The 53,907-nt window shown below is 56.5% G+C and carries 51 protein-coding genes, 1 tRNA gene and 1 pseudogene (1 of these 53 running past the window's edge); 24 read left to right on the top strand and 29 right to left on the bottom strand.

Going from position 1 to position 53,907, the window contains the following annotated elements:
- Together PMI41_RS12410 and proS are read right to left on the bottom strand one after the other, a co-directional pair.
- A partial coding sequence (locus PMI41_RS12410; RefSeq protein WP_008125243.1) for an ABC transporter permease occupies positions 1-643 on the bottom strand: 643 nt, incomplete at its 3' end.
- Positions 640-1,989 (bottom strand): proline--tRNA ligase, encoded by a 1,350-nt coding sequence (gene proS, locus PMI41_RS12405; RefSeq protein ID WP_008125241.1) that lies wholly within the window; start codon positions 1,987-1,989, stop codon positions 640-642. The genes PMI41_RS12410 and proS, both read right to left, overlap by 4 nt.
- 619 nt (positions 1,990-2,608) lie before the next feature.
- On the opposite strand from proS, the gene PMI41_RS12400 reads away from it, so the two are divergent.
- Positions 2,609-3,583 (top strand): glycosyltransferase family 2 protein, encoded by a 975-nt coding sequence (locus PMI41_RS12400; RefSeq protein ID WP_008125239.1) that lies wholly within the window; start codon positions 2,609-2,611, stop codon positions 3,581-3,583.
- Between the two features lie 5 nt (positions 3,584-3,588).
- On the opposite strand, the gene PMI41_RS12395 is transcribed toward PMI41_RS12400, so the two are convergent.
- The 22 genes from PMI41_RS12395 to PMI41_RS24250 form a co-directional block, all read right to left on the bottom strand.
- Positions 3,589-3,858, bottom strand: coding sequence for a DUF1467 family protein (locus PMI41_RS12395; RefSeq protein ID WP_008125237.1), 270 nt, complete (start codon positions 3,856-3,858; stop codon positions 3,589-3,591).
- Positions 3,858-4,262, bottom strand: coding sequence for a methylmalonyl-CoA epimerase (gene mce / locus PMI41_RS12390; RefSeq protein ID WP_008125234.1), 405 nt, complete (start codon positions 4,260-4,262; stop codon positions 3,858-3,860). Before mce ends, PMI41_RS12395 begins: the two co-directional genes overlap by 1 nt.
- A gap of 8 nt (positions 4,263-4,270) precedes the next feature.
- Complete coding sequence (locus tag PMI41_RS12385) at positions 4,271-5,944, bottom strand: ribonuclease J (protein ID WP_008125233.1); 1,674 nt, start codon at positions 5,942-5,944, stop codon at positions 4,271-4,273.
- A 22-nt stretch (positions 5,945-5,966) separates the two neighbouring features.
- Complete coding sequence (locus PMI41_RS12380; RefSeq protein WP_008125231.1) at positions 5,967-6,809, bottom strand: biotin--[acetyl-CoA-carboxylase] ligase; 843 nt, start codon at positions 6,807-6,809, stop codon at positions 5,967-5,969.
- A gap of 9 nt (positions 6,810-6,818) precedes the next feature.
- Positions 6,819-8,255: an NADH-quinone oxidoreductase subunit NuoN gene (nuoN, locus tag PMI41_RS12375; protein WP_008125229.1), complete on the bottom strand. Its 1,437-nt coding sequence runs from the start codon at positions 8,253-8,255 to the stop codon at positions 6,819-6,821.
- Positions 8,256-8,274: 19 nt separating this feature from the next.
- Positions 8,275-9,780, bottom strand: a complete 1,506-nt coding sequence (locus PMI41_RS12370; RefSeq protein ID WP_008125226.1) for an NADH-quinone oxidoreductase subunit M — start codon at positions 9,778-9,780, stop codon at positions 8,275-8,277.
- Entirely contained in the window at positions 9,780-11,771 is a 1,992-nt protein-coding gene (nuoL, locus tag PMI41_RS12365; RefSeq protein WP_008125224.1) for an NADH-quinone oxidoreductase subunit L, read from the bottom strand. Before nuoL ends, PMI41_RS12370 begins: the two co-directional genes overlap by 1 nt.
- Before the next feature lie 7 nt (positions 11,772-11,778).
- Positions 11,779-12,087: an NADH-quinone oxidoreductase subunit NuoK gene (gene nuoK / locus PMI41_RS12360; RefSeq protein ID WP_040854745.1), complete on the bottom strand. Its 309-nt coding sequence runs from the start codon at positions 12,085-12,087 to the stop codon at positions 11,779-11,781.
- A 2-nt stretch (positions 12,088-12,089) separates the two neighbouring features.
- Positions 12,090-12,710, bottom strand: coding sequence for an NADH-quinone oxidoreductase subunit J (locus tag PMI41_RS12355; RefSeq protein WP_008125222.1), 621 nt, complete (start codon positions 12,708-12,710; stop codon positions 12,090-12,092).
- 155 nt (positions 12,711-12,865) lie between these two features.
- Positions 12,866-13,357, bottom strand: coding sequence for an NADH-quinone oxidoreductase subunit NuoI (gene nuoI, locus PMI41_RS12350; protein WP_008125221.1), 492 nt, complete (start codon positions 13,355-13,357; stop codon positions 12,866-12,868).
- A complete protein-coding gene (nuoH, locus tag PMI41_RS12345) occupies positions 13,354-14,400 on the bottom strand; it encodes an NADH-quinone oxidoreductase subunit NuoH (protein WP_008125218.1) in 1,047 nt (348 codons plus the stop codon). The genes nuoI and nuoH overlap by 4 nt, the downstream gene beginning before the upstream one ends.
- 16 nt (positions 14,401-14,416) lie before the next feature.
- Positions 14,417-16,498, bottom strand: coding sequence for an NADH-quinone oxidoreductase subunit NuoG (nuoG, locus tag PMI41_RS12340; RefSeq protein WP_040854742.1), 2,082 nt, complete (start codon positions 16,496-16,498; stop codon positions 14,417-14,419).
- A gap of 94 nt (positions 16,499-16,592) precedes the next feature.
- Entirely contained in the window at positions 16,593-17,156 is a 564-nt protein-coding gene (locus PMI41_RS12335; RefSeq protein WP_008125214.1) for a hypothetical protein, read from the bottom strand.
- 13 nt (positions 17,157-17,169) lie between these two features.
- Positions 17,170-18,474, bottom strand: a complete 1,305-nt coding sequence (nuoF, locus tag PMI41_RS12330) for an NADH-quinone oxidoreductase subunit NuoF (protein WP_008125212.1) — start codon at positions 18,472-18,474, stop codon at positions 17,170-17,172.
- A gap of 65 nt (positions 18,475-18,539) precedes the next feature.
- Positions 18,540-19,715, bottom strand: a complete 1,176-nt coding sequence (gene nuoE / locus PMI41_RS12325; protein ID WP_008125210.1) for an NADH-quinone oxidoreductase subunit NuoE — start codon at positions 19,713-19,715, stop codon at positions 18,540-18,542.
- Positions 19,715-20,905, bottom strand: a complete 1,191-nt coding sequence (locus PMI41_RS12320) for an NADH-quinone oxidoreductase subunit D (RefSeq protein ID WP_008125208.1) — start codon at positions 20,903-20,905, stop codon at positions 19,715-19,717. Before PMI41_RS12320 ends, nuoE begins: the two co-directional genes overlap by 1 nt.
- A 2-nt stretch (positions 20,906-20,907) precedes the next feature.
- Positions 20,908-21,291: a hypothetical protein gene (locus PMI41_RS12315; RefSeq protein ID WP_008125206.1), complete on the bottom strand. Its 384-nt coding sequence runs from the start codon at positions 21,289-21,291 to the stop codon at positions 20,908-20,910.
- Between the two features lie 2 nt (positions 21,292-21,293).
- The gene (locus tag PMI41_RS12310) at positions 21,294-21,902 is read right to left on the bottom strand and encodes an NADH-quinone oxidoreductase subunit C (RefSeq protein WP_008125204.1); all 609 of its coding nucleotides are present in this window, start codon (positions 21,900-21,902) and stop codon (positions 21,294-21,296) included.
- Positions 21,903-21,912: 10 nt separating this feature from the next.
- Positions 21,913-22,491: an NADH-quinone oxidoreductase subunit B gene (locus PMI41_RS12305; RefSeq protein WP_008125201.1), complete on the bottom strand. Its 579-nt coding sequence runs from the start codon at positions 22,489-22,491 to the stop codon at positions 21,913-21,915.
- Positions 22,482-22,847, bottom strand: coding sequence for an NADH-quinone oxidoreductase subunit A (locus PMI41_RS12300; RefSeq protein ID WP_008125200.1), 366 nt, complete (start codon positions 22,845-22,847; stop codon positions 22,482-22,484). The genes PMI41_RS12305 and PMI41_RS12300 overlap by 10 nt, the downstream gene beginning before the upstream one ends.
- 434 nt (positions 22,848-23,281) lie before the next feature.
- Entirely contained in the window at positions 23,282-24,493 is a 1,212-nt protein-coding gene (locus tag PMI41_RS12295) for an MFS transporter (protein ID WP_008125198.1), read from the bottom strand.
- Positions 24,494-24,643: 150 nt separating this feature from the next.
- Positions 24,644-24,991, bottom strand: a complete 348-nt coding sequence (locus PMI41_RS24250; protein ID WP_008125197.1) for a hypothetical protein — start codon at positions 24,989-24,991, stop codon at positions 24,644-24,646.
- Between the two features lie 128 nt (positions 24,992-25,119).
- Between PMI41_RS24250 and phaC the strand changes: the two genes are divergently transcribed.
- From phaC to PMI41_RS12275, 3 genes are all read left to right on the top strand, one after another.
- Entirely contained in the window at positions 25,120-26,940 is a 1,821-nt protein-coding gene (gene phaC, locus PMI41_RS12285) for a class I poly(R)-hydroxyalkanoic acid synthase (RefSeq protein ID WP_008125196.1), read from the top strand.
- 258 nt (positions 26,941-27,198) lie between these two features.
- Positions 27,199-28,413: a D-Ala-D-Ala carboxypeptidase family metallohydrolase gene (locus PMI41_RS12280; RefSeq protein ID WP_081497133.1), complete on the top strand. Its 1,215-nt coding sequence runs from the start codon at positions 27,199-27,201 to the stop codon at positions 28,411-28,413.
- A gap of 146 nt (positions 28,414-28,559) precedes the next feature.
- Positions 28,560-28,634: transfer RNA gene (locus tag PMI41_RS12275), tRNA-Glu, on the top strand.
- Between the two features lie 113 nt (positions 28,635-28,747).
- On the opposite strand, the gene PMI41_RS12270 is transcribed toward PMI41_RS12275, so the two are convergent.
- Positions 28,748-28,945: a hypothetical protein gene (locus tag PMI41_RS12270; protein ID WP_008125194.1), complete on the bottom strand. Its 198-nt coding sequence runs from the start codon at positions 28,943-28,945 to the stop codon at positions 28,748-28,750.
- Positions 28,946-29,279: 334 nt separating this feature from the next.
- Here PMI41_RS12270 and PMI41_RS25565 point away from each other — a divergent pair, with 334 nt between their 5' ends.
- From PMI41_RS25565 to PMI41_RS12215, 13 genes and pseudogenes are all read left to right on the top strand, one after another.
- Complete coding sequence (locus PMI41_RS25565; protein WP_008125193.1) at positions 29,280-29,402, top strand: hypothetical protein; 123 nt, start codon at positions 29,280-29,282, stop codon at positions 29,400-29,402.
- Between the two features lie 44 nt (positions 29,403-29,446).
- On the top strand, positions 29,447-30,148 hold the full coding sequence (gene sfsA / locus PMI41_RS12265) for a DNA/RNA nuclease SfsA (RefSeq protein ID WP_008125192.1): 702 nt from the start codon (positions 29,447-29,449) through the stop codon (positions 30,146-30,148).
- Between the two features lie 18 nt (positions 30,149-30,166).
- A complete protein-coding gene (map, locus tag PMI41_RS12260) occupies positions 30,167-30,997 on the top strand; it encodes a type I methionyl aminopeptidase (RefSeq protein WP_008125191.1) in 831 nt (276 codons plus the stop codon).
- Between the two features lie 108 nt (positions 30,998-31,105).
- On the top strand, positions 31,106-31,705 hold the full coding sequence (gene radC / locus PMI41_RS12255; protein ID WP_244423935.1) for a DNA repair protein RadC: 600 nt from the start codon (positions 31,106-31,108) through the stop codon (positions 31,703-31,705).
- 156 nt (positions 31,706-31,861) lie between these two features.
- On the top strand, positions 31,862-33,103 hold the full coding sequence (locus PMI41_RS12250) for a site-specific integrase (protein WP_008125189.1): 1,242 nt from the start codon (positions 31,862-31,864) through the stop codon (positions 33,101-33,103).
- Positions 33,046-33,519, top strand: a complete 474-nt coding sequence (locus tag PMI41_RS12245) for a hypothetical protein (RefSeq protein WP_008125188.1) — start codon at positions 33,046-33,048, stop codon at positions 33,517-33,519. Before PMI41_RS12250 ends, PMI41_RS12245 begins: the two co-directional genes overlap by 58 nt.
- Positions 33,520-33,560: 41 nt before the next feature.
- Positions 33,561-33,927 (top strand): annotated as a pseudogene (locus tag PMI41_RS12240) (type II toxin-antitoxin system RelE/ParE family toxin).
- Between the two features lie 4 nt (positions 33,928-33,931).
- Positions 33,932-34,309, top strand: a complete 378-nt coding sequence (locus PMI41_RS12235) for an XRE family transcriptional regulator (protein WP_008125186.1) — start codon at positions 33,932-33,934, stop codon at positions 34,307-34,309.
- A complete protein-coding gene (locus PMI41_RS12230) occupies positions 34,309-35,157 on the top strand; it encodes a hypothetical protein (RefSeq protein ID WP_008125185.1) in 849 nt (282 codons plus the stop codon). Before PMI41_RS12235 ends, PMI41_RS12230 begins: the two co-directional genes overlap by 1 nt.
- 18 nt (positions 35,158-35,175) lie before the next feature.
- A complete protein-coding gene (locus tag PMI41_RS12225) occupies positions 35,176-36,108 on the top strand; it encodes a hypothetical protein (RefSeq protein ID WP_008125184.1) in 933 nt (310 codons plus the stop codon).
- A gap of 68 nt (positions 36,109-36,176) precedes the next feature.
- Positions 36,177-36,680, top strand: coding sequence for a hypothetical protein (locus PMI41_RS12220; protein WP_008125183.1), 504 nt, complete (start codon positions 36,177-36,179; stop codon positions 36,678-36,680).
- A 28-nt stretch (positions 36,681-36,708) separates the two neighbouring features.
- Positions 36,709-36,948 (top strand): hypothetical protein, encoded by a 240-nt coding sequence (locus PMI41_RS25195; RefSeq protein WP_162130122.1) that lies wholly within the window; start codon positions 36,709-36,711, stop codon positions 36,946-36,948.
- A 63-nt stretch (positions 36,949-37,011) separates the two neighbouring features.
- Positions 37,012-38,151 (top strand): hypothetical protein, encoded by a 1,140-nt coding sequence (locus tag PMI41_RS12215; protein ID WP_008125179.1) that lies wholly within the window; start codon positions 37,012-37,014, stop codon positions 38,149-38,151.
- Positions 38,152-38,186: 35 nt separating this feature from the next.
- Here the strand turns inward: PMI41_RS12215 and PMI41_RS12210 are convergent, their stop codons facing one another.
- From PMI41_RS12210 to PMI41_RS24745, 3 genes are all read right to left on the bottom strand, one after another.
- On the bottom strand, positions 38,187-40,094 hold the full coding sequence (locus tag PMI41_RS12210) for a UvrD-helicase domain-containing protein (RefSeq protein WP_008125177.1): 1,908 nt from the start codon (positions 40,092-40,094) through the stop codon (positions 38,187-38,189).
- Entirely contained in the window at positions 40,091-42,478 is a 2,388-nt protein-coding gene (locus PMI41_RS12205; RefSeq protein ID WP_040854729.1) for an AAA family ATPase, read from the bottom strand. Before PMI41_RS12205 ends, PMI41_RS12210 begins: the two co-directional genes overlap by 4 nt.
- A gap of 144 nt (positions 42,479-42,622) precedes the next feature.
- On the bottom strand, positions 42,623-42,787 hold the full coding sequence (locus PMI41_RS24745) for a DUF1508 domain-containing protein (RefSeq protein ID WP_008125173.1): 165 nt from the start codon (positions 42,785-42,787) through the stop codon (positions 42,623-42,625).
- Between the two features lie 252 nt (positions 42,788-43,039).
- On the opposite strand from PMI41_RS24745, the gene PMI41_RS12200 reads away from it, so the two are divergent.
- From PMI41_RS12200 to PMI41_RS12170, 6 genes are all read left to right on the top strand, one after another.
- Entirely contained in the window at positions 43,040-43,597 is a 558-nt protein-coding gene (locus tag PMI41_RS12200) for a hypothetical protein (protein WP_008125171.1), read from the top strand.
- A gap of 4 nt (positions 43,598-43,601) precedes the next feature.
- Positions 43,602-45,161 carry a type I restriction-modification system subunit M gene (locus tag PMI41_RS12195; protein ID WP_008125169.1) on the top strand — a complete coding sequence of 520 codons (1,560 nt, stop codon included), beginning with the start codon at positions 43,602-43,604 and terminating at the stop codon, positions 45,159-45,161.
- Positions 45,158-46,534 (top strand): restriction endonuclease subunit S, encoded by a 1,377-nt coding sequence (locus PMI41_RS24245; protein WP_008125167.1) that lies wholly within the window; start codon positions 45,158-45,160, stop codon positions 46,532-46,534. The genes PMI41_RS12195 and PMI41_RS24245 overlap by 4 nt, the downstream gene beginning before the upstream one ends.
- Complete coding sequence (locus PMI41_RS12180; RefSeq protein WP_008125165.1) at positions 46,531-49,746, top strand: HsdR family type I site-specific deoxyribonuclease; 3,216 nt, start codon at positions 46,531-46,533, stop codon at positions 49,744-49,746. The genes PMI41_RS24245 and PMI41_RS12180 overlap by 4 nt, the downstream gene beginning before the upstream one ends.
- A complete protein-coding gene (locus PMI41_RS12175) occupies positions 49,730-50,446 on the top strand; it encodes a SprT family zinc-dependent metalloprotease (RefSeq protein WP_008125163.1) in 717 nt (238 codons plus the stop codon). Before PMI41_RS12180 ends, PMI41_RS12175 begins: the two co-directional genes overlap by 17 nt.
- A 276-nt stretch (positions 50,447-50,722) precedes the next feature.
- Positions 50,723-52,846 carry a ParB/RepB/Spo0J family partition protein gene (locus tag PMI41_RS12170; protein WP_008125161.1) on the top strand — a complete coding sequence of 708 codons (2,124 nt, stop codon included), beginning with the start codon at positions 50,723-50,725 and terminating at the stop codon, positions 52,844-52,846.
- A gap of 40 nt (positions 52,847-52,886) precedes the next feature.
- On the opposite strand, the gene PMI41_RS12165 is transcribed toward PMI41_RS12170, so the two are convergent.
- Positions 52,887-53,225, bottom strand: a complete 339-nt coding sequence (locus tag PMI41_RS12165) for a hypothetical protein (RefSeq protein ID WP_008125158.1) — start codon at positions 53,223-53,225, stop codon at positions 52,887-52,889.
- A 325-nt stretch (positions 53,226-53,550) separates the two neighbouring features.
- Between PMI41_RS12165 and PMI41_RS12160 the strand changes: the two genes are divergently transcribed.
- On the top strand, positions 53,551-53,907 hold the 5' end (the start) of the coding sequence (locus tag PMI41_RS12160) for a strawberry notch family protein (RefSeq protein WP_008125155.1). It continues 3,966 nt past the right edge of the window; the window shows 357 of its 4,323 coding nt (coding positions 1-357); it begins with the start codon at positions 53,551-53,553; the stop codon falls past the right edge of the window.

Here is a 53,907-nt window from a genome sequence, read left to right as displayed (position 1 = left end):
CATCATATTCTGACATGCCAATTTCGAAGATGGCAGTAACAGGATAAGACTTGACCCGCGGTGCCATGCCGAGCGGCGTCACATCGCCATCAGGTGAAATCAGCGTCAGCCTGTCGCCGAGGCCCAAACCCATATTCTCAGCCATGCGGGTGCCGATTGCCACACCGCCGGCAGTATTAAAGCCCTGAAACGTACCCTGCCGGACATTCTTCGCAACCAGTTGCAGCTTGTTGATATCCTCTTCCCGCAAACCGCGCACGAGTGCGCCGGAGCCAGCACCAACATTGCCTTTGGCAAGCACCTGTCCCTCAACGACCGGGATGGCGAAGGAGATGCCGGGCAGCGCATCAACGCGTTTGATCACCGCATCGAAATCATCAAGCGGCCTGTCCATAGGCTGCATGATCACGTGGCCATTAATGCCAAGAATGCGGGTCAAAAGTTCAGCGCGAAAGCCGTTCATGACCGCCATGACAATAATCAGAGTTGCTACCCCAAGCATGATGCCCGTGAATGAAAACCCGGCGATGACCGAGATGAACGTTTCCTTGCGCCTTGCACGCAGATAACGCCAGGCAATCATGCGCTCATAAGCGGAAAACGGCTTTGAGCCGGTCGAAGCGGTCGCCACGGTTTCTGTCATAAAGTTCCCGCCTGAAAGTCCGCAGGTCCGGCCAGCTTATTGATCGCTGCTTCAACGGTGAGCGTTTCCCGTTCGCCTGTCGCACGATCCTTGATCTCGACTTCCCCGGCAGCCACACCGCGCGGGCCGACAATAATTTGCGTTGGCAGACCGATCAGATCCATCTTGGCAAACTTGGCACCGGGACGATCATCAGTATCGTCGAGCAGTGGTTCGAGCCCGGCTTTGGTCAAGGCATCATAAAACTTTAGCGAAACAGCGTCACACGCTTCATCGCCGGGTTTCATATTGACGATGCCAGCTCCAAATGGCGCGACTGCCTTTGGCCAGATGATTCCGTTCTCATCATGGGATGCTTCGATGATCGCAGCGATAACGCGTGACGGACCAATACCGTAAGATCCCATGGATACCGGATATTCCTTGCCATCAGGTCCACTAACCTTTGCGCCCATAGGTTCGGAATATTTGGTACCGAAGTGGAAAATGTGACCAACTTCAATGCCGCGCGCCGCCATCTGATGAGAGCCATCAACTTTTGACCACGCTGCCTCATCATGCATTTCATCAGTCGCAGCATAGGGTGTCGTCCAGCGTGTCACGATATCGGCAATCTGCTGATTGTCATCGAAATCCGTATCGGCACCCGGCACTGGCAGATCGAGATAGGCTCGATCACAGTAAACCTGACTCTCGCCGGTTTCTGCCAGAATGATGAATTCATGGCTCAGATCGCCACCGATCGGCCCTGTATCCGCGCGCATTGGAATGACCTTGATACCCAGACGCGAAAATGTACGAAGGTAAGCCACAAACATGCGGTTGTAGGCGGCTTTCGCGCCATCAAAATCAAGATCGAAGGAATAAGCGTCCTTCATAAGGAATTCGCGTGAACGCATCACACCGAAGCGTGGGCGACGCTCGTCCCGGAACTTCCACTGAATATGATAAAGATTCAGCGGCAAGTCCTTGTAAGATTTGACATAAGCGCGGAAAATCTCGGTGATCATTTCCTCATTTGTCGGCCCAAACAGCATGTCGCGATCGCCGCGATCCTTAATGCGTAGCATCTCGTCGCCATAAGCATCGTAACGTCCACTTTCGCGCCAAAGATCAGCCGATTGAATCGTAGGCATCAGCAATTCAATTGCGCCGGAACGATTCTGTTCTTCACGGATAATATTGCTTACCTTGTTGAGGATGCGCAGCCCCGCCGGCAGCCATGCATAAATACCTGCCGATTCCTGGCGAATCAGGCCGGCACGCAGCATGAGTCTGTGCGAGACAATTTCTGCCTCTTTGGGATTCTCTTTAAGGATAGGCAGGAAGTAACGGGAAAGCCGCATGAAGGTCACCAAAATTGAACAACGCCTGAATGGTTGAAGAATCAGGCAAAACCAAGTGCAAAGTCGATATTTCTTATCGGCTTAACAGGTGATTGGGAACCCGCAACTGCATATCACACAGGTTGATATTGAGAAGAGATTCACTCTCGTGCAAGATTTCTAATCAAAAGATGACAGGAACGAATATTTTTCGTGACATTTCGAAGGCAGTCCGCTATTTTTTTAAGCATAAGGAGAAAGTAAGAATATTTCTGCTTTCCTACGCGGTCAAAGTCTTGGGAGGATGTGACCCAGGCGCGGTTTCCGCAGCCGCCACGCAAGTGGATTGGGTCAGACGCGATCTTTAAATGCAAGGCGAAAGCCTTGCATTTTTTTTGTCTTCATTTATGGATTGCGCCAATTGTCTGATATTTCGAAACAGATTCAGTTTACGCTTTTACCCTAACCACCTGTATTCATTATTTATTTTAATTGCCGATTTGTAGGGCTGTTTCTTCTCTTCAATTACCGGGAATAGAACGGCCTTCACTGCCTTAAAATTCATCATTTCATTTCTGGTACTTCGACCACATTTCGTAATCCAATATTCGAAGATTATTTTTACTTAGGCATTTTTCTAATGAAGCATACATTTCGACGGATCTGCGTGGGTACCGTCACCCGCAATCGCCCAATCATGCTGGAAGCACTCCTTGATTCTTATGCAAAGATGGCAATTCCGGCTGGCACACAGCTGGAGTTTGTCATAATCGAAAACAATGAGACGGCAACTCTTCACGACATTGTGGAGCGCTTTCGGGCAAAAATCCCGGATTCAATTGTTCAATACGACGTCGAACCACGTCTCGGAATCTCATTTGTTCGCAACCGTGTCCTTGAAAACGCAATTTCCAGTGGTTGCGACCTGCTCACCTTCGCCGACGATGATGAAGTAGTCACACAAGATTGGCTCATCCAACTCTTGGCGGAGCGGGATGCATCGGATCTGGATATTGTCGGTGGTCCAGTGCGACCAGCACCAGCTGAGAATGTTTCACCTTGGGGCAGAATGATCTGGAATTCCATAAACAAGGCGATGCATGCCCGCGAACTTGCTTCATGTACTACCAGAGCCAAAGGCTGTGCTGGCAAACTGCGCATCGCAACAAATAACTGGCTGGGCAAATTGGATTTCTTTCGCTCCACCGGAGTACGGTTTGATGAGACCCTCGGATTGAACGGTGGTGAGGACTGGCGCCTATATGCCGATGCCAAGAAGATCGGTGCTAAAACCGGTTGGGCTCCCTTGGCGATTGTCCACGAGACAATCCCGATAGAGCGGCTGAGGCTCGCCTATCAATTCAGGAGAAGCCGCGATCATTGCGCCGTTGAGATCAGGTCAAGGCTAGCCAGTAAACCCATCTATACGATTTGCCGTCTGCCGGGCTCGATTTTGGCGCGTCTGTTTAAGCTGATCATTCAACTGGCACACTTGCCATTTACACCAATCCAATCGCTCATAACCATGGTGGCTTATCTAGGAAGCGTCGTGGGTATGCTGCAAGCTTTCACACCCCATCACTCGCCGCATTATCAAAAAACAACCGGCCATTAACGTGCTTAATCCAGCTGCGGGAAGAACACTGGCAAGTCGTTCACGCCATAACCGAGCTTTTCATTGACCACGTAGAAAATCGCGAAAATGATAGCGGAAACTATTGTGGTCCATAGAAACACCCGGCCCATCCGATGCTTGTGCGGTGCGCTTGGTGTTGTGCCCAAAGTTACATCATCTTCATCCGCCTGAGTGCGCAGGCCGATTGGCAGCATGGTGAAGAGTGTCAGCCACCAGAAGATGAAATAGACAGCCATCGCTGTTGCTATCGGCATCACGCTTGCTCCAGTTCAATCAGCGTCCCGTTGAAATCTTTCGGGTGAAGAAACAAAACAGGCTTTCCATGCGCGCCAAGTTTCGGCTCTCCGTCACCCAGCACACGGGCACCCTGATCTTTTAGCCGGTCGCGCGCTGCCAGTATATCGGGCACTTCGTAGCAGACATGATGAATGCCGCCGGAAGGGTTCTTGGTCAGAAATGCTGAAATCGGCGAGTCTGCAGACAGAGGCTCCAAAAGCTCGATCTTGGTGTTACCCACATCAATGAACACAACTGTCACACCATGTTCAGGGAGAATTTGCGGCTCTGTCAGCTTTGCTCCAAGGGTATCCCTATAAATAGCAGAGGCAGCCGCCATATCAGGAACTGCAATCGCCACATGGTTGAGCCGTCCCAGCATCGCCACCCTCAGACTTTTGTTACGAATACGGTGACAATCGGCTTTTTGCCCCAAGCCTCATTGGCAGCAGAGCGAACCGCACGCCGGATTGCTTCGCGTACCATTGCCAAATCCCGGCGCTTTTCACGCGGAATACTCTGAAGCGCACCAACGGCAGCGTCATAGAGCAGATCTTCAAGTAGTTCACCTTCGTCGTCCACTTCGGGAACGCCGAAAGGCACAAGTTCCGGATCTTCGAGTATGTTGTATTTGGCATCGAGAATAAACGAAACAGCCACATGCCCGACGTAAGAAAGCTTGCGGCGATCGACAATCCCGACTTCTTCCTCGTCACCAATCAGCCTGCCATCTTTGATCAGGCGCCCGAAAGGAGCTTCTCCAATAATCTCGGCGCGACCGGGTGCAAGACGCAGAATATCGCCATTGCGCACCTGCGGCACTTCGGGAATGCCAGCCATGGCTGCCAAAGAGCCCTGTCCGACAAGATGAGCCGCCTCGCCATGAACGGGAACCAGAATGCGCGGGCGAACCCACTCATACATACGCTTCAACTCATTACGGCGTGGATGGCCGGAAACGTGAACCAGTTGATCGCCATCGGATATGATCTGCACGCCCTGCTCGATCAAAAGGTTTTTTGTATCGTTGATGGCTTTTTCATTACCGGGAATTGCCCGGGATGAATAAATCACCGTATCGCCCGGTGAGAGTGCAACGCTACGCATCTCGTCTCTTGCGAGTTTGGCAAGCGCGGCACGCGGCTCGCCTTGGCTGCCGGTCAATATGATGACCATGTTTTCCCGTGGGATATAGCCGTAATCGTCTTCCGACAAAAATTCCGGCACACCGTCAAGATAACCAAGTTCAGTCGCAACATCTATCATTCGCTTCATGGAACGGCCGAGTACGAGCGTCTGCCTGCCCGCATCTCTTGCCGCCAGAGCGATGGAGCGAATACGACCGACATTCGAAGAGAACGAAGTGATCGCCACGCGACCGCGCGCATTTTCGATAATCTCCCGCAGGCTGTCGCCAACTTCCTGCTCGGATGGGGACTCCCCGTCCCGCAACGCATTGGTGGAATCGCACATCAGTGCAAGCACACCCTCATCACCAAGCGCACGAAACCGCGCTTCGTTAATAAGCGGTCCGATGGATGGCTCAGGGTCCATCTTCCAGTCGCCGGTGTGAATGACAGTGCCAAGTGGCGTCCTGATAGCGAGCGATACCGGCTCAGGAATCGAATGAGTTACCGCCAGCGCTTCAAACTCGAAAGGACCGACATTGAACGTCTCGCCAGCGCGATAGATGGTTACTGGAATATCCGGCGCGCCCGGTTCCGAATGACGTTTGGCCGCGAGCAGCCCCGCCGTAAATGGCGTAGCATAAACCGGCACATTCAGCAGCGGCCATAAATCCAGCAGGGCTCCGTAGTGATCTTCATGTGCATGGGTAATAACGATACCCTTGAGATTGTTTCGCTCAGCTTGAAGAAAACGAATATCCGGAAGAATCAAATCAGCTCCCGGAAGATCGGGGCCAGCAAAACTTACACCCATATCGACCACTACCCACTCGCGTTTGCGCGCTGGGCCGTAACCGTAGAGGGCGAGATTCATGCCGATTTCACCGACACCACCTAAAGGCAGAAAAACAAGTTCCGCTTGATCGGAATTTGCCATTTATACTCCTAAAAACTGAAGCTCATTCAGCGTTTGCCGATGCCACTGTTCCAAAATGAACGTCACCGGCTGCAATCTTCTGCCGTAAGCCGTCATTGTCACGAATGACGAACTGGCAGTCTTCGTCAATTGTTTCAAATATACCACGCACTACCGCCCCGTCTATTCGAACGGCGACTTCACTGCCAATTCCTGCGGCTTGCGACAGCCAGCGCTTGCGAATATCACTCAAGCCGCGTCCGTTTGCCCAAACGCGATAGTTTTCTTCCCAGGCATCCGACAAAGCCAGAAACAAGGTTTCTGCATCGCAAGTCGCGCCAAGCCGAGCCAGTGATGTGGCTGGATAAGGCACATCTTCCGGATAGGCAACAACATTAACGCCAATGCCAATGACTACTGCCAAACGCCCGTCCGACATAATGGTCGATTCAAGCAGAATGCCGGCCATTTTTGCACCGCCTGCGAGAAGGTCATTTGGCCATTTAAGTTCTACTCGTAGCGGCGCTTTTCCGGCTCCCGCATTACCAGCACCGTCCATTCCTACGGAAAAGTTGGCCGTCGGACACACCGCGTTCAATGCATCAGCGAGTGAAAGCCCTGCGACAAAGCCGAGTGTGGCGGCGCTTTTCAGATCGACATTGCCGGTAAGCAGCAAAGAGGCGGCGAGATTTCCCTCCGGCGACGACCATGCCCTGCCGCGGCGCCCTCGCCCGCTTTCCTGCTTTTTTGATACAATCCAGAGTTTGCCGGGGTCACCCGCCTGCGCACGCTCAAGGGCGACGGCATTGGTGGAACCGATTGTTTCAAAAGCCTCAAGCCGAAAACCATTCTGCTGGGCGATTGGCGATAGGGCAAATCCTGTCAAATTCTTAGCCTAGAAAAACGACTTGGATGCGGCTTCCGCATAGGTACTGACCGGACCACCAATCAGAACGTATAGCAGAACAAGCAATCCGGATGCGCCGAGCACGAGACGGAGTTCGCCAGCCACAGGCACAAACCCGCCGACAGGCTCATCGAACCACATGATCTTGATGATGCGCAGGTAATAAAACGCGCCAACCACGGAAGCCACGATACCGATAATGGCAAGAGCGTAGAGATTGGCCTGCATCGCTGCAAGGAACGTATACCACTTGCCCCAGAACCCTGCGAGCGGCGGAATGCCTGCCAGCGAGAACATGAGAATTGTCAGAATGGTCGCCATGATCGGATTTGTGCGCGACAGACCGGCAAGATCGCCGATCTGTTCGACGTTTCCGTCCTTACGGCGCATCGCCAGAATAAAAGCAAATGTGCCAAGCGTTGTGACCAGATAGATCAGCATGTAAATGGCAACGCCCTTGACGCCAACCTGTGTACCGGCAGCGAGCCCGACAAGCGCATAACCCATATGGCTGATCGAAGAATAAGCCATCAGACGCTTGATATTGCGTTGGCCGATAGCTGCAAAAGCACCAAGGATCATCGAAGCGATAGCGATGAAAACGACGATCTGCTGCCAGTCATGAGTAATCGGCTGGAATGTATCGACCGACACACGAGTCAGCAAAGCCATCGCTGCCATTTTTGGCGCTGTTGCAAAGAACGCAGTTACGGGTGTTGGCGCACCTTCATAAACGTCAGGCGTCCACATATGGAATGGAACAGCAGAAATCTTGAATGCGAGACCGGCAAAAATGAAAACCAATCCAAATACAACGCCGAGCTGACGCTCAGGACCGGCGAGAGCGTGTGCAATTCCTTCGAAGCCTGTATGACCGGTAAAACCGTAAACGAGTGAAATACCGTAGAGCAGCATGCCCGAAGACAAAGCACCGAGAACAAAATATTTCAGGCCAGCTTCCGTCGAGCGAACGCTGTCACGATTGATGGCGGCAACCACGTAGAGTGCCAATGATTGCAGTTCGAGGCTGAGATAAAGGGACAGCGTGTCATTGGCCGAAATCATCAGCAACATGCCGACATTGGCGAGCAGGATCAAGATCGGGAATTCGAACTTATCGAACTTTTCGGCTTTGGCGAAGCCAGACGACATGATCAGGGTAACAATCGAGCCCACAAGTGTCAGCACCTTCATGAAGCCTGAGAAAGAATCATTGATGAAGGCGCGACCAAAAGCATTGCCCTGCTGCGGAAACACGGCCACCAGTGCCAGCGCCAGCAAAAGCAGCACGACGCTGAGACCATTAACCAGCTTGTACGACTTCTCGCCGGAGAATGCTCCGACCATCAGGAGAGCCATTGCTCCCACTGCAAGAAGCAGTTCGGGAGCCATGAGCGTCAGGTTGGCAATCATATCGGTCTGCATCGGCCTTGGCCTCTTCCTGCTATTTCAACGCCAGAGTGGCAGCTGAGGACAGCGCGTTATTGTATTGATTGATAAGTGCATGCACGGAGCTAGCCGTCGCATCGAATACCGGCATTGGATAAACACCGTAGAAGATCGTGAGGATCAGCAGCGGATAGATCACCGCCTTCTCACGCGGCGACATATCCAGAAGCGCCTTCAGGCTCTCCTTGTCCAGCGACCCGAACACCACGCGGCGATAAAGCCACAGTGCATAGGCCGCCGAGAAGATAACACCCGAGGTGGCAAACAATGCGACCCATGTGTTGACACGGAATACACCCATCAGTGTCAGGAATTCACCGATGAACCCTGAGGTTCCCGGCAAGCCGACATTCGCCATGGTGAATATCAGGAACACCACAGCATATTTCGGCATATTGTTGACGAGACCGCCATAGGCCGAGATTTCACGTGTGTGTGTGCGGTCGTAGACGATTCCAACGCAAAGGAACAGCGCCGCCGAAACCAGACCATGTGACAGCATCTGGAACAATGCGCCCTGAATGCCCTGCTCGTTTGCTGCAAAAATACCCATGGTCACATAGCCCATATGAGCCACAGATGAGTAGGCTATCAGCTTTTTGATATCTTCCTGCATGAGGGCAACAAGCGAGGTGTAAACGATTGCGACAACTGAAAGCGTATAGATGATCGGTGCAAAGTCAGCAGAAGCGACCGGGAACATCGGAAGTGAGAAACGCAGGAAGCCGTAGCCGCCGAGCTTCAACAGAATGCCGGCCAGAATGGCAGAGGCTGCAGTTGGCGCTTCCACGTGTGCGTCGGGCAACCAGGTGTGAACTGGCCACATTGGCATCTTCACTGCAAAGGAAGCAAAGAAGGCAAACCAGAGCCATGTCTGCATTGAGACCGGGAAAGAATGCGCCAATAGTGTCGGAATGTCTGTCGTTCCTGCCTGCCAATACATAGCCATGATGGCGAGCAGCATCAGCACCGAGCCAAGCAATGTATAAAGGAAGAACTTGAAGCTGGCATAAACGCGACGCTTGCCACCCCAAACACCAATGATGATGAACATCGGTACCAGAACAGCTTCGAAGAAGACGTAGAACAGAACGATATCCAGCGCGCAGAACACACCGACCATCAGCGTTTCCAGAACAAGAAACGCGATCATATATTCCTTCACACGCGTCTGGATCGCTTCCCAGCTGGCCAGGATGCAAAGCGGCATCAAAAATGTGGTGAGGATGACGAACAGCATGGAAATGCCATCCACACCCATATGGTATGAAATACCGCTATCGAGCCACGCCGCTTTTTCAACAAACTGGAAACCAGCCTGTGCATTGTCGAAATAATACCAGATCGGCAATGACAGCAGGAATGTGATGATCGTTGTCCATAGCGCTACATTGCGAATGTTGCGGCGAGCAGCGTCACTGTCATCACGAATGAGCAGTATCAGAAAGGCACCGACCAATGGCAAGAAGGTTACGGTGGTAAGAATTGGCCAGTCGGTCATCAGAAGTTGCTCCCGAGCATCATCCACGTGACGAGTGCGGCGACCCCGATGAGCATCGCGAACGCATAGTGATAAAGATAACCGGTCTGCAGACGCACCACACGGTTGGTGACATCGACAACACGGGCGGAAATGCCGTCCGGGCCATGTCCATCGATCAGCCAGCCGTCGCCGCGCTTCCAAAGGAACTTGCCGAGAGCCATTGCCGGGCGAACAAACAGGAAGTCATAAAGCTCGTCGAAGTACCACTTGTTCAGAAGGAACTGGTAAAGCCCGGAATGCTGTTCGGCGAGGCGCTTTGGCGTTTCCGGCGAGCGGATATAGAAATACCACGCACCGATGAAACCTGCGACCATTGCCAGGAATGGCGACATGGCGACGATAAATGGCACGTGATGATATTCCGCCAAAATCTCGTTCTCGGGTCCGGTAAACAGTGCCCCCTTCCAGAACTCGGCATACTCGTGACCGAAGAAGTATTCCTTGAACACGACACCGGCAAACAAGGCACCAATCGCCAAGATGAACAACGGCACCAGCATGACATAAGGTGATTCATGCACGTGATGCATGACATCGTGGCTGGCGCGCGGCTTGCCATGGAACGTCATGAAAATCAGGCGCCATGAATAGAAACTGGTGAATACGGCCGCAATCACGAGAAGTATAAACGCGTAGCCGGCAGCCGGATTGTGTGATGCAAAGGCAGACTCGATAATTGCATCTTTGGAGAAGAAGCCGGCTGTACCGATAACTGTTCCAGGAATACCCAGACCAGTCAAAGCAACTGTCCCGATCACCATCATCCAATAGGTCTTGGGGATGAGTTTACGCAGACCACCCATATGACGCATGTCCTGTTCATCGGACACGGCATGGATAACCGAGCCGGCGCAAAGGAATAGCAGCGCTTTGAAGAATGCGTGCGTGAACAGATGGAACACACCGGCACCATAAGCACCAAGGCCAAGCGCCACGAACATGTAGCCGAGCTGCGAGCAGGTCGAATAAGCGATAACGCGCTTGATATCGTTTTGTACAAGACCAACTGTTGCCGCAAAGAATGCTGTCGTTGCACCTATGAAGGTAACGAAGACCAGAGCTGTATGCGACAGCTCGAATATGGGCGATAGACGCGCAACCATGAACACACCGGCGGTAACCATTGTTGCCGCGTGGATAAGTGCGGACACAGGCGTCGGGCCTTCCATGGCGTCAGGCAGCCATGTGTGCAGCAGGAACTGCGCGGATTTACCCATGGCACCCATGAACAGAAGCAGGCAGGCAATGGTGATCGCCCCTTGCTTGTCCAGTTCATAGCCTAGGAAGTTGAGGACAACCTTGCCGGCATCCGCAGCGCCTTCAGCCGGCAGGTAGGTTGCCGCCGCGCTGAACAGCGTATCGAACTGCACGGTGTCAAAAAGCACGAAGAGCGAGAAAATACCAAGCAGGAAGCCGAAGTCACCAACGCGGTTGACGATGAACGCTTTCATGGCCGCTGCATTTGCCGAAGGTTTCTTGAACCAGAAACCAATAAGCAAATAGGACGCCAGACCAACGCCTTCCCAGCCGAAGAACATCTGAACCAGATTATCGCCAGTCACCAGCATCAGCATGGCGAAGGTAAAGAGCGAAAGGTAGGCAAAGAAACGCGGGCGATGCGGATCGTGGTGCATATAGCCGATTGAATAAGTATGCACGAGCGCAGAGACCGTATTGACCACGACAAGCATAACTACTGTCAGCGTATCGATACGAAGAGCCCAATCGAAGCTGAGTGAACCGGATTCCACCCAATGCAGAACAGGAACCTTGAAAGCTTCGCCATGACCAAGACCTACCGTCACAAACGCTACCCATGACAGGATAGCGACAAGGATCAGCAGACCAGTCGTTACATACTCACTCGCCTTGGCACCGATTGACGAGCCAAAAAGGCCCGCTATCAGAAAGCCGATCAGCGGCAGGAAGACAATCGCCAGATACAGCATGCCCCCGTCAACCTTTCATCATATTGACGTCTTCCACGGCAATCGACCCACGATTGCGGTAGAACACGACGAGAATTGCAAGACCGATAGCGGCTTCAGCAGCAGCTACAGTCAGAACAAACAATGCGAAGATCTGGCCAACCAGATCGCCCAGCGCAGCTGAGAAAGCCACGAAATTCAAGTTCACAGCCAGAAGGATCAATTCGACCGACATCAGGATAACGATAACGTTCTTCCTGTTGAGGAAAATGCCGAAGATACCCATCGTGAACAGCAAGGCAGAGACGGTGAGATAGTGAGCGATACCGATTTCCATCATCAAATACCTTTGCCTGTTTCGACCTGTTTGATTTCAACTGCCGTCTCGGGCGTGCGCGCGACCTGCTGTGAGATGTTCTGGCGCTTGACGCCTTCCTTATGACGCAGGGTCAGGACAATCGCACCGATCATCGCAACCAGAAGCACGAGACCGGCAATCTGGAAGAAATAGACATAGTCCGTATAAAGAATGTCGCCGAGCGCTGCGGTGTTGGAACGCGTAGCAATGTCCGGTGTCGGCTGAACAACAACCGAAGCCACATTCGGCGCGAATACCGACCCGCCGAGAACGACGATCAGTTCAACCGCCAGGATAATCCCGACAAGCGCGCCCACTGGCGCATATTGCAGGGCACCACTCTTCAATTCGGCGAAATCCACATCCAGCATCATCACGACGAAGAGGAAGAGAACTGCCACCGCGCCGACATAAACCACCAGAAGGATCATCGCCAGGAATTCGGCGCCGGTCAGCAGGAAGAGCCCTGCCGCGTTGAAGAAGGCAAGGATAAGGAACAGCACGGAATGCACTGGATTGCGGGCTGCAATCACCATGAAAGCACTGGCGATTGTTATGAAGGCGAAGAGGTAAAAAAACGCCGCCGCTATACCTGTCAGCATGGGTTCCCCCGATTTCCATTCCGGCAGAAACATCTGCCATTTTCAACGAATCGGCCGCTCAACCGGCAACCGATCCTTCTAAATTTCATGCGTCTTAGCGCATGTTCCTGTCCGGTTGAAGCGGCCGGACATGGACACAAGCGCGCAGTCAACTATCAGCGGTAAGGCGCGTCCATGGCGATGTTGCGCGCCAGTTCCCGCTCCCAGCGATCGCCATTGGCGATCAACCGCTCCTTGTCATAATAAAGTTCTTCACGGGTTTCCGTGGCGAACTCGAAATTCGGCCCTTCTACAATCGCGTCGACCGGGCAAGCTTCCTGACAGAACCCGCAATAAATGCACTTCACCATGTCGATGTCGTAGCGCACCGTGCGGCGTGTTCCATCATTGCGGCGCGGACCGGCTTCGATGGTGATAGCCTGTGCCGGGCAAATGGCTTCACACAGCTTGCAGGCGATGCAGCGCTCTTCACCATTTGGATAACGGCGCAAAGCATGCTCACCACGAAAACGCGGGCTGATCGGCCCCTTTTCATAAGGATAGTTTAGCGTTGCCTTTGGCGCGAAGAACTGGCGCATCGACAGAAAGAACGCGTTGACGAACTCCAGCAGGAGCAGCGATTTGGCAGCTTGTGCGAGCGAACTCATGGTGTAAGCCCCGTAATTTTGAGGAAGGCGGCGGTCGCGACAACCATGAACAGCGAGATCGGCAGGAAGACTTTCCAACCAAGGCGCATCAATTGATCGTAGCGGTAGCGCGGAACGAATGCCTTCACCATGGCGAACATGAAGAAGCACATAAAGAGTTTCAGAAGGAACCAGATAACACCGGGTACCCAGTTGAGGAACCACACGTCAACCGGCGGCAGCCATCCGCCAAGGAACATGATGGTCGTCAAAGCACACATCAGGGTGATGGCGACATATTCACCGAGGAAGAACAGCAGAAACGCGGTCGACGAATATTCAATCATATGACCGGCAACGAGTTCCGATTCAGCTTCCACAAGATCGAAAGGCGGACGGTTTGTCTCTGCCAGCGCCGAAATAAAGAAGATGATGAACATCGGGAACAGGCCGAGCCAGTACCAGTCAAGGAACGAGCTTGGCAGGCCGGCCATCGTACCTAGGCCATCCCTTTGCGAATTCACGATATCGGTCAGGTTCAACGAACCAACGCAAAGCAGAACGGTTACGATCACAAAGCCGATGGAGACTTCATAGGAAACCATCTGCGCAGCGGAACGCAGTGCTCCGAGGAAAGGATATTTCGAGTTGGAAGCCCAACCCGCCATGATCACGCCGTACACTTCCAGCGATGAGATGGCCAAAACATAGAGAATACCGACATTGACGTTGGCAACAGCCCAGCCTTCATTAACCGGAATAACCGCCCAGGCGGCCATTGCCAGAACCGACGAAACCAACGGCGCCAGAAGGAAAATACCCTTGTTTGCGCCAGAAGGAATAATTGGTTCCTTCACGACAAATTTGAGAAGATCGGCGAAGGACTGCAACAGACCGAAAGGCCCGACAACGTTTGGACCACGACGCAACTGTACAGCGGCCCAGATCTTGCGATCGGCCAGCAGCAAATAAGCGATGATCAGCAACATCACGACCAGCAGCAGCAGTGATTTTCCGAGGATAATCAGCAGCGGGATGATGTATGTATAGAATATTTCTTCCATGTCAGTCTCTTCCCGCCTACTCGGCTGCCTGCTTGAAGCCGCCCTTGGCAAGCGCAGAACACTCCGCCATTACAGCAGAAGCCCGCGCTATCGGGTTGGTTAGGTAAAAATCAGCTACCGGCGAAACAAAGGCTGTCTTTTCGACCGAACCGGGTGTGTTTGCCAGCTTTGCTACATCGGCATAGGAACCGGATTCGATTGCATCAACCGCAGCGAGATGCGGATACTCCGCATAGAGCTTCGAACGCAAGGCTGCCAGAGAGTCGAATGGCAGTTTTTTACCGAGGACATCCGAGAGGGCACGCAGCACGGCCCAATCTTCCTTGGCATTACCCGGAGCAAAACCGGCGCGATTGGTCATCTGCACGCGGCCTTCCGTGTTGACGTAGGTACCAGACTTTTCGGTATAGGTTGCGCCCGGCAGAATAACGTCTGCATTGTGCGCGCCCTGATCACCATGCGTACCGATATAGATTGTGACGGCGCTGCTCTTGTCTGACCATGGAAGTTCGTCAGCGCCGAGCAGGAACAGCACGTCAAGCGCGCCATTCATTTCGGCAACCTTTTTGCCACCTTCGCCCGGTACGAAACCGATATCGAGCGAACCGACGCGGCTGGCAGCTGTGTGAACAACGCCGAAGCCATTCCATTCATCGCTCAGCGCACCAGTATCTGCAGCAATTTTTGCTGCCAGACCCAGTACCGCAGCACTGTCTGTGCGGTTAAGAGCGCCCTGCCCGATGAGGATCAGCGGGTTCTTTGCCTTCTTCAGTACGCCGTGGAACTTCAATGAACCGGCAGCCAGATCAGCCAATGTTTCAGCGCCAGCACCGAGGTACTCGTATTTGAGGCGCATGTCGGCCTGTTCGCCGATAACCGCAATGGGAATGCCCGCAGCGCGCCAGCGCTTGCGTAGACGTGCATTGAGCAAGGATGCTTCAAAGCGCGGGTTCGAACCGATAATCAGAACCGCATCGGTCTGTTCGATACCGTCGATTGACGGATTGAAAATATACGATGCACGGCCATCAGCTGTGTTCAGAACTGAACCATCCTGACGGGCATCGATATTTGCTGAACCGAGCGACTGCATCAGCAGCTTCAAGGCGTACATTTCTTCAACGGTTGCCAGATCACCGGCAATCGCACCGATTTTCTCACCGCTTGTCTTCGCGACAGCCTCTTGGATCGCGTCAAATGCTTCTGGCCAGCTGGCAGCAACAAGGCGCCCACCCTTGCGAATGTAAGGCCGGTCAAGACGCTGTGTACGCAAGCCGTCCCAGATGAAACGTGTCTTGTCGGAGATCCATTCCTCGTTCACCTGCTCGTTGACGCGCGGCAGAATACGCATCACTTCGCGGCCACGCGTATCAACACGGATCGCAGAGCCAACAGCGTCCATAACATCGATGGATTCGGTCTTGGTCAGTTCCCAAGGGCGCGCCTGAAAAGCGTAAGGCTTGGAGGTCAAAGCGCCGACCGGGCAAAGATCAATAACATTGCCCTGCAATTCCGAAGTCATCGCCTGTTCGAGATATGTGGTGATTTCAGCATCTTCGCCGCGGCCAATCAGGCCAAGTTCGGAAATGCCTGCAACTTCAGTCGTAAAACGAACGCAGCGCGTGCAGTGAATGCAGCGTGTCATGATCGTCTTGACTAATGGTCCGATATATTTGTCTTCAACGGCGCGCTTGTTTTCCTTGTAGCGCGATGAATCAACGCCAAAAGCCATAGCCTGATCCTGCAGATCGCACTCGCCGCCCTGATCGCAGATCGGGCAGTCCAGCGGATGGTTGATCAGCAGAAATTCCATAACGCCTTCGCGGGCCTTCTTGACCATCGGCGTATTGGTGAAAATTTCGGGTGTTTCGCCGTTCGGGCCGGGACGCAGGTCGCGGACACCCATGGCACAGGAAGCGGCAGGCTTAGGTGGTCCACCCTTAACTTCGATCAAGCACATGCGGCAGTTGCCGGCGATCGACAAACGCTCATGGAAACAGAAACGCGGCACTTCCGCACCAGCCGTTTCTGCTGCCTGCAGAAGCGTGTAGTGATCCGGTACCTCGATCTCATTACCGTCGACTTTGATCTTCGCCATCGTCTGTCCAACCTCGCGGAACATTCCGCATTTTCTTCCGGCTGCCTTGAAGGCTGCCAACAATTTCATACCGCCGGTACAACCGGCATGCTCTTTATTTTACTTCGCTTACCAAACGGTTTGCCTGGCCAATCCAGTCATCCCGCGAGATACGCCCGTTCAATTTCAACTGGTCATCGATTTTGGCGGCATCTGCCGCCGACCATCCCGCAATCTGTGCATATGAGAGAATGCCCAAGGAATTCAAAACCTGCGCAAGCTTTGGTCCGACTCCTGAAATCTTCTTCAGATCATCCGCCGCGTTGGAGGCCACGCCACCGGTCAAACCTGCCGCAGTTGCCTCGATTGCCGGATCAGCAAAGACTGGGGCCTTTGTTTCCGCTCCGGCCTTTTCACGAATAACCGTCTTTAAAGCCGCAATATCAGTTGCAGTGTCTGTTTTCGCCGCGGGCTGTACAGGTCCGGTCTTCAGATCAAACGACCCAAGCATGGCACTTGTCCAGATGCCGAACATGCGGGTAGCAATTTCGGTGCTTGCTACAGAAACAGCCGCTGCGACCTCAATTTGAGGCGCCAGCAGATTGGCCGCCGGAATAAGCTGCTTCGGCAAAAATGCCGACCAATCAGATCCCAGTGGTTTGTTTCCGGTGCTGGACATCAATCCTTCAACCTTATTCCGCTGCAACAAGCACGGGACGGCTTGTATCTGCGTTGCGTGAGAACTCATCGATACGGCGTTCAATTTCCGGACGGAAATGACGGATCAGACCTTGAACTGGCCATGCAGCTGCATCGCCCAGTGCGCAAATGGTGTGACCTTCAATCTGCTTCGTCACGTCGAGCAGCATGTCGATTTCGCGCTTCTGAGCGTTACCGGTCACCATGCGTTCCATGACACGCCACATCCAGCCCGTGCCCTCACGGCACGGTGTGCACTGGCCGCAGCTTTCATGCTTGAAAAAGTAAGACAGGCGGGCAATAGCGCGCACAATGTCCGTGGACTTGTCCATGACGATAACGGCAGCAGTACCGAAAGATGATTTGACCGCGCGGAGGCCGTCAAAATCCATCGGGCAATCGATAATATCAGCAGCCGGAACAACCGGGCACGAAGCACCGCCGGGAATAACGGCCAATAGATTGTCCCAGCCGCCGCGAATGCCGCCCGCATGACGCTCAATCAGTTCGCGGAAAGGAATGCCCATCTCTTCTTCGACAGTGCATGGGTTGTTGACGTGGCCGGAAACCATGAAAAGCTTGGTGCCGACATTGTTTGGACGGCCGATACCGGAGAACCACGCAGCACCGCGACGCAAAATGGTCGGCGCAACAGCAATCGACTCGACGTTGTTCACAGTCGTCGGGCAGCCATAAAGACCCATATTGGCAGGGAATGGCGGCTTAAGGCGCGGCTGGCCCTTCTTGCCTTCAAGGCTTTCAAGCAGCGCAGTTTCTTCACCGCAGATGTAAGCTCCGGCACCATGATGAACATAGATGTCGTAGTCCCAGCCGTTCTTGTTGTTCTTGCCAAGAAGTCCTGCGTCGTAGCATTCGTCGATTGCAAGCTGCAGTGCTTCACGCTCACGGATATATTCGCCGCGCACATAGATATAGCAGGTGTGGGCAGCCATGGCGAAACCGGCGATCAGGCAGCCTTCGATCAGCGTGTGCGGATCATGGCGCATGATATCACGATCCTTGCAGGTGCCCGGCTCGGACTCATCGGCATTGATCACGAGATAATGTGGGCGGCCGTCGCTTTCCTTCGGCATGAAGGACCATTTCAGGCCTGTCGGGAAGCCAGCACCACCGCGCCCGCGCAGTCCGGAGGCCTTCATCTCATTGATGATCCAGTCACGGCCCTTGGCTATGATGCCTGCCGTGCCATCCCAATGGCCGCGTGACATCACGCCCTTCAACGACTTGTCGTGAAGGCCATAGATATTATTGAAGATGCGGTCCTTATCAGCAAGCATTTCGCACCGGTCCTACTCTCTTCGTCCATACAGGCAAACGCGCATACCGCATCCGCCATTCCAATTTATCTCGGCTTCTTTCCGAAAACCTTGATGTATTCCGCTTCGCCGCCCTTGGCCAAAGCCTTGGCTTGCTTTACCCAATCGTCGCGCTCGATACGTCCCTTGAAATTCAGGTAATTATCGACCCATTCACGCTCGGCTTTCTTCCATGCTGCAACCTGCGCATAGGTGAATATACCAAGATCATGAAGAATGGTTTCGATCTTCGGGCCAACACCTGCGATCAACTTCAAATCATCAATAGCTGCCGGCTTTTCGATACCGGCCGGGCGGCTTTTGTCGTTCAGCGATACTGCCTTCGCCGGAGCCTTGATCGTCTGCACGGCAGGCTTTTCGCCAAGAGAACCTTCAGCCAATGGCGGATTCTTGATCAGCCGCGCAGCGGCACTGGCCTGTGTTGCTGGCTCCGAAACGGCTTGTTCGGCACCTTTTGGTGCTTTGACCTTGGATGGTGATTTGATAGCCGGGTTCGTTGCATCGTCGCTCGTAACCGGCTTGCTCGCATTGGATGGCGGAACTTGCGCCTTGTCCCCGCCCGACTTGGCACTGCGACCGGATTTTGATGCGGCATTATCATTCAGCGATGTCGGACCGCCCTGCGGAGCCGAGAAATGCCGGTCAATCTGCGGACCTGCAGGCACCGAAGCACCATTGCCTGCTTCGAACGCATCAATGATTTCTTCGAGACGTTCCGGAGTCAAATCCTCATAAGTGTCCTTGAACACCATGACCATTGGGGCATTGACGCAGGCACCAAGGCACTCGACCTCTTCCCACGACAAAGTGCCGGATTCATTAAGATGGAACTGCTCATGATGAATCTTGTGCTGACAGACTTTTTTCAGGTCTTCCGAGCCGCGCAACATGCATGGCGTCGTGCCGCATACCTGAATATGCGCACGTGTCCCGACAGGCTTCAGCTGGAACTGCGTATAGAAAGTCGCTACTTCGAGCACACGGATCATCGGCATGTCGAGCATTTCAGCGACGTGTTCGATGCAAGCCTTGGTAACCCAACCGTCCTGTTCCTGTGCCCGCATCAACAACGGTATGACAGCTGACTGTTCACGGCCCTTGGGGTATTTTTTGATTGCAAGCTTCGCCCAGGCGCTGTTTTCGCGATTAAACGCGAATTGAGCTGGCTGGACGTTATCTTCGGCTAGACGACGGACTGACATTAACGATCAACCTCACCAAATACGATATCGAGCGAGCCGAGAATAGCAGATACGTCGGCTAGCATGTGGCCACGGCAGAGAAAATCCATGGCTTGAAGATGGGCAAATCCTGGTGCACGCAACTTAACGCGGTACGGCTTGTTTGACCCATCGGAAACGAGGAACACGCCGAACTCACCTTTTGGTGCTTCGACTGCAGCATAAACTTCACCGGCAGGCACGTGATAACCTTCAGTGTAAAGCTTGAAGTGGTGGATCAACGCTTCCATGGAACGCTTCATCTCACCGCGCTTCGGCGGAACGATCTTTGCTGATGTATTGGAAACGGGCCCTACCCGCTCCTTGCCCAGCAAGAGTTCAACGCACTGGCGCATGATGCGAACAGACTGGCGCATCTCTTCCATGCGGATCAGATAGCGATCGTAGCAATCGCCATTCTTGCCGATTGGAACATCGAATTCCATTTCCGAATAGCATTCATAGGGCTGCGATTTGCGTAAATCCCAAGCGGCACCGGAACCACGAACCATGACACCGGAGAAACCCCAAGCCCACGCGTCCTCAAGTGTCACAACGCCGATATCGACGTTACGCTGCTTGAAAATGCGGTTTGGCGTGATCAGGTCGTCAAGGTTTTTAACAGTCGTCAGAAACGGATCGCACCACTTGCCGATATCTTCGATCAACTGATCAGGCAGATCCTGATGCACACCGCCCGGACGGAAATAGGCAGCGTGCATGCGCGCGCCACAAGCACGCTCATAGAACACCATCAGCTTTTCGCGCTCTTCAAAGCCCCAGAGCGGCGGCGTCAACGCTCCAACGTCCATAGCCTGTGTCGTCACGTTCAGCAGGTGCGAGAGAATACGGCCGATTTCCGAGAATAGGACGCGGATAAGCTGGCCGCGCTTTGGCACTTCGATCTTCAGCAGGCGCTCAACGGCCAGTGCATAGGCGTGCTCTTGATTCATCGGCGCGACATAGTCGAGGCGATCAAGATACGGCACAGCCTGCAAATAGGTCTTGGCTTCCATCAACTTTTCGGTGCCGCGATGCAGCAGGCCGATATGCGGATCGACGCGTGCTACGACTTCGCCGTCCAATTCGAGCACGAGGCGCAAGACGCCGTGTGCCGCAGGATGCTGCGGGCCGAAGTTGATGTTGAAATTACGAACCTGAGTTTCAGCCATATTTAATTTACCGCTTCCAGATAACGCGATGTGCCATATGCTTGCGCTATAAAAGACCCCATATTCCTGCACTGTGTATCAAAGACGCCATTTCTCAGATCGTCCATCGAGTTCGCCAGTTCACGTTGTGCATGCGGCTTCGCCATTTCTTGCCGCTTCAGAGACAGGATGAAATTATTATATCGACGCTGCTCACCCGCAAGAGATGGCTTGATACGGTAATTTGATGGGCATTTATGAACGATCAGACCCGCCACATAAGAATAAGTGGCATCAACTGCCTCTCGCGGCCCCTTGGACTCGAACTTCTTTGTCGTCATTACACAGCCGGCCAACACCGTCGAAATCGACAATATAGTCAAGACTGTGGAGAAAGTGCTCTGCATGCTCAATTCACCTTGGCCTTCTCATCACCCGGAAGCACATAATCCGTGCCTTCCCAAGGAGACTGGAAGTCGAAGTTGCGGAATTCCTGTCTTAGCTCAACCGGCTCATAGACAACACGCTTCACCTCATCGTCGTAGCGAACCTCGACGAATCCCGTCAGCGGGAAGTCCTTGCGAAGCGGGTGACCCTCAAAGCCGTAGTCCGTGAGAATGCGGCGAAGATCGGGATGGCCGGAGAAGAGCACGCCGTAAAGATCATAGGTCTCACGCTCGTACCAGTCAGCGCCCGGAAATACCGGTGTTGCGGAAGGAACCGGCGTATCTTCGTCAGTTGCCACCTTCACACGAATACGCAGGTTCTGGCGAGGTGACAGCAGGTGATAGACCACATCAAAGCGATGAACACGCGATGGATAATCGACTCCGCTAATATCGATCAGCGAAATGAACTGACACTGCACGTCATCGCGAAGGAACGTCAGTGTCGCAAGTAGCGCATCGGCATTTACTTCGACAGAAAGGTCGCCATAGGCAATCCCAACCGAATTCAACGTCAGGCCGGGCTTTTCCGTCAGGTAGCTTGCCAGTTCGTTCAATGCTTCTTCAAACATCGCGCTCACCTTATCGCTCAATCGTGCCGGTTCGGCGGATTTTCTTCTGCAGCATCAAAACGCCATACAGCAGCGCTTCAGCGGTCGGCGGGCATCCCGGAACATAAATGTCGACGGGGACAACGCGATCACAGCCACGAACAACCGAATACGAATAATGATAGTACCCGCCGCCATTAGCGCACGAACCCATGGAGATGACGTAGCGAGGCTCGGGCATCTGGTCGTAGACCTTGCGCAGCGCCGGAGCCATCTTGTTGGTCAGCGTGCCTGCAACGATCATCACGTCTGACTGACGCGGTGAAGCGCGCGGCGCAAAACCGAAGCGCTCGCCATCGTAGCGAGGCATTGAAGTGTGCATCATTTCAACTGCGCAACATGCGAGACCGAAAGTCATCCACATGAGAGAACCGGTACGTGCCCAGGTTACAAGTGCATCGGCAGAAGTGACTAGAAAGCCTTTGTCGGCCAGCTCATTGTTTATCTCACCGAAGAATGCATCGTCAGAACCGATCAGCTTGCCTGTATTCGGGTCGATAATGCCTTTTGGTTGCGGTGCCACAAGGGTGGTGGTGTCGGTCAATCCCATTCCAGCGCTCCCTTTCTCCACTCATAAATAAAGCCGACCGTAAGGACGCCCAGGAATACCATCATTGACCAGAAGCCGAACCAGCCCACATCACCGAACGATATCGCCCAGGGGAAAAGGAAGGCCACTTCCAGATCGAAAATAATGAAAAGAATGGAGACGAGATAGAAGCGCACATCGAACTTCATGCGGGCGTCGTCAAAAGCATTGAAGCCGCACTCGTATGCCGACAATTTTTCAGGATCGGGCGCGCTGTATGCAACCAGAAACGGCGCAATCAACAGTGCCAGACCGATTACCAGCGCCACACCGATAAAGATAACGATGGGCAGGTAGGAACTTAATAGCTCGTTCATGATCCGTCTTTTTCTGCCTTGTGAACTCAGGCTGACAAGAATGCCATGTCATACACATGACTGCCGATAATGCACGGCAGATCGCGCCGTCTTTTGAAGTTGGCTCGATGGCCGAGGGTTAGCGCGTTAGCGCCATGCACGCAAGTGCAACAATCGTCGCGAAGATATGCGCGACTTATCCTCCACACGGTATTCAGTAATGGAAAAACCATCTGTTTTGGGCATTTTTACCCCCATTTTGCTGGAAAAAGGCCGCAAAAGCCTTTTTAGAATGATATTAATGTAGGTTGGCGGGCAGCACCCTGCGGCATGCCAAATCCCAACTGCGACATTCGGTCCTATAACCGATTTAGGTATAATGGTTGGCGTGCGTAGGCCCATGGCAAAGCCGTTTCGGCTCTGATCCGATTTATGACGATGAGGCATTGGAATGTTCAGACGCCGGCCAATGGTTCAAGACCGAACTGTTGGCCTTCTTCTTCAATCAATTTTGCCTTGTGCGCTTTCCGATCCAGCATGGAAGACCAGATCGCGACAGCCAGCCCGACAAAGGACAACAGAGCGCCCACAAACGGCAGATACTGATAAGGAACGCCCATGGTAAGCGCTGCACCGCCAATCCAGGCACCGGAGGCATTACCGACGTTGAAGGCGCCCTGATTGAGCGTAGCTGCCAGATTTGGCGCTTCATTGGCAGATTCGACGACTCGCATCTGCAATGGTGGGACTATGACAAAGGTCAGAACGCCCCAGAAGAAAACCGTTATAATTGCAGCGGTTGGTAAGCCAGTCACCTCGGCGAAAATGATGTGGGTCAGCGCCAGCGCGATCAACGTACCGATAACGGTTGGCATTAGCTTCCAGTCAGCAAGTTTACCGCCAATTACATTGCCGACAGTCATACCAGCACCAAAAAGCAGCAGAACCCATGTCACGGCTGAAGTGGAAATGCCGGAAACATCAGTCAGGATGGGCTTGATGTAGGTGAATACGGCAAAAAGACTTGCTGATGCCAAGGCCGAAATTGCCATGGCCAGCCAAACCTGAAGCTTACCCAGAACTTTCACCTCGCTGAGGATACCCCCACCCTTCTCTTCGCTTTTCGCAGAGGGAACGAGCGCTATGATGGCTATCACAGCAGCAACGCCAATCGCGACGACCGCGAAAAAGGTGGCACGCCAGCCATAGGCCTCGCCAAGCGCGGTTCCGGCAGGAACGCCAAGAATATTGGCGAGCGTCAGTCCGGCAAACATCAAAGCTATGGCGCTTGCACGTTTGTGGCGCGGAACAAGGTTCGCTGCCACCACCGAGCCGATACCGAAAAACGCCCCGTGTCCAAAGGCCGTCACCACCCGGGCGATCATCAGCATCCAGTAATTGGGAGCGATGGCGCAAAAAAGATTACCAATAACAAACAGCATCGCAAGACCGACAAGAACCGGCTTTCGCGGCAGTGAAGCGGTAGCAATCGCAATGATTGGCGCTCCGATGACTACGCCCAGTGCGTAACCGGTCACCAGAAGCCCGGCGCTCGGAATTGTCACGCTGAGATCGGCAGCCACTTCTGGCAACAATCCCATAATGACGAATTCGGTTGTACCAATGCAAAAAGAGGCAATGGCCAAGGCTAAAATCGGTAAAGGCATAGCGAGCAACCGCGAATGAGAGAAAATAGCATGCTGCCTACACTACAAAAGTTACACAACTGATTTTTGTGCAACGCAGCAATGCATTATCGGTTGATCTGTTGTGCCTGTGGGCAACCAGTAGACCCGATGATCAAATCACGGCGATTCTTATTGTTGGCCGCTTTCGATTGCCTTTAAATCCTCGGCCTGCTGCTGGCGAAGCAAGCGAATCTCGGCCTGTTTGCGGGCGGCTGCCGATGGATCGGCCGACGGGCCCCGCTGGCTGTTCTTTGCCGCTGCAGTCCTGCTGCGCAGATCGTCCTTTTCCTGCGGTGTAAACTGGGTTGTTTCGCCTTTTGGGTCCGGCGTAAAATGCGGATAGGTTCCGGTATTGACCGGACCGGTCATCGGCGAATTCGACATGGGCGCAGGGCTTGTATTGGCGCACGCGCTCAAGCCGACGATCATAACGGCGCCTGCTGAGCAGCGCATGAGCAGTTTGAGCGAGATTTTCATTGTGTGTCCTGACTCAGAAAAACGATATTTATCATGGCTACAATAAATGCACCTTGGAGGGATAGCACCAACTTATGTTATCATGTCAATAATGCTGAGCGGGAGAATTGGCGGGAGGATGCCACTGTATGGACAATCAAGGCGATAAAAGCACAAAGACACCCAATCTGGATCACTATGTGGTCAAGGACCCGGAAGCCTTTGCCCGCAATGTCGCCCATATGATCGAGCAAGCGGGTAAAGCTGCTTCTGCCTGGGTTGAACCGCGCGAAAAAGGTCTGAAACGCGACACGCTCGCCGATCCTGTCACCGATGTTGTCAAAACGCTGTCCAAGGTTTCCGAATATTGGCTTTCTGAGCCAAGCAGAGCGCTTGAAGCCCAGACGAAGCTGTTTGCAAGCTATATGACGATCTGGTCGAACTCTATTCGGCGCATGGGCGGCGAGGACGTTGAAGACGTTGCTACACCGGAAAAGGGTGACAAACGATTCACCGATGAGGATTGGGGGCGTAATGCATTTTTCGACTTTTTGAAGCAGGCCTATCTCGTTACCGCACGCTGGGCTGGCGATCTGGTCGAAAACGCCGAAGGTCTTGATGATCACACGCGCCACAAGGCTTCATTCTATGTGAAACAAATTACCACTGCCGCCTCACCCAGCAATTTTCTTTTGACGAATCCCGAGCTTTACAAGGAAACGGTTGCGAGCAATGGCGAGAATCTCGTTCGCGGCATGAAGATGCTGGCGGAAGATATTGTCGCCGGTGGTGGTGATCTGCGTTTGCGTCAGTCAGACCTGACGAAATTCGCGCTTGGCGAGAATGTTGCGACAACGCCCGGCAAAGTCATAGCCAGAAGCGATGTGGCTGAAATCATTCAATATGAGCCGACCACAAAGGATGTGCTCAAGCGCCCGCTTCTGATCTGCCCGCCTTGGATCAACAAGTTCTACATTCTCGATCTCAACCCCGAAAAATCGTTTATCAAATGGGCGATAGAGCACGGGCATACGGTTTTTGTTATTTCCTGGGTCAATCCCGATCAGCGACATGCCCAGAAAGACTGGGTGGCCTATATCAATGAAGGCCTGCGCTTTGGGTTGGACGCAGTTGAAGCAGCGACCGGCGAGCGGGCCGTCAACGCAATCGGTTATTGCGTCGGCGGAACCTTGCTCAGCGCAGCCTTGGCTTTGTTCGCCAAGGAAGGCGAAGACCGAATCAAGAGCGCAACGCTGTTCACCACTCAGGTGGATTTCACTTATGCCGGGGATTTGAAGGTTTTTGTTGATGAGGATCAGATAAAGGCCTTGGAAAATGCCATGTCAGCAGAGGGCTATCTGGACGGCACACGAATGGCTACAGCATTCAACATGCTACGATCCGGTGATCTGGTCTGGCCATACGTGGTGAACAATTACATGCGCGGACGCGATCCGGTGCCGTTTGACCTTCTCTACTGGAATGCCGATGCAACGCGCATGAGTGCCGCCAATCACTCCTACTACTTGCGCAACTGCTATCTCGATAACAACCTCGTTCAAGGCTTGATGAAGCTGGCTGGTGAAAGCCTTTCACTGGCCGATGTGAAGATCCCGATCTACAATCTGGCGGCTAAAGAAGACCATATCGCTCCTGCGCTGTCGGTATTTACCGGGTGCAAGTATTTTGGCGGCGACGTCACCTATGTTCTTTCCGGTTCTGGTCACATTGCGGGTGTGGTTAATCCACCTGCCAAGAACAAATATCAGTATTGGACTGGGGATGCGCCCGTCGGAACATTCGAATCATGGCTGGAAAAGAGTGGCGAGCACCCTGGCTCCTGGTGGAATCACTGGCATGCCTGGATCGAGAAACACGACAATACGCGGGTCGCCCCACGCATACCGGGCGAAAATAACGTACAGGTTCTGGCAGATGCGCCAGGCACTTATGTGAGAATACGCGTGTAATGATACAGCTTATATTACAAGGTTTTGCTGTAACTTTCGATTAAGGACCGTGGCGAGAAAGTGTCGGATCACGTTTTCGCCTTATTGTGTAGATAGTTCGTATCTTGTGCGAATGGTTAAAAACAATTAATTATTGTCGCTCTCTGCCGGTGTATTTGCGCCTCAATAGAACTTCGTGGGCTTAATGCTCTTATAAAACGGGCCGGATTGAATTATCGAATCGTGCCGGACGTCCAGACGGGGGAATCGTTGAAAACACTGCCGCGTTCAGTTTCAGCCTTACGGGCAAGTACAGTCGTATGCGTTATTGGTCTTGTGGCTCTTGCCGCAACTTCATGCACGTCTACTGGCACAAACCCGGGCGTTACTTCGGCACTCGCAGTTGCTCCGACAGATACATCAGCAGGCGATACACAAACCTCCCTGCCATCCGGCGGCAATGCACAAGTTACACCCGAAGCGCTTGCCTTGGCGGGTTCGACTGAAACAAACGCCCTTCAAGCAATCAATGGTGCAGCCAAGCCCGCCGAGGGCAAAGCTGAACTGGCCAAGGCTGATGCCAAAGCCGAAGCCCAAGGGTCGACAGAAACAAAGACCGAAGAAGTACAGGTGGCAAGCGCAGCAACTGTCGTTGCCCAGCCTCCCGTAAGAACTTCTCTTTTCGGTAGTATGGCCAAAAAAGCTGATCCTGCGCCTACCCCGGCAGTTGAAGCACCGGAAGCTGCCGATACGGCAAAACCAGAGGCCAAGGCTGCTCCAGACACTGCTGCTGCGGAAGCTCCGCCTCCGGAAGAAACAAAAACGGCAGCGGCACCCCAGAAAAACAATGGCGCGCTGCTGCGTCTCTTCTCGAATAACCGCTCAAAGCCTGCCGGTCAGCGGCTTGTCGCGGTCATCGAGCCAAAATCGAAGCCGACTGCTTCAGGATCATCTGAAGGTGACCTTCCCTCAGCTGATTCCTTTGCCGGCAGAACTGAGCATCTCGCATCTCTTCCGGGTGTCCGGCCAAATGCCGGCATCCAGATCATGCAACGCGACAGCCTCTATGAGGATGATGACATCGAGGCAGCGGGTGCTCCAGTGATTCTGGCCTCAGCTGCGGGGCTTGCGCGTCTTGCACCCAATGGCCTGAAAGTTCAGCGCGAAAGTGTCGATGTTGCGTGCCTGAAACCTCAATTGGTTGGCATCCTCAAGCTGATCGAGCGGAAATACGGCAAATCTGTCATCGTTACCTCGGGCTATCGCAGCCCTCCCTATAACCGCAAGGTGAATGGTGCGAAGGCGTCACTGCATATGTCCTGTGCAGCGGCTGATATTCAGGTTCCCGGGATCAGCAAATGGGAATTGGCCAATTATGCGCGTGCCATGACTGGCCGTGGCGGTGTCGGCACCTACTGCCACACCGAATCAGTTCATGTGGATATCGGCCCGCGTCGTGATTGGAACTGGCGCTGCTCACGTGGCAAAGGCTGATTAAAACCCTGTTGCTGTTCGTGGATTAATGCGTTCGCACAACCGCTCATTGAACTAAATTTGCACAAATTGAACTTTTTCTAAAAAAGAATGCATTATGGGGTTGCGGCGGAAATACTGTTTCACTATAAGCCGCTTCACCGGAGGCGCCCATCGTCTAGCGGTTAGGACGGCGCCCTTTCACGGCGCAAACAGGGGTTCGATTCCCCTTGGGCGTACCAGTCTTTCTCAATGAAAATCAGCGACTTGTCAGGCAATGTTAATTGCCTATGCGATTGCGCACGTGAAAACGGCCAGCTCTGGATGAGCCGGCCGTACGTGGATTTCGCGTAAATTAATTGGCTGGCGCAGGCTGTGCGGGTGCAGGTTGCGCTGGTGCTGGCTCTGCCGGGGCTGGTGCTGCTGCCGGTGGTGTTGTGGGCTCAGTGGTCGTTGCAGGCGGTGTGCTTGTGCCCTCCGCAGGCTTGTTATCGCAGGCTGCAAGGGAGAAAGCCGCAACTGCCATGAGGGGCAGGAAAATCTTGTATTTCATGAAAGTCCTCCTAACGTTTGTCCCTCCGCACAGCATGTGACACTCGGAAGAATTAGAACAGCCCGGTTTTTTCAAGCTTTGTCACGACATGTTAGACAAAGTTATGAGGCTGAAATGATGAGCTGACATATCATGAATCGTCACCACGATTCCGATCGTGATGACAGGACTCGGTATTTACCTCCAACGAGTCCGATTCTCCCACCCCAGAGCAAACTTGCCTGCCTTTCCCAAGGCAGGTTTTTTGTGGGTGGCACGCCTTCGAACAAACTTCATTGGAACATATTGTCGGCCTGTTCTCCGCTACGATGGGGGCATGCAGGAAATCACGACGATGAACAATAATACGAAGACTACATTGAAGTTTCTCGCGGCCGGACTGGTTGCAGCCGCAATGGTTATGATGGCCGATACAACGCTTGCAGACGTTGTTAACGCGGTCCTGTCAGGAAACTGATTTAACTCATCGATTTTACGGACAGGTTGAGCTAAGCCTGCGCAATGATTTTTGCTTCTCCGCTCATCACCGGCACATTGGTACAGCGCTACAAACGCTTTCTGGCAGATGTTATTCTCGACGACGGCAATGCCATTACCAGTTCCGTGCCCAACACCGGGTCCATGCTGGGTCTGACTGACCCCGGCATAAAGGTTTGGCTGTCATACAGTAACGATCTCAAGCGGAAATATCCTCACACGCTGCAACTCGTAGAGGTCGGTGGGCATATCGTTGGCATCAATACGGGGCTGCCCAACCGGATCGCCGAAGAAGCGATTCTGGCAGGATTGATTCCACCGCTTGCCGGATACACGACGCTGAAGCGCGAGCAACGTTATGGTGCAAATTCGCGCATAGATATCCTGCTGAGCGATGAGGGCCGCCCCAGCGCCTTCGTCGAGGTCAAGAATGTACATTTCTCGCGCAAGCCCGGCTTGGCGGAATTTCCGGATTCTCCAACTGCTCGTGGCGCAAAACATCTGGACGAACTTGGCAACATGGTGGAAATTGGTCACCGCGGCGTAATGCTCTATGTCATCCAGCGGGGAGATTGCGATAATTTGAAGATATGCGGCGATCTTGACCCAGTTTATGCAGCGGCATTTCAGCGTGCCATGCGGCGCGGGGTTGAAGCTTACGCTGTAAAATGCCACATCACGCCTTCAGGTATTGCGGCGGTAAGAACAATGCCTATCATCGATTAACGTCAACCGGTCAGTTCAATGGTCAGCTATCTAGACGCACAGAGCGCGCCCCTGAAGAATACGGGGCAAATCCGCCTTCATGGTCCTGAGGGCTTTGAGGCCATGCGCAAGGCTTGCCAGTTGACGGCACGCTGCCTGGATGAGCTAGCTTCGATTGTAGCGCCCGGCGTTGCGACCAACACGATTGATCGCTTTGTCTTCGAGTTCGGTGCCGATCAGGGCGCCCTGCCCGCAACGTTGAATTATCGTGGCTATACCAAATCCAGCTGTACCTCGATCAATCATGTCGTCTGTCATGGTATTCCTGACGACAAACTGCTGCGCGAGGGCGATATCGTCAATATTGATGTCACTTACATTGTCGATGGCTGGCACGGCGATTCCAGCCGCATGTACCCTGTTGGCGAAATCAAGCGTGCCGCAGAACGTCTGATGGAAGTAACGCATGAAAGCCTGATGCGCGGCATAGCAGCCGTTCGTCCCGGCGCCCGCACAGGTGCCATCGGTGCTGCAATCCAGACTTACGCTGAAGCTGAACGTTGTTCCGTCGTGCGAGACTTCTGTGGTCATGGCGTGGGGCAATTGTTCCATGATGCGCCAAATATCCTGCATTATGGCACACCAAACGAAGGCGTGGAGTTGCGGGAAGGCATGATTTTCACCATCGAACCCATGATCAATCTCGGTCGCCCTCATGTGAAGGTACTTGCTGATGGCTGGACGGCTGTCACCCGGGACCGCTCGCTGACAGCTCAATATGAGCACACTGTGGGTGTTACCAAAGATGGTTGCGAAGTTTTCACCGTTTCTCCTGCCGGGCTCTTTGCGCCTGGTTTAAAACTCGGATAACGCCGTATGAATGAAGAAAAGCCCAACCTGCCTTTCTTCTTCAACGAAACCTCCTCAAAACTCTCCTCAGAACAACCTGCCGTTGATGCAGGCAAGCCTTCACTCAACGTGCAGCTACAGCCGCCAGAGGCCGAACCGGTGCCGCACTATCTGGGTCATCGCGAACGCATGAAAGAGCGTTTCCAGAATATCGGTCATGTTGGCTTTGCCGATTATGAAATGCTGGAAATGCTGCTCTATAAATCGATCAGGCAGGGCGACACGAAACCGCTGGCAAAGGCGTTGATTGCGCGCTTTGGCTCACTGGCCGAGGTTCTTGGAGCACCCGAGCACCTTATTCGCGAGGTGAAAGGTTGTGGTCCGACAATAGCTTTCGATCTGAAATTCACCTCTGCCATCACTCACCGCATGATCCGAAGCGAAATTCGGGAGAAAATCGTTCTAAGCTCGTGGGCAAAAGTCATGGATTACTGCGTCGCAGCAATGGCGTACGAATCTCGCGAGCAGTTTCGAATTCTATTTCTCGACAAGAAGAACGCGCTTATCGCGGATGAGGTACAGCAGATTGGGACTGTCGATCATACACCTGTCTATCCGCGCGAAGTCATTGCCCGTGCGTTGCAGCTGTCAGCCAGTGCAATTATCCTCGCCCATAACCACCCCACTACCCCCTTTTCGATCCCGCTGGATCACGCTCAATACCGCTGAAACACCAGTATCTTAGGCGCCTTTTGTAGGTTGCGTACAGGGGGCGGTTATGGCAAATTGGGGGCGGTTGAAGGGGTAGAATACGGCTTTCCGCTCCCAGCAAACGATCCCCGTTTCTCCTCGACCGATCCCAGTTGCGGAAGAGGAGGAAGTGCAATGCCAAGCCTGACCGACACCGCCATCCGACATGCGCTGAAGCGGGTCGAGATGAGTCAGAAGCAAGAAAACCTCGCCGATGGCGAAGGCCGTGGCACGGGACGTCTCGTCCTTGTCCTCAAGCCCATGCCGAAGCGCGTGACGGCCGACTGGATGGCGCAGCAGTGGCGCGACGGAAAGCGCACCAAGAAGAAGCTCGGCGCCTATCCGTCAATGACCCTCGGCCAGGCCCGCGAAATCTTCAAACGCGACTTCGCCGACGTCATCCAAAAAGGTCGCAGCATAAAGATCGCGACCGACACGCGCCCCGGCACCGTCGCCGATCTTTTCGAGGGTTACGTCGCATCGCTGAAGGCCGCGAACAAACCTTCCTGGAAGGAAACCGAAAAGGGTCTGAACAAGATTGCCGATACGCTCGGGCGCAACCGTCTCGCCCGCGAGATCGAGTCCGAGGAAATCATCGAACTGATCCGCCCGATCTATGACCGCGGCGCCAAGTCGATGGCCGATCACGTACGATCCTATATCCACGCCGCGTTTAGCTGGGGCATGAAGTCCGACAACGATTATCGCCAGCAATCCGCTCGGCGCTTCCGCATCCCGTTCAATCCAGCAGCAGGCATCCCGACCGAGCCCAAGGTCCAAGGCACGCGCTGGCTCGATGAGGACGAGTGGGTCCAGCTCTATCGCTGGTTGGAGTGCCCCGATACGCCTGTCCATCCTCCCTATACCCGTGCGGTCCGAATCCTCATGCTGACTGGTCAGCGGGTCGAGGAGATCGCGAACCTTCATATCGATCAATGGGACGCTAAGGAGAAGATTATCGACTGGTCCAAAACGAAGAACGATCAGCCCCATGCCGTTCCGGTGTCAGATCTGGCCGCAGAGCTAATCTCATCAATCAACGTCAATGAGTACGGCTGGTTCTTCCCGTCGGCCAAGGATCCCTCCAAGCCCGTCAGCCATGGCACGCTCTATTCGTTCATGTGGCGCCAGCGGGATCGTGGCGTGATTCCCTACGTGACGAACCGCGATCTGCGTCGAACCTTCAAGACACTCGCCGGCAAGGCAGGCGTGCCCAAGGAGATCCGCGACCGCCTGCAGAACCACGCCTTGCAGGACGTCAGTTCAAAGCACTACGACCGCTGGAACTACATGGTGGAGAAACGTGCCGGAATGGCGAAATGGGACAAATTCGTTCGCGCCATGCTTGCGAAGAAGCGCATGAAGGCGGCGGCATGAGCCACCGGCCTCTCCTTCTTGCCGGCATGCTTGTTTTCCTCTGCCCCGTCCTCCCCGCCTATGCGGATCCGTGCAAGGCACCTCTGCCAGCCCAAGCTGGCGTGCAGTTCTCTGGCACGGTTCGCTATGTCGGTGATGGCGACAGCCTTTGCGTAGGCAAGACGACCGACCCCAACGCCTGGATCGAGGTCAGGCTTGCCGACTTCAACGCCCCCGAGCTCCACGAAGACGGCGGGGCTCAAGGAAAGGTCGCGCTAGAACGCATTGCGCTTCACCGTGAGGTGACATGCGCGACGGAGCGCGGCCGCAGCAGGCGCGTGATCTCATTCGACCGCGTCATTGCCCGCTGCCGTGTCGGCTCTCAGCCCATTGGTGACATGCTGCGCCAAGCCGGAGCGCCGGAGGGCGGCAACTAACGCCGGCCTCCACCCTTGACTTAACATAGCCTGGAAGCTATATGGATTGGGACGTCAGACTGCATGATGCCTTTCAGGCAGAGTTTCAGGCTTTCGCGAACGAGGTGCAGATCGAAATGCTCGCCCTCGCAAAGCTGTTGGCCGAATTCGGGCCGCAACTTGGTCGACCTTACGTCGATACGCTGAAGGGCTCGAAGCACGCCAACATGAAGGAAATGCGCTTTTTCAGCGGCCGATGGCGAGTGGCGAACTGCCTTTGCCTTCGACCCAGAGCGAAACGCAATCCTGCTTGTTGCAGGCGATAAGTCGGGCGGCAGTCAGAAGCGCTTCTACAAGCAGCTTATCGTAAAGGCGGACAAGCGGTTTTCCGACCACCTGGAAAACCTGAAGTCCGTAAAGGAGGGATAGCGCGATGGGACGCAGCATCACGGACGTCATCGCTTCGCTGCCCCGCGACCGGCAGGAGCAAGTCGAGGTCCGCTACCAGGAGCTTCGGCAGGAGGTCGAGGGTCTGCGCGAGCTGCGGCAGATCGCGGGGAAGGCGCAGGAAGATGTCGCCGGCGCCTTGAACATCAAACAGCCCTCGGTCTCGAAGATCGAAAAGCAGGCCGACATGTATCTGTCGACACTGCGCAGCTATGTCGAAGCGATCGGCGGCAAGCTTGAACTCACCGTGAAGCTGCCGTCGCATCCGCCCCTCAAGCTTCACAGCCTGGGCGACGTGATGTCATCGAGCAGTCCCACGCGCGCTCCCTCCCGCGTGCGAAAAGCGGCCAGAGCCCGGCCCTGATGCTTCAGTTCGACGGCAACTGGCGGTTCGACAGTCCCGGCGCGATAGAGCCTGCCGTACAAGAAGGCTTTCGCGACCTGATCAACCGCATCAGCGGACAAGGGCTTCGGAAGGCCATTCTGGAACATTTCAAGGCGCGGTTCTGTGCGGCCGCCAGCGCCGAGTATTGGCCGAGCACCAACGAGCGGTTCGCCTCCGAAGATCTCGACCGAGATATGGCGCGCGCCGGTGAGAACGCTCCGGTCTTCATCGAAGCGTTCTGGGACGCATGCCAGGAACTCTGGGCTCGCAATCCGGCGATGGTGATACCGGAAGCCGGGAGGATCAATCGCATCCTCGCCGACGCCAACGCCGGCTATCAGCTCAATCCTCCGATGCTGGTCGCCACCCGCGTTCACATTCCGATCACCGTTCCTGACGCGCCCCCGTCGCTCGATGTCCAGGCGCGAGCCCTCATCCACGAGTCCCTCGACGCTTCTCAGCGGTTCCTGAGCGAGGGCAATGGCCGTCAGGGGGTCCAGGAAGTGCTCTGGCTGCTGGAAACCATCGCAACCGCCTTTAGAGGCCTCGACGTTGCCGATGGAAGCATCCAGGGCCGCTACTTCAACAAGATCATCCTCGAATTGCGCCAGCGCGGCCGAGGGCACCAAGAGCAGATCCTGAACTGGATGATGACGCTCCATGGATACCTGTCGTCGCCCACTGGCGGCGGGGTGCGTCATGGCGTCGATCTCAAAGAGGGCCTCGCTCTCGGCATCGACGAGGCCCGTCTTTATTGCAACCTCATCCGCAGCTACCTGACGTTTCTGATCGCGGAGCACGAACGCGTCAGCCGAGGCGTAGTGTAAAACTCAAGAGAGACAATCGTGACCCGCATTTTCGACTTCGATGGACCAAACCTTGATCGTGGCTTCGTCAACCTCAGGACGGCTGACCATCCAGTCGAGAGGGAATTGCACGACCTCATCGAGCGAATGTGGGAGCGCTACGAGCCGTATGCCGATCCGGATTTCCGCCATGGCTTTGCGCGCGACGTCGACGGCCGTTTCTGGGAAATGTATCTTGGCTGCACCCTCCTCGACGCCGGCCGCAGTCTGCTGCCGGCTTCCGAACGCCTGCGCGAGGGCGGTCAACCCGACCTCTGTGTTCTGACGGACGAAGGCCGAATCTGGATCGAAGCCATCGCGCCGGACGAAGGCGACCCCGGCCCGGATCAGGTTGTCCGGCCTGTGCCGATGAACGAGGGCGGCGGCCTCAGCGCCGCACCAATCCGTCAGGCGCAACTTCGGACCACCAGCGCCTTCTGGACCAAATTCCAAAGAGTTCAGGACTACCTGCGAGAAGGTGTCATCGGCGAGAATGACGTTCGCATCATCGCGATCAGCGCGAGCCGGTTTGGGGTCTATGTCTCCGAGCGCCCACCGCTGATCATGTCGTCCCTGTTCCCGATCGGCGGCGCCTACATCACCATCGACCGCGAGACGGACGAAGTGGTGGATCAAGGTTTTCACGCCGCGCCGGAGATCCCGCGTCAAGGCGGGCCGATCCCGCGCACCGCCTTCCTCGATCCGGCTTTTGCCGATGTCTCCGGCGTTCTGTGGTCTCGCGTCAGCCTGGGCAATCTGTCCCGCGGAACCAGGCCGCTGACCTATGTCCACAATCCTCTCGCTAGGCATCCATTGCCGGTCCACTGGGGTGTCTGGGACCGAGAATTCGTGACCGTCGTTGATGGCGAGGATTGGGAAGCGACCGACATCCTCGCACCGCAGCCAGAAATCGAACCATCGGCGGCCGAATGAGCGCGACGCCGATCGACGTATGGAACATCGGGACGGCCTTCCTTGCTAATTCAGTGCCTTGAGCGCCGATGGCTAAGACACTCAACGAGGAAGCCATCGAACGCCACCAGGAGGCGCTGATCCAACCAGCTGCCACCCTGTATGCCGTCCAGAAGGTTTTTGGAGAACAGGCCAAGGCCAAGTCGATGGCCGCATATGGTCGGCTGATCGATGCCCACATGATCGTGACCGGCGTCCTCGCAAGCGGCATCTTGCGGATCAATGGCGCCGTAGTTGAAGGCGATCAGACTGCCTTCGAGCGCGATGCGCTGTTTGCTGCCTTCATCATCGGCCTTGAGCCCTGTGAGCGCGCCATCGCCGAGGCCCGCTATCTACAGGCCCACGCGCTGCTGCGCCAGGAGCTCGAGATCCTCGCCCAGCTCAAGGCGGTCGGTGCAAACCGGCGAAAGCCCAGCGGCTCCCCGAATGTCAGCCCTCGAGCAATCGCTCCGCCGTCTCTATGGAGACCTTTCTGCGGCTGCCCATGCGTCCCGGCACGACATCGTCCAAAGCGCGACCGCGTGGGACGGTGAACTGGACGGCCTGCCCGGCCCGACAAACATGACCCGCTATTTCCCGGAGACCGACGAAGGGCTCGCAAGGCGATCCTACGCCCTCCACATTTACATGATCATCCGCCTCGTTGAGGAATTGAGCGTTGATCTTAGCGCTCGTCATAAATCAGCAGCGTTTACCGACGCGGAAAACGAGGCGCTGAAGCTTGCAATAGACTTGATGGCGGCAGAAGGAATGCTTGAAATCGTCACTGACGCCAATTCGAACAGCAATACTGATATTTAGTGGATTGCCGCGTCGTCCGATCGCTGGTCCGACGCATAACGATCAATACGCTTGGGGGAGCAAATGCCAGCTACTGCATTTTCCGTGAGGTTCGAGCGCGAACTCGATGTCGACCAACTCGCGATCCTGATGACCGGCACACAGCCGACGCAAGACCGCGACGGAGCCGAACTTCTCAGCATGTTCGGCGATGCGATCCGCGCAGACGTTCAATGCTCATCCTGCGGTAAATTCGGCGCTCACATCGTACGGCCCGCAAAGTCGCGAGCATCCAAGGCAGTCCTCCGGCAAGCCCACTTCAGGTTTGTCGATCCGAATGGCGGCGACGCCCACCATCCATTCTGCGAATTCCACGGGAACGACGAAACTCGTTCGACCCAAGATAGCCTCCTCGACTTCGGATCGGAAAAAAGCGCTGAAACAAGAGCCATACGGCTCCTGGTATGCAAGGGCATCGAGCAAGGCATATTTGACCAACGTCGTATCCGGGGCATGCGGCAGTGGTTCTTCGATCTCAAATCCGCCACCCGCTTCACGGTATCGATGCCGTTGGAGGCTATCTCTTGGGCCCATGCACTTCAGCGCCATCCCCACCATCAGCGCTGGCAGTTCCACCCATCCCAGGCGGAGATGCCCGCCTTCGACTGGAAAGCCGCCGCAAAAAAGCAGTTCACCGAAGAGCATTTTCATCTGTTCGAACTGGTGAAGGGCGGATTGCTACCGTTCGAGGACGCGACGTGGCGGCAAGCGAGCGAACTCGCTCAGAAAAATCATGGGCGCGAGGTGTTCGACGTCACCAAGCTCCAGCCCTACTACGAGGCCGCGATCTCGCTTTGCATCTTCGTCGCCGCGAATGGAGGCATCGATTTCGGCAAGCGGCAGCCTGAAATCTATCGATGGAAAGGCGCGCCAACGGCATTGCTTGCACTATGCGCGCTAGTGCTATTCGTCTCGGATTGGGACATGAACGCTGCGATCGCAGCGTTCGCCAAGCTGTTGTCCGCGCCGGAACCCAGCGACGTCGCACTCGGCAACGTCATCGGACTCAACCCCTTTCATGAGTACGGCGCGTGGCGCCTCGTTATCGCCTCCGGCGAGGTCGCCGCCAAAAGCCCGAATGGACTGGATTACAACGCCCGGCTCGCCGCCACCGAGGCTGCAATGCGCGAGCAGCATCGTCAGTGGAAGGAACACCAGCCCTAGGGTCGGCTCAGAAACGTCGAAGCCGACGGAACCGCTCAGGCGATTAGTTCTATCTCGCCAGGCTCAAACCACTCCTGCCGAATCATCGCGTCGCGCGCCAGCGTCGGATCAGCAGTATAGTAAACAACGGCAAGGCTTTGCTCGGCTCGGCTGCAGGTCACATAAAATAGTCGTCGCGTCCGATCGATGGTCGTCTCCTTCCCGGCCGCTTCATTCTCAAGATCGGTCTTACTCTTCGCCTTCGTCTCGAAAAGCTTGTCATAGGCGAACATGAAACCGCGGGCTTCATCGTCGCTAACGACAACCATTACCCTTGGAAATTCCAGCCCTTTTACCCCCTGGTGCGTGTCGAACTGCGAGACGCCACGAACGTAGCGATCATATCGCTCGATCTGGTCGAAGGGCGCCTCAAGTGCCAACCGCCAACCGCCCAACTCGCTTTTGACATCGACTTCCTCTTCCTGGTCGCCGGCATCGCCGTCTGCGTCAATCTCGCCGTCCGCGACGACAGCATCGGCGGCGGAAAACGGAACCAGCACCTCGGGAATCGTGAAGAGGTTAGTTTCGGCGACATAGCGCAAAACCGAGCGCGCAGTCGGCTTCTCATCCTTGTTCACCAGGGCCAGCAGGCCATCACAGGCAGCCTTGACCTTGCTGAGAATGTCGACCTGCTTCTCGCCGGCAGCTTCAAGCGCTTTACGATCGAGGAGCGGAGACGTGCGCCGAACGACTGCGGCGACGGCAAATCGATCGCCCGCGCGCAGGGCCGCGACCAGCGGCAATATCTCGCGGGTGAAAAGTCCGATGCCCGCGCCCGTCCCTTGCAGGAAGCTCGTGCGGATGCGCTCGACCGCGTAGAGAGGCTCGAAGAATTGTTCGAAGCCAAACCGGCGCGCGGACATCAGGTGCTCCAGCGCCAGCGTCTTGACCGCTTCGGCTCCGTCCGCCCAACTCGGATCGCCCGTGAGCTCCGCCATTCGTGCAGCGACGGTAGCCTCGGCCGCACTCTTGTCGGCTATCGCCTGCGAGACGACGAACAGCCGAACAACGCCCTCTCCAGCATCGCTGCGTGGCTCCTGTTCCTCGCCATCCTCATCCCGTCTAATTTTATTGATGAGCGTGATGACCCGCGTGGGGCAACGATGGTTCATCCGCTTCCGCGGCCTGGCCCAGGCCTGCGGGATCGCCTCCGCTAAACGCTCCTTACCGTCGGCGTAGATGCGCTGCATTGTGTCGCCGAAAAGCCCCAGGCAAAAGGCCTCGTGGTATCCCGCCTCGACACTGAGCAGCGCGTCCATGAGCCTCCGGCTTGTATCCTGGCTCTCGTCGATCAGCAGGATTGGGAAACGGGTCACTAGCAGCCGGCGCAAACCAGGCTTTGCGCTGAGAAAATCGGCGGTCATGGCGATGACCTCTGCGTGGCTCAGAGAGTCCCGCGTGCGGTTGTCGCCCGTGGGGCTGTAAACGAATCGCGTAATTTCGGCGAGGTTCTCGCGGCGACGCCGCTTGCTTTCTATCGAGCGAGCGCGGTCCGACGCGGCTTTGCTGTTTGCCCGACCCTTCGCCTGTGCTTCCTCCAGCTCGGCTATATCCGCAAGGAGCCGGGTCGACAGCCACCCCCGAATATCACCGTCGTAGCCGGCAATCAGAGACCACGCGAACGCGTGAATGGTCGACACCTCTACGCGAGGATCGAACTCGAGCCGTTGCTTGATCTCGTCGCAGGCGGCGTTGGTGTAGGTAATCACCCCGATCTTCTGACCAGATAGCGACAACCGCCTGCCCTGCTCCTTACACACCGTCCGGATCGCCTCAACGAGCGACCGGGTCTTGCCTGATCCGGCGCCGGCGTAGAGAAAGAAGCTCCTTGGCTTCTCAATGTTCAAGCAGGCGAGGATCGTTTCGTCGGCTTCGGAATCAAATTTGTCGTCAACCGCGCTCATGCGTCGACCCCTTCGATTTCGGCGCCGACATCCTCTGCGACCGGCGGGTTAACCTCGACTTCCTCCGGGGGCGGCTCCTCCTTAACCAGGGGCAGAATCTCAACCTGCTTTTTCTTGAGCTGCGCGAGTAGCCACTCGAGTCCCTCGGCGATGTAGCGCGGCACGACGATGGTGTCGAAGTTCTCAACCTCCATCACGTCAAGCGCAAACTCGGCCTTCTTGCCGTTCTTGAGAGCGAGGTACATCTTCTCGCCGATCGCGGCCGCCCCGCCACTATCCACGATCGCATCGCGAAACTTGCGGACCAGGCCGGTCCCATCCAGTTCGGAAAAGAGGGTGAGGTTCTCGAACGCCAACGCGTCCTCAAACGTATACGGATATGCGACCTCCGGCCCCACAAAACCCGGGGACGTCACGCCCAACGGGGTCTGATACGCGGCCCGCACGGCAAAGAGCGGGTCGTCGTCTTCATACAGCGTCTTCGTCCCGCCATCAGCTCGCATCAGCTCATCGACGTCGTCGAGCTTTGGCACCCATGTCTTCAGCGTCGCATTATTGGTTTTTTGACCAGCGCCTTTCGCGGGTTGGACAGAGGCGCCACCCGTTCCATCCAGCGTATCCAGGTCAGTGATGATGAGGGTCAGCAAACCGAGGTGATCAATCAAGGGCTTGAGACGGTGCGCGTGGCTTCCTCCGATCTCAAGCAAGGTGATGTAGCACTGGTTGAGCTCGTCATAGTGCGCTCGGATGAAGTTAGGTACGAGCATCCGCTCTGCCGGTCCTTCGACCAAGATCGCCGCATCGGCGAAAAATAGATCAGCGTGTTGAGCTCTGAGATAGCGGGTGACGAAACGCTCGGTTTCGCTTCCAGGACCGAAGACCTCCGACAGGTTGATCACTGTCGAGACAGGTACGTTTGCCGCCATGCCCGCCGGCAGTCGCCGGAAATAGCGCAGGCACGAGAACGACGTCTCATGCGCGACATGGCTGGAGTGGGTACTGACCACGAGTTGGGTGCGTAGCTTCTTGTTTTCGCCGAGATCGTCATGGGCGCGCAACACCGCATAAGCTTTCTTGATGAAGACCTGCTGCACCTGAGCGTGAAGATGCGCCTCCGGCTCTTCGACGAGCACCAAATGGAGCGGCTCTGTCGTGGTGACCGTCGCACCGGTCGAAGCCTTCCCCACCCGCATCCAAGCGTCGCGAAAGCTCATCAAACGGAATATCATCGAGATCAGGTTTTGATAGCCGAGACCGTTATTCGCCTCGGGCAATCGCAACACCGGTGTCATCGCACCGTCGCCGGCGATCACGTCCACCTCGAAGCTGATCGCCGCGTTGTGGTTGAGACCGTCGATCGCCTTCAAGCGTGTGGAGACACGAGGGCGCGGGTCGGTCACGCCAGGGTATCCCATACCCTCGACCTCTGTGAACGCGGCCTTGAAGCTCTCGGTCAGCCGCTTGTCGAAGGCGTCTTGCGCGGCTTCGATCGCTTGTAACGCGCCAAGATCCTTCGGATCGGGGCCCTTCGTGGGATCGAGGTGTTTGGCATAATAGCTTCTTAGCTGGTCTGACAGTCGGCTGCCCGTCGCCGCCGCGGGGGCATTGTCGTCTTCAACAGCTTGCTGCTCTTCACCGAATCCCCGCTGCGCGGGGATGTCGTGGACGCGAATCAGGCCGCCCAACGGGTCGCCGTCGATCGGCCGCGAACCGCCCGATAGGACCTGCGGCCGCGCCAGCGACTTGGCGGGAGTAACGAGCTGACCAGGATCCAACGAGTAGGCCCGTATGGTGAAGTGCGTCGACAAACGCTTGCTGAGAAAATCGACGAGATTTTCCGGCCAGATCGTCAGCTTAGGCGGTATAGCCGGCGGATCAGCTTCAGGGTTCTCCGCTGCAGTGGCGGCGATTGCCGCCGCCCTCATCGTCTCTGCGTCGCTGACGGCGCCCATGAACTCCTTATACAGGAGTGCGAGCTCCTTCGGCTCGTAGCGCAGCCGGACACCCAACCTTCCGCCTTCCCAGTCCAGTGTCGGGATAAGATCGCGCACGTGATGCATCTCTCCTGTCTCGACATGCAGCCATAGGTCCAGCGTTGGCAACGCGCTGATCCATGGATCAACGACGAGGTCGACGACCTCCTCAGCGTTGCGCGCAGCTATCCAGCTTTCCCCCAACGCAACGATTGTGGGCCAATGACACAGGGTGAAATCGTGCATCTCGAATGGGCACCGGCGGGGCGACAGGAAACGCCGAAGGGCGAGCATCGCTGAGGTCTTGCCACTATTGTTCGCGCCGACGAACAGGGTAGTCGTACTCGAAAGATCGACCCGCGTGCACAAAAGCTTCCTGAAATTGGCGATCTCCAAAAATTCGATATGCACTCGACTTCCCCCCGCCCTTCTATAGGACACCTCCAGCATTGAGCTGCGCTACATGCCGTTTCTCGAAATATGCATTTGTTTGTTCCATCGCGCGCGGCTTCGGACGTGGAACAGGGCGCGGATACTTCCCGCGCCCTGCTCCCGTTACGCGCGGCGGACTGGCGCCGCCGACGACCCCTTGTTGATCTCGATCGAGCGATCACAATCGCCTTCGGCGACATATGCCTCGCTCGACATCGAGATGATGCGGCAGTTGGAAGCGACCAGGCGCCAGCGCCAGCCGTCGGTGCGATACTTTTCGTAGTACATTTGTAGTCCTCATGGTTCACGCGGCTTGACCAAGTACGAAGCACGACGCACATAAGGAGTTCGACCACCCATGCGTCTGCGGCCCCAAAGCCGCGGCTGGGGACCAGCGGGCTCGGCGCGTCAACGCCGGGCCCGTTTTCGTTTGCACAGCATGAAGCGGCTGCAACCAGATTGCAATAGGCTTTTTCTGTATGAGAAGCCCTCTTACTGAATTTCGCTTGATTTTTTGCTGTAGTGGCGTAAGGTGCCGCCATGGTCGCTCTCTCAAAGTTCGCGTTGATCGCTACTGGTGTTGCCCCGGACAAGTTGCGGGACGACCCCGTCCGTTTCGTGCAGATTCGCGATCTCGCGGGCGCTCGCAGAGATCTTACAATCGGGGAGCGGCCGCTCGTCGCCCGTGCGCTACCCATTCAAGCGGGTGACATCTTGGTCGCCGCACGAGGCGAGCGAACGCTTGCCGCCGAGGCTGATGAGGATCTTTTCGGCGCTTACGCGAGCCTGGATCTATACTTGGTCCGACCGGAAGCGACCCGACTTGACCCCTCATTTCTACTGGCCTTTCTCCTGTTGCCTCAAACGGGCGTCAGACTGCGCGCGTCGACCGCTGGCGCTTCTCTGCCCCGCATTGCCCGTGATGATATTGCCCAACTCGACCTGCCCGACCTTCCGCTCGAACGGCAGCGCGCGATCGGTCAGCTCGCACGCGCGCATCGAACCCATCGCGAGTTGCTGATCCACCTAGCTGGGCGCCATGCGATGGCGGCCGATCTTCAGATCCTGGAAGCGCTACGCGTTTCAACCGAAAGATAAACCTATGCCTACCATTGACGATATTAAGAACTCCGTCTGGTCTGCCTGCGACACCTTCCGCGGGACGATCGATGCTACTCAGTACAAAGACTATATCCTTGCTCTTCTATTTCTAAAGTACATCAGCGACATCTGGAAAAAGCACTATGATGAGTTTGCTGAGGAGTATCGGGACGATCCAGCCGATGTCCGCGAGCTGAGGATCCGTCGCAAGCTTGAGCGTGAGCGGTTCAAGCTGAAGGAAGTTGAAGTCCGTAACAGCAAGGGCGAGGTCATCGACCGCTTTCTCAGTTCCTTTGACAGCCTCTTTGAACGACGCGCGAATGACAACATCGGAGAGCTGATCAACATCGCGCTGGACGGCATTGAGCAAGCTAACGATCCCAAACTGAAGGGCGTTTTCCGCAATATTGATTTCAACTCGGAGGCTAACCTCGGACAGACCAAAGACCGCAATCGGCGGCTCGAAACGCTGTTGAAGGACTTCGGCAAGGCTGCCCTCGATCTCCGCGACATCAAAGAAGACGTCATCGGTGAAGCCTATATCTATTTGATTGAACGCTTCGCCTCGGACGCTGGCAAGAAGGCGGGTGAGTTCTTCACGCCTCGCCGCGTGTCGGAATTGGTGGCAAAGCTGGCTGCGCCCAAGGAAGGCGCTCGTATCTGCGACCCCGCTTGTGGCTCGGGTGCCCTACTGCTGCGGGCCGGCGAAGAGGTCGGCAGCAAGAACTTCCGCTTGTATGGCCAGGAATCTAACGGCCAGACGCGAGCGCTCGCGCGGATGAACATGTTCCTGCACGGACAAGACAGTGCGCGCATCGAGTGGGGCGACACGCTCAACAACCCTCTCCTTCTTGAGGGCGACCATCTCATGCGGTTCGACACGGTGGTCGCCAATCCGCCATTTAGCCTCGACAAATGGATTGGAGATGGCGCGAGCAACGATCCCCATCGCCGCTTCGCTCGCGGATTGCCACCTAAATCGAAGGCCGATTACGCGTTCATCCTGCACATGCTGGCAGTCGCGCGCCCGGCGGAAGGCCGCGTAGCCATCGTGGCTCCTCATGGAGTTCTATTTCGAGGAGGCGCGGAGGGGCGAATCCGCGAAAGCCTGGTGAGAGAGAATTTGCTCGACGCGGTGATTGGATTGCCAGCGCAGCTCTTCCCCACCACCGGCATTCCGGTGTGCATTCTCATCTTCGATCGCTCGCGTGAGAGCGGCGCCATTCGCGAACACGTCAGAGACGTGCTCTTCGTTGATGCGAGCCGCGGCTTCGATCCCGGTAAAAAGCAAAACGAGCTTTCTGAAGGTCATCTTGCCGCGATAGTGGATACCTATCAGGGGCGGAGCAGCATCCCCAAATATTCGTATGTCGCTACGATAGACGAGATCATTAAAAACGACTTTAATCTCAACATACCTCGCTACGTCGACACCTTCGAGCCTGAGCCGGAGATCAACCTCCAAGCCGTGCAAGACGAGATCAGAGGGCTTGAGGAACAGCTCGCGACCGTCAGGGCTGAAATCAACGATCACCTTGTCGCACTTGGAATTCGCCCATGACCGACCTACGCAATCTTGAGTTGGCGGACGAGTCAGATGAGCTCACCACCATTTTCGAACAAGACGAGAGCCGCATCGTTTCGGCGCTTCCGCCCAGTGTACAATTGGGCATACCCAAGCTGGGCAAAACGCCCGCTAATTGGCGACGCTTCCGCTTAGGCGATGTCTTGAGGATCGTGGAGCGACCAGCCAACGTGGTCGATAATAAGGTCTATCAACTCGTAACTGCCAAGCGCAGCCGCGGGGGCATCGTTGGACGTGAAGCGCTGCGCGGCGATCAGATCAAGACAAAAACGCAGTTTTTTGTGCTTGAAGGAGATTTCTTGATCTCAAAGCGGCAGATCTCTCATGGAGCCTGTGGTCTTGTTCCGGAGGAACTCGATGGAGCGATCGTTTCAAATGAATATACAGTCCTCCACACCTCAGAATATCTAGATCCTGACTACCTTAGATTACTTTCCCATACGATCTATTTTCAGCAGGCGTGCTTTCAGTCAAGCATCGGTGTCCACGTCGAGAAGCTGTTATTTCGTATCGACGATTGGTTCAAATGGGAGATCGATCTGCCACCAATCGCCGAGCAACGGCGCATCGTCGCCCTCCTCAGTAAGTGGGATCGGGCGATAGACACTTACGAAAACTTGACTCGAGCGAAGGGCGACCGTTTCGAAGCCGCCCTTGCGCAGCTTATCGGTAAGGCGCAGTCGGAGCGGGAACCTCCCAGCGGGTGGCACAGGTCGGAACTGACCGACCTTGCACGCATCCGTTCTGGTGGAACGCCGGCAAAGACTGATGGTCGCTTATGGGGCGGGACCCTGCCTTGGATTTCCGCCAAAGACCTGAAGACGTTCTACTTGACAGATGCAACTGAGAAGTTGAGCGAGCTCGGCGCAACCAAGGCCAGTATTGCCGCGTCCGGAACAGTTCTGATCCTCGTTCGGGGCATGGGCCTCTTCAAAGACATTCCCATCGGCGTTACAACGCGCGATTTTGCCTTCAATCAGGACATCAAAGCACTCGTCACCGGTGCCGAGATGAATGCGCGCTTTTTAGCATACGCCCTAAAGTCACGCCGAAGAGCCCTGATGAGCCGCGTCGATAGTGCCGGACACGGCACCGGGCGGTTATCAACTGACTTCCTTGAGAGTCTTCCGATTACCTACCCAAGCCCGGAACTCCAGGATAAGATCGTGAATAGTCTGGACCTCGTGCAGCACGATTTTACGCTTTCGTCGCGCGTTCACGCCCGGATGGTTTTGCAGAGAAAAGAGCTTATTCTCCAGCTACTAGACGGAGCCTCGCGGAGAATAGCGCGCCTTCCCACGGCGCTAGCGACCGAAGAACCCTCCATCCGTTTCCAGATAGCGCGATGAACGACTCTCCCGCATTCGCACTTTCCGAAGCAGGCGGAGCCCAACTCGCTGCACTCGCGACACTTTCAAGTCTCGGCTGGCACTATGTGCCTCGGGCGCAGGCCGATCGTCTGCGCAGCGGGCGTAGAAGTGAGGTCCTCCTAAACGACATCTTGCGTTCGCAGCTTGCCCGGCTGAACAACATCACGTGGCGAGAACGACGCCACCTGTTCTCGGAAGCAAACATCGAAACAGCAATCCGGCGACTGTCAGGCGTCAGGTATGACGGCGTGCTTCGAACGAACGAGGTCGTGACCGACCTCCTCCAGCTCGGCATCGCTCTGCCTCAGACAATCGACGACACGGCTCGCGAATGGCCTTTCCGCTATATCGATTGGGACGACTGGCGCGCGAACGCCTTCCACATGGCGGCAGAGTACCCGGTGGAGTGGCCTGGCGGGGGATCCGTACGACCCGACTTGGTACTATTCGTGAATGGTATCCCGTTCGCCGTGATCGAGGTGAAATCGTCACGGGAGAAGACCGAACAAGGTATCACGCAGACAATCCGCAACCAAAAGGCCGACGTGGGGTGTCCAAACCTTTTCTTCTCGGTCCAACTCGTCCTGGCGGCCAATCCTCACGAACCGCGCTATGCGACTGTCGGCACGCCCCTGAAGTTCTGGTCGAGCTGGAGAGAGCGGGAAGACGCTCCCGACTTCGCGAGGAAAGTGGTCGCTCGTTCGCTCGACTCCATCGAAGCAAAGCAGATATTCGACGACTTCGCTCCGCACCGTCGGCGCTTCGAAGCCCTAGCTGAACAAGGCCGCGAAGCGACGCGACTGGACGAGACCCTCGTCGCCCTCTTCCGGCCGGAACGCCTGCTGGACATGGCGCGGCGCTTCACCCTGTTCGATGGGCCAGTGAAGAAGGTCGCGCGCCACCAGCAGGTGTTTGCGATCAACAGCGTGCTCGGCCGCGTCCAGAAGCTCGAAAACGGGCGCCGGGCCGGCGGCGTCGTCTGGCACACGCAAGGGTCGGGCAAGTCCCTGACCATGGTCATGCTCGCCCGCACCCTGACCGCCGCCGTTAAGGGCGCGCGCCTCGTGCTCGTAACGGACCGTACTGACCTCGACGACCAAATTGCCCGCACTTTCGCAGCCACCGGACTTGCCCCTCAGCGCGCCCGAACCGGCGAGCACCTCATCGAGTTGATTGAGGAGCGCGCCCGAGTGATCACAACAGTCATTCACAAATTCCGTGCGGCGCTCGGCAAGCGGCGTGTTGTCGACCGAAGCAGCGATATTTTCGTGCTCGTCGACGAGAGCCATCGGAGCCAGTACGGCGACCTTGAAAGCCTTCACGCCCGCATGCGTGAGGTCTTTCCACAAGCCTGTTTCATCGGCTTCACCGGTACGCCGATCGCCAAGCGGGAGCGGAACACCTTTCGCCAGTTCGGACCGCTCTTCGACCCGGTCTATTCGATGCGCGACGCGGTGGGCGATGGCGCCGTTGTTCCTCTGCTCTATGAAGGCCGACACGTCGAGGAGGACGTCGATGAACAGGCGATCGACACCTGGTTCGACCGCGTTACCCGTGGCCTGTCCTCTGCCCAGGCTAATGACCTGAAGCGCAAGATGAGCCGTCCGCGCGCAGTAGCCGGCGTCGCCGCGCGGCTAAAATGCATCGCGTTCGATGTCAGCCAGCACTTCACCGAACACTTCAAGGGTTCGGGCCTGAAAGGGCAACTCGTGGCACCCTCAAAACGGGACGCCATCATTTTGAAGCGTCTGATCGACGAGTTCGGTGAGATCAGCGCCGAAGTCATCATCTCTGCTCCCGATCAGAGAGAAGGCGACACGGACATCGACGAGGGGGTAGACGACGTCGTCGTCGCGTTCTGGCGTCGCATGATGGCGCGTTACAGAGGCGAGGAAACCTACAACAAAGGAATCATCGACGCGTTTAAGGGACCAGGCGACCCTGACCTCCTGATCGTAGTCGACAAGCTGCTGACCGGTTTTGACGCGCCGCGCAACACGGTCCTTTACCTCGCCAAGCCTCTGAAAGAGCATGGATTGCTGCAAGCGATCGCCCGTGTGAACCGCATTTTCGACGAAGACGGCGCACCGCCGAAACCCTTCGGCTACATCATCGACTATTGTGGGGTTCTCAGAAATCTCGGCGACGCCCTGAGCGCGAACGACGCACTCGCGGCCTTCGACGATGAGGATTTGGCGAAAGCTTTGACCGATGTGGCAGATGAGGCCCGTCGTCTGCCGTCACTGCACGCAGCGCTCCTCGATTTGTTCAGCGGGGTCGCGAACCGCTTCGACGAGGAGGCCTACGCCAAGGCGTTGATCGACGAGGCGCTGCGGGAAGAGTTCTACCGCAGGCTTGGCCAGTTCTCGCGCTGTCTCACCGTTGCTCTGTCGTCGCGCACCTTCCAGGAGGAAACTCCGCCCGAGCGTCTCCAACGATGGCGGACTGACGAAAAGCGGTTCGTGGCGCTTAGGGAGCATGTCCGGGCCCGTTATGCGGAGAAGGTAGATTGGTCAGACTATGAGCACCGCGTTCGGACGCTGCTTGATCAGCACGTGACTGCGCACGAGGTGATCACAGTTGTCGAGCCGCTGAATGTGTTCGACGAAGGCGCGATCGAGGCGGCACGCGCGGGTAAAACTCGCTCCGACGCTTCCATCGCCGACGAGATTGCCCATCGTGCCCTTCAGGTAATCGAAGAGAAATGGGAGCAGGATCCGGTCTTCTTCGAGAAGTTTTCCAAGCTGATCCGGGATGCTATCGACGCGTTCCGGAGAGGCCGTCTGGAAGAGAAGGCTTACCTGGCCGAAGTCCGCCGCCTCCGGGATTCCGCCGAACGGCGCGAGGACGCTGACGATCCAACACCGGAAGCGATTCGCGGCAAGAGCCATGAAACCGCCTTCTGGGGTATCGCGCGTCGCGAGCTCGCGAAGGCCGGCTTCGATCGCGACGGCGTCGCCGTCGATATCGCGGAAGCGGTCACCCGGATCGTTGCTCAGCACCGCGTGATTGGCTGGCAGAGCGATCGGGACACTGAGAACCGAATTCGGAACGATATCGACGACTTCTTCTTCGATGAGGTGATCGGGCGACGGAGACTCGCAGTCGATCCGGCGGTGCTCGACGCGATCATGGACGACGTCATCGCCTCAGCGCGCGTGCGGATGGCGGACGATGGCCGGATCCACTGACCTTGCGTTTGATTGGGGCGGAGCTTCGATCGCATTCTCGGTGGAACGGTCCGAGCGGCGTACTTTGCGTATTGCGGTGACGCCCGATGGTGAAGTCGTCGTTTCGGCCCCGACGCACGCGCAGGACGCCGACATCGTCAGCCGGGTGCGGCGGCGTGGCGCCTGGATCGTTCGTCAGCAAGCCCGGTTCGACCGGTGGCGGCCCCGCACGCCCCTGCGGCAGTACGAAAGCGGCGAGACGCACCTCCTACTCGGACGACCGTATCGGCTTCTTTGCCAGCCGGACCCGACGGTTGACGTACGTATCGACGGCGACCGGATCATCCTCAGGCTACCGCAGGACAAAGGTTTGGTATTCCGTCGCACGGTGCTTCGGCACTGGTACGGCCTCCACGCTCATCGTGTATTCCCCGAGCGGCTGGCCGCCATGCTGCCACCGTTCGAAAGACTTGGCATCGAACGGCCTCGGCTGGTCATCCGCCAGATGACGCATAGATGGGGTAGCTTCACTGCCAAAGGCGCGCTCGTCCTCAATCTTGAGCTCATCCGCGCCTCGCCTTCGTTGATCGATTACGTCATTGCCCATGAGCTTACACATGCCTTGCATCCGGATCACGGCGCCGGGTGGCAAGACTTGTTGAGCCGGGTAATGCCGGACTGGCGCAGCCGGAAGGATGAGTTGGAGCGTGAGTTGCTCTGAATGAAGACCAGCGCCGAATGGTGTTGCGGACCCGGGCGCGGCTTCCGGCTCGCTCCCTCGTCGGTGAGCACAACTACCTGCGCGGACGACTGCGATAACGTGACGTGAAATGAGGGGGAAAGCTTTCCCCTGCGGCCCAGCCCCAGGTCTCGACCGCCCCCTTCTGCGGGGAGACCCCGCAACGCCCCCCAAGAGTGAGAGTGAGGACCGGCTTTGCCGTGACGGGTTGGAGGTCGAGAGAGAGGCTCTCGGCCGCCCGTCGCGGAGTAAATCCCGATGGCTACTGCAGCTCAAAAGATCGTCCTGCCATCTTCGCGTGACATCCCCTTCAACAAGCTGGTGCTCAGCCAGTCGAACGTCCGGCGCGTGAAGGCCGGCGTCTCGATCGAGGACCTCGCGGCCTCGATCGCCCGGCGCGGCCTAATCCAGAGTCTCAGCGTCGTGCCCGTCGCCGATGCCGAGGGCAACGAGACCGGCATGTTCGAGGTGCCCGCCGGCGGCCGCCGCTTCCGGGCGCTGGAGATGCTGGTCAAGCAGAAGCGCCTCGCCAAGATCGCGCCGGTGCCCTGCGTGGTGCGCGAGCGCGACAGCGCCATCCTCGCCGAAGAGGTCTCGCTCGCCGAGAATATCGAGCGCGCGCCGCTCCATCCCCTCGACCAGTACCGCGCCTTCCAAGACATGCGCGACAAGGGCATGAGCGAGGAGGAGATCGCCGCAGCCTTCTTCGTGCCGGACCAGGTCGTGAAGCAGCGGCTGCGGCTGGCGTCCGCGTCGCCCGCGCTGCTCGACATCTATGCCGAGGACGGCATGACGCTGGAGCAGCTCATGGCCTTCACCGTGTCGAGCGACCATGCCCGGCAGGAGCTGGTCTGGGGCGCGATCAAGGACGCCTGGTCCAAGGAGCCGTACCAGATCCGGCGCATGCTCACCGAAACCACGGTGCGGGCGTCGGACAAACGGGCCGTGTTCGTCGGCGTCGAGGACTATAAGGCGGCCGGCGGCGTCACCATGCGCGATCTCTTCCAATCGGACGATGGCGGCTGGCTGCAGGACCCGGCGCTGCTCGATCGTCTGGTCGCCGAGAAGCTGAAGGCCACGGCCGAAGCGATCGCGGCCGAGGGTTGGAAGTGGATCGAGGTCGCGGTCAGCTTCCCCTACGACGCCACGCGGGGCCTGCGCGAGCTGCAAGGCGAACCACTCAACCTCTCTGCCGAGGAGCAGGCCACCATCGAAGCGCTCAACACCGAATATCAGAAGCTCGAGGCCGAATATGAAGGCGCCGACGAGCTGCCGGACGAGGTCGATCAGCGCCTCGGCGAGATCGAGACGGCGCTCGCCGCTTTCGAGTCCCGGCCGGTGCGCTTCGAGGCCGACGAAATCGCCCACGCAGGCGTGTTCATCAGCATCGCCCACGACGGCAGCCTCGACATCGACCGCGGTTACGTACGGGCCGAGGATGAAGCGCCGATCGAGACCGAGAGCGAGACCGTCGTGGAAGCCGGCGCCGATCCGACCGAACCGGTTGTGCAGCGGGCCGTCATCACGATTGGCGGGCAGCCCGCCGGGCCCGAGGACGATGGGGACGATGGGATCATCAAGCCGCTGCCGGAGCGCCTGGTCATCGAGCTGACGGCCTACCGCACGCTCGCGCTGCGAAATGCCGTCGCGGAGAACCCGCACGTCGCGATGACCGCGCTGCTCCACAAGCTGGTCTCGGACACCTTCATGACCCGGATGTATACCGGCGCCATGGAGGCCGGGGTGAAGCACATCTTCTTCCCCGCCCAGGACGACACGCTCAAGGATAGCCCGTCGGCGCGCGCGGTGCGGGACCGTCACGACGCCTGGGCTGGCGACATCCCGAAGGACGATGACGCGCTGTGGGATTGGCTCGCCGGCCTCGACGACGCCAGCCGGTTGGCGCTCTTGGCGCATTGCGTCAGCTACGGCGTTAACGCCCTCTATGAGCGCCCGAACCCGCACAGCGCCGGCGGCATATCCCAGCACACGCTGGACATGCGGCTCGCCCAGGCCGACCGCCTGACGAGGGCGACCGGGCTCGATATCGTCGAAGCCGGCTGGCGTCCGACCTTCGGCAACTACCTAAACCGGGTCACCAAGCCCCACATCCTGCAGGCGGTCCGCGAGGGCGCCGGCGAACAGGCCGCGCAGCTCATCGACCATCTGAAGAAGGGCGACATGGCCAAGGAGGCCGAGCGCCTGCTGGCCGACACCGGCTGGCTGCCGGAACCGCTGCGTTTGGTCGACAATGCCGATGTCCCCACGCTGGAAATCTCGAACGTCAGCGAGGACGGTTCGACGCTTCCTGATTTCCTCGTAGGTGACGACGATGAGATCTCGGTTGAGGACGAGGAACTACCTCTCGTTGCCGCCGAATGATTGCAGGGCCGGAGCAGCAAACCGCTCCGGCCCTTTTTTTTCATGCTTGCCGCTTGACCTGAGGCTGCACACGCACACCATCGATCCAAACCGCAATCCTGCCGGTAGCCACGAGATCAGACGTTTCGGCGACAAACCGCCGAACAGCCCGCGTGCTACCGACATCGAAGCGATGCCGATAGCCGGCCGCCACCGCCGCATCGGTGAAACCGTTGACGGCGGCGAACCCGGCCGCCTCCTGGACCTCGAATTGCACGGCCCACCGCGTGCGGCGAGGACGCACGGCATCCCGCACTTCGACGCTGATGCGATGCTTCGCGCCATTCCGCACCGTCAAAGGCGCTATCATCTTCTGGGGAAACGTAAGTACCTTTCCCATTCCGTTCTCCGTCATGTTCGGCGGTTTTGAAAAGGAACGGGATCGGTGAACCGCGCAGCCGAGACCCGCCCGCGAAATCGCGTTGGCAGGTCAGCGGCGGCCCGTTGGTTCGGGCAGTTCAGCTATTGCGACTATCGTCACAAGCGGTTCTTGCCGTGCTTCGCGTCACGGCGACCCTGACATCCTCCAATGTAGTCCCGAAGCGGGAATTCTCAAGCGCGTTTGTCGAGAGAGTTAGAGGTTGGCCGGGACAGGTTTGAGCCCGTCCGGTCGAGAGAGAGCGCCGGACCGGCTCGTCCGTCCCCGCTCTTTCGAGGTATCCTCCATGCATCGCACCCCAATCCCGGGAGCCGCTCTAGCGGCCTCGCTTCCGCTCGCGCCTGATGCGCGTCCGGCCGCCGCCATTCTCGCCGCCGCCGGCCATCTCCTTCCTCATCTCGAACAGGGCCGCGTGATCGACGCCGCGATCTTACGCTCCGCCATGGAGCAGGCCTTCGGCGCGTCCGACGCCAGCGGCGCTTGGGACTGGAAGACGGCCTACGACGCTTGCGAGGCGGCGACGGTGCTCTTCCTGCGCAAATACGGAAAGCCGCTTTTCCGCAAAGCCGCGTCTCCGGCGGCACGGCTCGCCGCGCTCACCAAGATCGCCGGGCTGCTGCCGACCCACACGCGCCGCTCAGAG

Source organism: Phyllobacterium sp. YR531 (assembly GCF_000282595.1).
Lineage (GTDB): Bacteria > Pseudomonadota > Alphaproteobacteria > Rhizobiales > Rhizobiaceae > Phyllobacterium.
The sequence above is the reverse complement of the archived record's forward strand: the minus strand, read 5'-3'. Positions and strand labels throughout refer to the sequence as shown.

Bases quoted from the DNA above. Each gene is read 5' to 3' on its own strand.
- PMI41_RS12295 (WP_008125198.1), bottom strand. From the start codon at position 24,493: ATGCCTTTACCGATTTTAGCCTTGGCCATTGCCTCTTTTTGCATTGGT.
- nuoK (WP_040854745.1), bottom strand. From the start codon at position 12,087: ATGGAAATCGGTATCGCTCACTATCTCACCGTCTCTGCCTTGCTGTTC.
- PMI41_RS12245 (WP_008125188.1), top strand. From the start codon at position 33,046: ATGGGACAAATTCGTTCGCGCCATGCTTGCGAAGAAGCGCATGAAGGC.
- PMI41_RS12320 (WP_008125208.1), bottom strand. From the start codon at position 20,905: ATGGCTGAAACTCAGGTTCGTAATTTCAACATCAACTTCGGCCCGCAG.
- PMI41_RS12300 (WP_008125200.1), bottom strand. From the start codon at position 22,847: ATGAACGAGCTATTAAGTTCCTACCTGCCCATCGTTATCTTTATCGGT.
- PMI41_RS12385 (WP_008125233.1), bottom strand. From the start codon at position 5,944: ATGGCAAATTCCGATCAAGCGGAACTTGTTTTTCTGCCTTTAGGTGGT.
- PMI41_RS12335 (WP_008125214.1), bottom strand. From the start codon at position 17,156: ATGTCCAGCACCGGAAACAAACCACTGGGATCTGATTGGTCGGCATTT.
- PMI41_RS12220 (WP_008125183.1), top strand. From the start codon at position 36,177: ATGGCTAAGACACTCAACGAGGAAGCCATCGAACGCCACCAGGAGGCG.
- phaC (WP_008125196.1), top strand. From the start codon at position 25,120: ATGGACAATCAAGGCGATAAAAGCACAAAGACACCCAATCTGGATCAC.
- PMI41_RS12305 (WP_008125201.1), bottom strand. From the start codon at position 22,491: ATGGGATTGACCGACACCACCACCCTTGTGGCACCGCAACCAAAAGGC.
- PMI41_RS12400 (WP_008125239.1), top strand. From the start codon at position 2,609: ATGAAGCATACATTTCGACGGATCTGCGTGGGTACCGTCACCCGCAAT.
- PMI41_RS12310 (WP_008125204.1), bottom strand. From the start codon at position 21,902: ATGTTTGAAGAAGCATTGAACGAACTGGCAAGCTACCTGACGGAAAAG.
- PMI41_RS12215 (WP_008125179.1), top strand. From the start codon at position 37,012: ATGCCAGCTACTGCATTTTCCGTGAGGTTCGAGCGCGAACTCGATGTC.
- PMI41_RS12200 (WP_008125171.1), top strand. From the start codon at position 43,040: ATGGTCGCTCTCTCAAAGTTCGCGTTGATCGCTACTGGTGTTGCCCCG.
- PMI41_RS24250 (WP_008125197.1), bottom strand. From the start codon at position 24,991: ATGAAAATCTCGCTCAAACTGCTCATGCGCTGCTCAGCAGGCGCCGTT.
- PMI41_RS12315 (WP_008125206.1), bottom strand. From the start codon at position 21,291: ATGCAGAGCACTTTCTCCACAGTCTTGACTATATTGTCGATTTCGACG.
- PMI41_RS24245 (WP_008125167.1), top strand. From the start codon at position 45,158: ATGACCGACCTACGCAATCTTGAGTTGGCGGACGAGTCAGATGAGCTC.
- nuoE (WP_008125210.1), bottom strand. From the start codon at position 19,715: ATGTCAGTCCGTCGTCTAGCCGAAGATAACGTCCAGCCAGCTCAATTC.
- PMI41_RS12230 (WP_008125185.1), top strand. From the start codon at position 34,309: ATGCTTCAGTTCGACGGCAACTGGCGGTTCGACAGTCCCGGCGCGATA.
- PMI41_RS25565 (WP_008125193.1), top strand. From the start codon at position 29,280: ATGAACAATAATACGAAGACTACATTGAAGTTTCTCGCGGCCGGACTG.
- map (WP_008125191.1), top strand. From the start codon at position 30,167: ATGGTCAGCTATCTAGACGCACAGAGCGCGCCCCTGAAGAATACGGGG.
- nuoI (WP_008125221.1), bottom strand. From the start codon at position 13,357: ATGAGTTCGCTCGCACAAGCTGCCAAATCGCTGCTCCTGCTGGAGTTC.
- PMI41_RS12395 (WP_008125237.1), bottom strand. From the start codon at position 3,858: ATGCCGATAGCAACAGCGATGGCTGTCTATTTCATCTTCTGGTGGCTG.
- mce (WP_008125234.1), bottom strand. From the start codon at position 4,262: ATGCTGGGACGGCTCAACCATGTGGCGATTGCAGTTCCTGATATGGCG.
- nuoN (WP_008125229.1), bottom strand. From the start codon at position 8,255: ATGCAGACCGATATGATTGCCAACCTGACGCTCATGGCTCCCGAACTG.
- PMI41_RS12195 (WP_008125169.1), top strand. From the start codon at position 43,602: ATGCCTACCATTGACGATATTAAGAACTCCGTCTGGTCTGCCTGCGAC.
- nuoG (WP_040854742.1), bottom strand. From the start codon at position 16,498: ATGGCGAAGATCAAAGTCGACGGTAATGAGATCGAGGTACCGGATCAC.
- nuoH (WP_008125218.1), bottom strand. From the start codon at position 14,400: ATGGAAGAAATATTCTATACATACATCATCCCGCTGCTGATTATCCTC.
- PMI41_RS12250 (WP_008125189.1), top strand. From the start codon at position 31,862: ATGCCAAGCCTGACCGACACCGCCATCCGACATGCGCTGAAGCGGGTC.
- sfsA (WP_008125192.1), top strand. From the start codon at position 29,447: ATGATTTTTGCTTCTCCGCTCATCACCGGCACATTGGTACAGCGCTAC.
- PMI41_RS25195 (WP_162130122.1), top strand. From the start codon at position 36,709: ATGACCCGCTATTTCCCGGAGACCGACGAAGGGCTCGCAAGGCGATCC.
- PMI41_RS24745 (WP_008125173.1), bottom strand. From the start codon at position 42,787: ATGTACTACGAAAAGTATCGCACCGACGGCTGGCGCTGGCGCCTGGTC.
- nuoF (WP_008125212.1), bottom strand. From the start codon at position 18,474: ATGCTTGCTGATAAGGACCGCATCTTCAATAATATCTATGGCCTTCAC.
- proS (WP_008125241.1), bottom strand. From the start codon at position 1,989: ATGCGGCTTTCCCGTTACTTCCTGCCTATCCTTAAAGAGAATCCCAAA.
- PMI41_RS12175 (WP_008125163.1), top strand. From the start codon at position 49,730: ATGGCCGGATCCACTGACCTTGCGTTTGATTGGGGCGGAGCTTCGATC.
- PMI41_RS12210 (WP_008125177.1), bottom strand. From the start codon at position 40,094: ATGAGCGCGGTTGACGACAAATTTGATTCCGAAGCCGACGAAACGATC.
- PMI41_RS12170 (WP_008125161.1), top strand. From the start codon at position 50,723: ATGGCTACTGCAGCTCAAAAGATCGTCCTGCCATCTTCGCGTGACATC.
- PMI41_RS12235 (WP_008125186.1), top strand. From the start codon at position 33,932: ATGGGACGCAGCATCACGGACGTCATCGCTTCGCTGCCCCGCGACCGG.
- PMI41_RS12370 (WP_008125226.1), bottom strand. From the start codon at position 9,780: ATGACCGACTGGCCAATTCTTACCACCGTAACCTTCTTGCCATTGGTC.
- PMI41_RS12165 (WP_008125158.1), bottom strand. From the start codon at position 53,225: ATGGGAAAGGTACTTACGTTTCCCCAGAAGATGATAGCGCCTTTGACG.
- PMI41_RS12355 (WP_008125222.1), bottom strand. From the start codon at position 12,710: ATGCTGACAGGTATAGCGGCGGCGTTTTTTTACCTCTTCGCCTTCATA.
- PMI41_RS12270 (WP_008125194.1), bottom strand. From the start codon at position 28,945: ATGAAATACAAGATTTTCCTGCCCCTCATGGCAGTTGCGGCTTTCTCC.
- nuoL (WP_008125224.1), bottom strand. From the start codon at position 11,771: ATGCTGTATCTGGCGATTGTCTTCCTGCCGCTGATCGGCTTTCTGATA.
- PMI41_RS12180 (WP_008125165.1), top strand. From the start codon at position 46,531: ATGAACGACTCTCCCGCATTCGCACTTTCCGAAGCAGGCGGAGCCCAA.